This window comes from Nostoc sp., from assembly GCF_036917375.1.
Lineage (GTDB): Bacteria > Cyanobacteriota > Cyanobacteriia > Cyanobacteriales > Nostocaceae > Nostoc.
In genome coordinates, this window is record NZ_JBALDN010000077.1 from 57672 (window position 1) to 115342 (window position 57671).

General features: G+C 40.8%; 48 protein-coding genes and 2 pseudogenes (2 of these 50 cut by a window edge). 26 read left to right on the forward strand and 24 right to left on the reverse strand.

What is annotated here, in order from left to right:
• The 4 genes from V7K45_RS19855 to V7K45_RS19870 form a co-directional block, all read right to left on the reverse strand.
• A protein-coding gene (locus V7K45_RS19855; RefSeq protein ID WP_335006389.1) for an acyl-CoA dehydrogenase family protein crosses the window boundary here: on the reverse strand, positions 1–742 show its 5' portion. Its footprint begins 443 nt before the window's first position; 742 of the gene's 1185 nt are visible here — the first part of the coding sequence; its start codon is at positions 740–742; its stop codon lies off the left edge, out of view.
• Between the two features lie 136 nt (positions 743–878).
• A complete protein-coding gene (locus tag V7K45_RS19860) occupies positions 879–2087 on the reverse strand; it encodes an SfnB family sulfur acquisition oxidoreductase (RefSeq protein WP_335006391.1) in 1209 nt (402 codons plus the stop codon).
• Positions 2088–2142: 55 nt separating this feature from the next.
• Positions 2143–3240, reverse strand: a complete 1098-nt coding sequence (gene sfnG, locus V7K45_RS19865; protein WP_335006393.1) for a dimethylsulfone monooxygenase SfnG — start codon at positions 3238–3240, stop codon at positions 2143–2145.
• 872 nt (positions 3241–4112) lie between these two features.
• A complete protein-coding gene (locus V7K45_RS19870; RefSeq protein WP_335006395.1) occupies positions 4113–4829 on the reverse strand; it encodes a biliverdin-producing heme oxygenase in 717 nt (238 codons plus the stop codon).
• Positions 4830–5401: 572 nt separating this feature from the next.
• Here V7K45_RS19870 and glmM point away from each other — a divergent pair.
• A complete protein-coding gene (gene glmM, locus V7K45_RS19875; RefSeq protein WP_335006397.1) occupies positions 5402–6874 on the forward strand; it encodes a phosphoglucosamine mutase in 1473 nt (490 codons plus the stop codon).
• Between the two features lie 248 nt (positions 6875–7122).
• Here glmM and V7K45_RS19880 read toward each other — a convergent pair whose 3' ends face one another.
• From V7K45_RS19880 to V7K45_RS19925, 10 genes are all read right to left on the reverse strand, one after another.
• On the reverse strand, positions 7123–8406 hold the full coding sequence (locus V7K45_RS19880; RefSeq protein WP_335006399.1) for a glycosyltransferase: 1284 nt from the start codon (positions 8404–8406) through the stop codon (positions 7123–7125).
• Positions 8407–8414: 8 nt separating this feature from the next.
• The gene (locus V7K45_RS19885) at positions 8415–9053 is read right to left on the reverse strand and encodes a YybH family protein (RefSeq protein ID WP_335006401.1); all 639 of its coding nucleotides are present in this window, start codon (positions 9051–9053) and stop codon (positions 8415–8417) included.
• 366 nt (positions 9054–9419) lie between these two features.
• Entirely contained in the window at positions 9420–10499 is a 1080-nt protein-coding gene (gene metX, locus V7K45_RS19890; protein ID WP_335006403.1) for a homoserine O-acetyltransferase MetX, read from the reverse strand.
• Positions 10500–10716: 217 nt separating this feature from the next.
• Entirely contained in the window at positions 10717–12021 is a 1305-nt protein-coding gene (locus tag V7K45_RS19895; RefSeq protein WP_335006405.1) for an O-acetylhomoserine aminocarboxypropyltransferase/cysteine synthase family protein, read from the reverse strand.
• Between the two features lie 419 nt (positions 12022–12440).
• Positions 12441–13001, reverse strand: a complete 561-nt coding sequence (locus V7K45_RS19900; RefSeq protein ID WP_335006407.1) for a GNAT family N-acetyltransferase — start codon at positions 12999–13001, stop codon at positions 12441–12443.
• A 66-nt stretch (positions 13002–13067) separates the two neighbouring features.
• A complete protein-coding gene (locus tag V7K45_RS19905; RefSeq protein WP_335006409.1) occupies positions 13068–13766 on the reverse strand; it encodes a glutathione binding-like protein in 699 nt (232 codons plus the stop codon).
• 65 nt (positions 13767–13831) lie between these two features.
• A complete protein-coding gene (locus V7K45_RS19910; protein ID WP_335006412.1) occupies positions 13832–14608 on the reverse strand; it encodes a class I SAM-dependent methyltransferase in 777 nt (258 codons plus the stop codon).
• A gap of 34 nt (positions 14609–14642) precedes the next feature.
• Positions 14643–15332, reverse strand: coding sequence for an SDR family NAD(P)-dependent oxidoreductase (locus tag V7K45_RS19915; protein ID WP_335006414.1), 690 nt, complete (start codon positions 15330–15332; stop codon positions 14643–14645).
• 881 nt (positions 15333–16213) lie between these two features.
• The gene (locus tag V7K45_RS19920; RefSeq protein ID WP_335006416.1) at positions 16214–16513 is read right to left on the reverse strand and encodes a 2Fe-2S iron-sulfur cluster-binding protein; all 300 of its coding nucleotides are present in this window, start codon (positions 16511–16513) and stop codon (positions 16214–16216) included.
• A 115-nt stretch (positions 16514–16628) separates the two neighbouring features.
• On the reverse strand, positions 16629–17471 hold the full coding sequence (locus V7K45_RS19925; protein WP_335006418.1) for a uroporphyrinogen-III synthase: 843 nt from the start codon (positions 17469–17471) through the stop codon (positions 16629–16631).
• A 468-nt stretch (positions 17472–17939) separates the two neighbouring features.
• On the opposite strand from V7K45_RS19925, the gene V7K45_RS19930 reads away from it, so the two are divergent.
• The 6 genes from V7K45_RS19930 (at position 17940) to V7K45_RS19955 (ending at position 30188) form a co-directional block, all read left to right on the forward strand.
• Positions 17940–18851: a S1C family serine protease gene (locus tag V7K45_RS19930; RefSeq protein ID WP_335006420.1), complete on the forward strand. Its 912-nt coding sequence runs from the start codon at positions 17940–17942 to the stop codon at positions 18849–18851.
• 330 nt (positions 18852–19181) lie between these two features.
• On the forward strand, positions 19182–20018 hold the full coding sequence (locus tag V7K45_RS19935; protein WP_335006422.1) for a S1C family serine protease: 837 nt from the start codon (positions 19182–19184) through the stop codon (positions 20016–20018).
• The gene (locus tag V7K45_RS19940) at positions 20015–20647 is read left to right on the forward strand and encodes a response regulator transcription factor (RefSeq protein ID WP_335006424.1); all 633 of its coding nucleotides are present in this window, start codon (positions 20015–20017) and stop codon (positions 20645–20647) included. Before V7K45_RS19935 ends, V7K45_RS19940 begins: the two co-directional genes overlap by 4 nt.
• Positions 20648–21417: 770 nt before the next feature.
• Positions 21418–27384 (forward strand): hybrid sensor histidine kinase/response regulator, encoded by a 5967-nt coding sequence (locus V7K45_RS19945; protein WP_335006426.1) that lies wholly within the window; start codon positions 21418–21420, stop codon positions 27382–27384.
• Positions 27384–28916: a hybrid sensor histidine kinase/response regulator gene (locus V7K45_RS19950; RefSeq protein WP_335006428.1), complete on the forward strand. Its 1533-nt coding sequence runs from the start codon at positions 27384–27386 to the stop codon at positions 28914–28916. The genes V7K45_RS19945 and V7K45_RS19950 overlap by 1 nt, the downstream gene beginning before the upstream one ends.
• A 57-nt stretch (positions 28917–28973) precedes the next feature.
• Positions 28974–30188, forward strand: a complete 1215-nt coding sequence (locus V7K45_RS19955; RefSeq protein ID WP_335006430.1) for a glycosyltransferase family 4 protein — start codon at positions 28974–28976, stop codon at positions 30186–30188.
• 178 nt (positions 30189–30366) lie between these two features.
• Here the strand turns inward: V7K45_RS19955 and V7K45_RS19960 are convergent, their stop codons facing one another.
• The 6 genes from V7K45_RS19960 to V7K45_RS19985 form a co-directional block, all read right to left on the reverse strand.
• Positions 30367–30648, reverse strand: coding sequence for a hypothetical protein (locus V7K45_RS19960; RefSeq protein WP_335006432.1), 282 nt, complete (start codon positions 30646–30648; stop codon positions 30367–30369).
• Positions 30641–30874 (reverse strand): hypothetical protein, encoded by a 234-nt coding sequence (locus V7K45_RS19965; RefSeq protein WP_094352841.1) that lies wholly within the window; start codon positions 30872–30874, stop codon positions 30641–30643. Before V7K45_RS19965 ends, V7K45_RS19960 begins: the two co-directional genes overlap by 8 nt.
• Positions 30875–31377: 503 nt before the next feature.
• Positions 31378–32145 (reverse strand): ChaB family protein, encoded by a 768-nt coding sequence (locus V7K45_RS19970; RefSeq protein WP_335006434.1) that lies wholly within the window; start codon positions 32143–32145, stop codon positions 31378–31380.
• 322 nt (positions 32146–32467) lie between these two features.
• Complete coding sequence (locus V7K45_RS19975; RefSeq protein ID WP_335006436.1) at positions 32468–33007, reverse strand: Dps family protein; 540 nt, start codon at positions 33005–33007, stop codon at positions 32468–32470.
• A gap of 249 nt (positions 33008–33256) precedes the next feature.
• Positions 33257–33613, reverse strand: a complete 357-nt coding sequence (locus V7K45_RS19980) for a hypothetical protein (protein WP_335006438.1) — start codon at positions 33611–33613, stop codon at positions 33257–33259.
• 534 nt (positions 33614–34147) lie between these two features.
• Positions 34148–35248, reverse strand: a complete 1101-nt coding sequence (locus V7K45_RS19985) for a glutamate-cysteine ligase family protein (protein WP_335006440.1) — start codon at positions 35246–35248, stop codon at positions 34148–34150.
• 386 nt (positions 35249–35634) lie between these two features.
• On the opposite strand from V7K45_RS19985, the gene V7K45_RS19990 reads away from it, so the two are divergent.
• From V7K45_RS19990 to V7K45_RS20010, 5 genes are all read left to right on the forward strand, one after another.
• Positions 35635–36312, forward strand: a complete 678-nt coding sequence (locus V7K45_RS19990; RefSeq protein ID WP_335006442.1) for a Mo-dependent nitrogenase C-terminal domain-containing protein — start codon at positions 35635–35637, stop codon at positions 36310–36312.
• A gap of 288 nt (positions 36313–36600) precedes the next feature.
• On the forward strand, positions 36601–37350 hold the full coding sequence (locus tag V7K45_RS19995; RefSeq protein ID WP_335006444.1) for a DUF928 domain-containing protein: 750 nt from the start codon (positions 36601–36603) through the stop codon (positions 37348–37350).
• A 102-nt stretch (positions 37351–37452) separates the two neighbouring features.
• Positions 37453–39672: a CHASE2 domain-containing protein gene (locus V7K45_RS20000; RefSeq protein WP_335006446.1), complete on the forward strand. Its 2220-nt coding sequence runs from the start codon at positions 37453–37455 to the stop codon at positions 39670–39672.
• Positions 39673–39959: 287 nt separating this feature from the next.
• Positions 39960–40265: a hypothetical protein gene (locus V7K45_RS20005; protein ID WP_335006448.1), complete on the forward strand. Its 306-nt coding sequence runs from the start codon at positions 39960–39962 to the stop codon at positions 40263–40265.
• A gap of 820 nt (positions 40266–41085) precedes the next feature.
• Entirely contained in the window at positions 41086–42756 is a 1671-nt protein-coding gene (locus V7K45_RS20010; protein WP_335006450.1) for a lipase/acyltransferase domain-containing protein, read from the forward strand.
• 505 nt (positions 42757–43261) lie between these two features.
• On the opposite strand, the pseudogene V7K45_RS20015 reads toward V7K45_RS20010, so the two are convergent.
• From V7K45_RS20015 to V7K45_RS20030, 3 genes and pseudogenes are all read right to left on the reverse strand, one after another.
• Positions 43262–43480: pseudogene (locus V7K45_RS20015) on the reverse strand (coproporphyrinogen III oxidase); the annotation flags it as partial.
• Positions 43481–43801: 321 nt separating this feature from the next.
• On the reverse strand, positions 43802–44251 hold the full coding sequence (locus V7K45_RS20025) for an orange carotenoid protein N-terminal domain-containing protein (RefSeq protein WP_335006452.1): 450 nt from the start codon (positions 44249–44251) through the stop codon (positions 43802–43804).
• Between the two features lie 268 nt (positions 44252–44519).
• A pseudogene (locus tag V7K45_RS20030) lies at positions 44520–44735 on the reverse strand (IS701 family transposase); the annotation flags it as partial.
• A 147-nt stretch (positions 44736–44882) separates the two neighbouring features.
• Between V7K45_RS20030 and V7K45_RS20035 the strand changes: the two are divergent.
• The 13 genes from V7K45_RS20035 (at position 44883) to V7K45_RS20095 (ending at position 55614) form a co-directional block, all read left to right on the forward strand.
• Positions 44883–46703 carry an N-acyl-D-amino-acid deacylase family protein gene (locus tag V7K45_RS20035; protein WP_335006454.1) on the forward strand — a complete coding sequence of 607 codons (1821 nt, stop codon included), beginning with the start codon at positions 44883–44885 and terminating at the stop codon, positions 46701–46703.
• A 219-nt stretch (positions 46704–46922) separates the two neighbouring features.
• Positions 46923–47927: a hypothetical protein gene (locus V7K45_RS20040; RefSeq protein ID WP_335006456.1), complete on the forward strand. Its 1005-nt coding sequence runs from the start codon at positions 46923–46925 to the stop codon at positions 47925–47927.
• Between the two features lie 60 nt (positions 47928–47987).
• Positions 47988–48401: an Mpo1-like protein gene (locus V7K45_RS20045; protein ID WP_335006458.1), complete on the forward strand. Its 414-nt coding sequence runs from the start codon at positions 47988–47990 to the stop codon at positions 48399–48401.
• Entirely contained in the window at positions 48385–49389 is a 1005-nt protein-coding gene (locus V7K45_RS20050) for an aromatic ring-hydroxylating dioxygenase subunit alpha (protein ID WP_335006460.1), read from the forward strand. Before V7K45_RS20045 ends, V7K45_RS20050 begins: the two co-directional genes overlap by 17 nt.
• 260 nt (positions 49390–49649) lie before the next feature.
• The gene (locus V7K45_RS20055) at positions 49650–50390 is read left to right on the forward strand and encodes a hypothetical protein (RefSeq protein WP_335006462.1); all 741 of its coding nucleotides are present in this window, start codon (positions 49650–49652) and stop codon (positions 50388–50390) included.
• Between the two features lie 5 nt (positions 50391–50395).
• On the forward strand, positions 50396–51457 hold the full coding sequence (locus V7K45_RS20060; RefSeq protein ID WP_335006464.1) for an aromatic ring-hydroxylating dioxygenase subunit alpha: 1062 nt from the start codon (positions 50396–50398) through the stop codon (positions 51455–51457).
• Positions 51441–52346, forward strand: coding sequence for a ferritin-like domain-containing protein (locus tag V7K45_RS20065; RefSeq protein WP_335006466.1), 906 nt, complete (start codon positions 51441–51443; stop codon positions 52344–52346). Before V7K45_RS20060 ends, V7K45_RS20065 begins: the two co-directional genes overlap by 17 nt.
• Positions 52347–52385: 39 nt before the next feature.
• Positions 52386–53579: a P-aminobenzoate N-oxygenase AurF gene (locus tag V7K45_RS20070; protein WP_335006468.1), complete on the forward strand. Its 1194-nt coding sequence runs from the start codon at positions 52386–52388 to the stop codon at positions 53577–53579.
• A 52-nt stretch (positions 53580–53631) separates the two neighbouring features.
• Positions 53632–53916, forward strand: coding sequence for a 2Fe-2S iron-sulfur cluster binding domain-containing protein (locus tag V7K45_RS20075; RefSeq protein ID WP_335006470.1), 285 nt, complete (start codon positions 53632–53634; stop codon positions 53914–53916).
• A 32-nt stretch (positions 53917–53948) separates the two neighbouring features.
• The gene (locus V7K45_RS20080; RefSeq protein WP_335006472.1) at positions 53949–54341 is read left to right on the forward strand and encodes a deaminase domain-containing protein; all 393 of its coding nucleotides are present in this window, start codon (positions 53949–53951) and stop codon (positions 54339–54341) included.
• A 14-nt stretch (positions 54342–54355) separates the two neighbouring features.
• Positions 54356–54820: an SMI1/KNR4 family protein gene (locus tag V7K45_RS20085; RefSeq protein WP_335006474.1), complete on the forward strand. Its 465-nt coding sequence runs from the start codon at positions 54356–54358 to the stop codon at positions 54818–54820.
• A 153-nt stretch (positions 54821–54973) separates the two neighbouring features.
• Positions 54974–55219, forward strand: coding sequence for a type II toxin-antitoxin system Phd/YefM family antitoxin (locus tag V7K45_RS20090; protein WP_335006477.1), 246 nt, complete (start codon positions 54974–54976; stop codon positions 55217–55219).
• Positions 55216–55614 carry a type II toxin-antitoxin system VapC family toxin gene (locus tag V7K45_RS20095; RefSeq protein WP_335006479.1) on the forward strand — a complete coding sequence of 133 codons (399 nt, stop codon included), beginning with the start codon at positions 55216–55218 and terminating at the stop codon, positions 55612–55614. The genes V7K45_RS20090 and V7K45_RS20095 overlap by 4 nt, the downstream gene beginning before the upstream one ends.
• A gap of 229 nt (positions 55615–55843) precedes the next feature.
• Here the strand turns inward: V7K45_RS20095 and V7K45_RS20100 are convergent, their stop codons facing one another.
• The gene (locus tag V7K45_RS20100) at positions 55844–56758 is read right to left on the reverse strand and encodes a DUF6602 domain-containing protein (RefSeq protein WP_335006481.1); all 915 of its coding nucleotides are present in this window, start codon (positions 56756–56758) and stop codon (positions 55844–55846) included.
• A gap of 227 nt (positions 56759–56985) precedes the next feature.
• Between V7K45_RS20100 and V7K45_RS20105 the strand changes: the two genes are divergently transcribed.
• Positions 56986–57671: the 5' portion of an aromatic ring-hydroxylating dioxygenase subunit alpha gene (locus V7K45_RS20105; RefSeq protein WP_335006483.1), read on the forward strand. The gene runs 331 nt beyond the window's last position; only the first 686 of its 1017 coding nucleotides appear in the window; the start codon lies at positions 56986–56988; its stop codon lies beyond the right edge, outside the window.

Sequence of the window (57671 nt, forward strand, 5' to 3'; positions counted from 1 at the left end):
CAAATGCTCCTTGGGCAATTCCCAAGTAGATATTAGCAAGATTTAATTGAGTTAAGCAGGCGCGAATAGTGTTGAAGGGTTGACTGAGTTTATCTCTACTACCAAGAATTTCGTTAGGGTACACCAACACATTCTCAAAAGTAACACTACCACTATCTGTTTGACGTTGCCCGATATTATCCCAATCATCATGAACAGTAACGCCTTGTCGTTGGGTAGGAATTACCAAAATATTCAATTCGCCAGTTTCTTGATGAATGGCACCGATCGGCAATATATCCGAGTCTTGAGAGCCAGAGCAAAAGCTTTTAATGCCGTTGAGACGGAAATAATCATTTTCCGGTGTCAGAGTAGCTCTTTTATCTAAAGGGTTGAGAGCATTGCACCAAAACCAATTATTTTGAATAGTTGCTGAGTAATATCGCTGTTTTTGCTCTGCCGAACCAAAGATATGCGGAATTACTACACCTAAGTGGTGGTAAGAAAGAACGTGAGCAATTGAACTATCAACCTTGGCAAACTCGCGGGTAATTTGCAGAATGGTAATCCAGTTTTGCCCTAAACCACCGTATTCGGTGGGTACGATTAGTTTTAGCAAGTTACTTTTACGCAAGCGATCGCGTTCGTGCTTTGGTGTTCCCCCTTGTACATCCCTCTCTACAGCAGTCTGGGCAAATTCCCCTGCCAAAGACTTAGCTAAATCAAGATAATTTTGAGATTCTTTAGTTTCGATTAATGGCATACTTTGCAACTTCTCCTACCAACCTTATTCTAAGACGCTCATATTATCGACTTGAGTAATGTTGGATTTATCAAGGGCAAAGCATTTAGGTAAATATTACCTCTGAATGCTTCACCCCAATAAGAAAATACGGCAATTATAGCCAAGGATGGCGTGGAGGATAGACACCATTGAGAAAGTAGTTACCAACAGCGTAGTATTTCCAACGGACGGGATCGTGGAGTGTGTGAGCGCGGGCATTTCGCCAGTGACGATTATAGTTGAATTGCTCCAATGTGGATTTAGTACCTGCTAGTTCAAATAACTTGTTGGTAGCTAGTAATGCTGCTTCCGTCGCCAATGCTTTGGCTTCTGCAACAGCGATCGATGCTTCAACTACCTTGGGTTCTTCTAAACCTGACTCGTTAGCAATATCGATAAACTCACCCGCACGTCGCAGCAATGCTTCCGCAGCGTGAACTTGAATTTGCACATTGCCTAAGTTATAGAGCGTTAGCGGATCTTCATATCCTTTTTCTAAATTGCTGTCAACCCAAGGGCGAGTATGGTTGCGGACAAAGTAGATGGTGTCACGGACTGCGGCTTTAGCTATTCCCACGTCTACGGCGGCTTGGATGATTTGGGCGATCGCACCCATTGGAGTAGCTCTTTCAAAGGCTAAGTAGTGCGGAATTACATATTCTGCCTTAACTTTCACATTTTCAATAATAGTAGTGCCGCTAGCAGTGGTACGCTGTCCGAAGCTCGTCCAGTCATCAAGTAGCGTCAATCCTGGAGCATCTCTTTCGACAAATGCCACCACTGTCTTACCATCTGGATTACTGGCAATGACAGGAACCCAATGTGCTAGTAATGCCCCAGCAGAGTAGTATTTGCGTCCATTGAGTACAAAGTCAGATCCATCTGGTGTTAATTTTGTTTGGACATCAGTGACAGATTTAGTGCCAATTTCCGAGAAGGCGTTACCGAACCGTTTACCTTGTAGAACCAAATCAAAGAAGAACTTTTTCTGTTCATCTGTGCCATCCAAGCGAACTGCTTCCACCATATAGAGGTGGTTTTGGGGAATTTGGCCGAGGCTAGAGTCGGCTTCGGAGATGATTTTAACTACTTCTGCTAAGGTGACATTGGATACAAAAGCACCGCCATACTCTTTCGGGACTGTAATTCCCCACAATCCACTCTGGGAGAACTTTTCTACTTCCTCAGCAGGCAAACGCCGATTTTGGTCGCGTTCTGAGTCTCCCTTGGCAAACTCAGCTGCTAGTTCGTGAGCGATCGCGATCGCTTCTTTGTCATCCCGAATAATATGCGCTTTCTGTTCAGTATTAATTACTGATGTCATAACATAATTCCTTCTTGATTGTGATTAAATAACTAACAACAGAAAAACGAACCAGCTACACCGCAATTAACTCATCAGCTGAACGACGATTACCTTCCAGTTCCTGCACAATTGGTATTACTGTCTTACCAAATGCTGGAAGATCATCTGTGTAGTGTAAGAAGCCGCCCAAAATTAAATCGACTCCCGCTTCATAAAACTGGCGAATCTTTTCAGCTACTTGTTCATGTGTGCCAATCAAGCCCGATCGGAAGCCATCGTTATACTGCACTAAGTCTTCAAAATTGGAATTAGCCCACATTCCCTGACCTTCACGAGTCGAAGATCCCGCCTGTTTCACGGCTTCGCCAAATCCTTTCACCGCCTCTACATCGGCTTGGGCAATAATATCGCGCAATACTTCATGAGCTTCTGCTTCCGTATCTCGCACGATGATAAAGGAATTCAGGCCAAACTTAATTTTGCGTCCTTCAAGACTCGCTAATGCAGACACTTCTTCAATCTGCTCTTTCACACCTTCTATGGTGTTACCATTCATGAAATACCAATCAGAAACCCGGCCAGCCATACGTCGCGCCGCCTTAGAGTTACCACCTTGGAATATCTCCGGGTGTGGATTCTGATTAATTGGTCTAGGCTTCACCCAACCGCCATTAATCCGGTAAAAGTCGCCCTTAAAGTGAAACTCATCCTCAGTCCACAAACCTTTGAGAACGCGGATAAATTCTTCTGAACGACGATAGCGTTCGTCATGGTCTAACCAATGTTCACCATATATAGTGAATTCACCCTTGAACCAGCCGCTAACTACATTCAGAGCAAACCGACCGTTAGAGAGAAAATCAATACTAGCACCGATTTTGGCAACTACTCCCGGATGCCACAATCCAGGGTGAACTGCGGCAATCAACTTTAATTTCTTGGTGACTGGAGCCAACGCTGACACGGTTGTTAATGCCTCTAGCTGGTACTCAGCGCCGTAGCTGGCGATAAATCTAGCTTGTGCTAGAGCATATTCAAACCCGACTTCTTCTGCTGTTTGAGCCAGTTGAGCATTGTATTCGTAAGTCCAATCTGTCCGTTGGGGAATTTTACTAACAACTAACCCCCCGCTAACGTTGGGAATCCAGTATGCGAACTTAATATCTACCATAATTGTGCGTTTGTAATTGAAACTGCTTGGTTATTTCTCTCACTTGGCAAGTGATGTAACAAAGCCTAATTTGTCATCGCTAACAAATCAGCCAAAACTCGATCGGGCAAAATTTTAGTCAAAATCGAAAGCTTGAGAGCGGCTGGAAACTACTCTGGGTTTATAAGTAGACAATTTTCTTATGGTGGTAATATACCATAAACCTATCGTATTGCCGTATTTTTAATGAATCAGACTCGATCGCGACAATTTTTTCGATGTCGTCACTCGATATACTTAAATTCCATTTCCGTATTCCAAAATGGAATACTGCCGACTTTTACTGAGTATTGAATTATTTTATATTTGCTGCTTATCAGCCCAATTCAGTCAGAACAACCACGAGTCAGAACTCGACAAAGCATCGATACTATTCCATATCGCGATAAATAAATGCTTCTGGTGTATCATCTGCAACTATACACAACAAAGAGGGGAAAAGGTTAAAGGTTAAAGGGAAAAGGGATGAATTAGGTCGCGCCACTTGCGGGCGAGGTTTTTACCTTTTTGCCTTCCCCCTTCCCCCTTGCCCTTTCCCCTTGCCCCTTCCCCTTCTTAATAAATGTGCTAGTGTAAACCACTAAACTAGAAAATACTTCAAAATTTGGTTGGGATCTGAATCGAGATACTTATCTTCCCAATTCCCCATGAAATCAAAATTGAGGGGCAATTTCCCCATGCTTGCTTTCACGAATCAAAAGCAGTCACAGGGCTATTGCCCCTAAATATTTTAAGCGTTGTTCGCTCTTTCCTCAGAAACACCTATGAATTATCCTTCATCAGGCTATCTGAATTTATGACTCCACACACCATACTCCGCAATCTCAACACGGTTATTCAGCAGTGGCGAGTTCAGTACTACCGCGTGTACGACGCCGTGTGAGACTATTATATAGCATCACACCGATCGCCTTAATTAAATTACCTTCCAATTCCTGGAATAGCTTCATGTTCGTGCCAAAGGCGGCGTTAGCTTCATCAACGATGCGATCGGTTGCCGCCTCGTCAAGGGGTAATTCATCCAAAATTTGCCGATATTTGGCTTTGAATGCCTTCTCATCAGGAATTTCTGGAAACTCATAAAAGGCTGTGCCTTGTCCATCAGACAAATTCATTGCTGTTACAGCAATATTTTTGAGAATTTGTCCGCCGGATAAGTCACCCAAGTAACGAGTGTATGAATGGGCGATTAATAATTCCGGTTCTGTAGCAGATATTTCTCGGATTCGTTGTACATAAGCTTCACCTGCGGGAGATAGTTTGATTTGCTCTCTCCAGTTTGCACCAAAGTAATAACTTAGGTCTTGTTCTAGGCTATGCTTGCGGTTTAGCTGAGGAAAGTTAATTTTAGAAACTATCGGGTGCTGGCGGTGCTTTTCCATCTCCTCTTCCATCGCTGAGTAGACGAAGTAGAAGTTAGCAACAAGTTTCCGGTAAGAGTTTTTTTCCACTACTCCTTTTAAAAAGCACTTGACAAAACCTACATTTTCTGCCATTGTGTGGGCTTTCTTAGTGCCTACACGTAATTTGGTTGCTAAATTGCTGCTCATGCTAAATTTCTCAACTTTAAAAAGTTTACTGCCGGAGTTTTGATTCACTAACGGCTAAAAAGGCCATTAAAACGTTACCTTAAAACTATTTGATGAGAATTTATATTAAAATTTTTTAAGCTGCGATGATTTTGTAGTTTTTTACACAACAACATGGCTAAGAGAACAGAATTTTAGATTTCAGTATTTTGATTTTTTGTTGTTATTAGCTGAATTTTGCTTTCATTCTCAGCTTGGATGAAAAATTTTGTGATATACAAAAAGTAATATTTATTACATAGTTACTTGGTAATAGGATTGTAAAGTGTGAACTAATACAGATAAAAATCAAAACGAAAGTTGTCGGCATAAAAGGAATAATTAGCTAAGATGTGGAAACTTTACTAATAAAGTAAAAACCAATACTGATTTTATCAAAGATTTACAATCCAAGAAAGAATAATTCAGTATTATTACGTAAAGATGGCTCGCTCTAAAATGAATTTCTAAAGAGAAAAAGCATGTCAAAATTGCTGAATAAAGTCTTAAGTGCTATTTATTTTTCATTGTGATTGTGTGGAGTGTTTAAAAATATGGTTTCATCTATAACTCGGACATCGGGCATTTCTGGGGGTTCTACTTCTGAAGTTGAGGGATTGGGCAAAGGGATTGAGAGCAGTTTTGGACTGAATTTAATCCCATTACCAGCAAATCCTTTATTTGGCACAGATGGGATTCGCGGACGAGTCGGAGAATTACTGAATGCGCCTTTAGCATTGCAAGTTGGTTTTTGGACGGGGATTGTTTTACGTAACCATGCTACTCAAGTAGGGCCAGTCATTCTCGGACAGGACTCTAGAAACTCCAGCGATATGCTGGCAATGGCTTTGAGTGCAGGGTTAACAGCAGCGGGGTTAGAGGTTTGGTATTTGGGATTATGTCCGACTCCTTGCGTTGCCTATCTCACCAGCGTCACTGATGCCATTGGCGGAGTGATGATTTCTGCCAGCCATAATCCTCCAGAAGACAATGGGATTAAGGTTTTTGGTGCCAATGGTGGGAAGTTGCCGCAAATATTGCAGACAGAAATTGAAGCGGGACTGCGTGGCAAGATATCACCGATCGCTAGAGTCAGTAATTGCGGACGGCATTACTCACGTTTCGAGTTAGTGGAAGATTATAGCTCGGCGTTGAAAAAACCCTTAAACGGTGCCCTAAATCTTCAGGGAATGAAGATTGTTTTAGACTTGGCGTGGGGAGCCGCAGTTGGGTTAGCACCATCAGTATTTACACAAATGGGGGCGGAGGTAATCTGCTTGCATAACGAAGCAGATGGCGATCGCATTAATGTTAACTGCGGTTCCACGCACCTAGACATTTTGGCAGCAACGGTACAAGAACACAACGCCGACATCGGCTTTGGCTTCGATGGCGATGCCGATCGCGTCTTAGCAGTAGATAATACAGGCAGGCAAGTTAACGGCGATTATATTCTCTACCTGTGGGGACGACAATTACAACAAAACCACCAATTGCCAAACAACTTGATTGTATCTACAGTCATGGCCAACTTAGGCTTTGAGAAAGCTTGGCAGCAAATTGGTGGAAACTTAATTCGTACCGCAGTTGGCGACCAATACGTACAAGCAGAAATGCAGCGCACTGGGGGAATGCTAGGTGGCGAACAATCAGGGCATATTCTTTGCCGTCACTATGCCGTCACAGGAGATGGCTTGTTAACCGCGTTACACATAGCATCTTTGGTGAAAGAGGCGGGTGTTCCCTTGAGCGAATTAGTAGATCGAAGCTTCCAAACCTATCCACAATTGTTGCGGAACGTGCGCGTTGTCGATCGCGATCGCCGTTTGGGATGGCAAGATTGCCAACCTGTGCAACAAGCGATCGCTCTTGCTGAAGCTGCAATGGGCGATTCCGGCAGAATTTTGGTTCGCGCCTCTGGCACAGAACCAGTCATCAGAGTAATGGTGGAAGCAGCCAATGCCGAACTCGCCAACTACTGGACAAATGAACTAGTTTCCAAAGTACAGCAGCATCTGATGGATTAAATTAGCTAATATTTCATCTCATCTGCAAAAAAACCCAAGTTTAATCACAGCTTCTACGAATTAACCACCCTTGGTTATGTCTAGAAGCTGTGACATTTTGATTGCCTATTAAACCTGAATTATCCAATACGTTTCGGTTAAGGTTTTTTGATGAAAATTGTAATTAGATTTGATAATTGATAAAAATACACAAGATAAAAATACTTAAATTCAGGGAGACAACATTGTTTTACTAAATAATTTTTCCTTCAATTAAATCCTCCCCTATGTTCAGTTTTTACCCAGCGCGATCGCTCCTTTTGCACACACATCTTTGAAGTGGCCACAATCATCACAGGAATCCAATGCACCATGTATAATGACCCTTGAATTGTTGCCCAAACCAAAGACCATCCTCGTAAATTTTGAAATTGGTAAAGTCCAGCAATAAAAGCAATTGTCAGAATGATGCTGAGTAGTGTCTGGAGGGGAAACAGAACTGGATGATGGCTATAAAATATTGTCCAAAGTAAGTCAGGTATTAGTCCAATTGGTAGAAGAAATTGCAATATAAAAAATAATATTAAATCAATTTCTTTTGCCCAACCTAAAGTAAAAATTTGCGGAAAATAATCTAGATAACGCTGATAGCCACCTTCAGCCCAACGACAGCGTTGATTCCAAAGTTTTTCCCAAGTAGTTACACCTTCTTCCTGAATTGATGCAACTGTAACAAACTCAATTTCCGTACCTGCTAAATAAAGTTTGAAACAAAGATCCAAATCATCGGTGACAGTGTTCTCATTCCAACCTTGACACTTTTCTAACAATTCCCGACGAACTAACATCCCATTACCGCGCAGTTCAGACATGCCACCAATAGCAATGCGATGGGTTTGTAGAAAGCTATCACAGCACATTTCCATCTGCTGACAACGGGTTAAAAAATTGGTATTAGCATTAGAAATTGCTTTTCGCACTTGCACTGCACCGATCGCTTGCTTCTGAAACAGAGGTACTGTTTGCCGGAGAAAATTAGCTCTTAACTGAGCATCTGCATCACAGACTAAGATAATCTCCCCTTGAGTAAAGGGAAACACTGCATTCAATGCGCCTGATTTACCACCTTTTGATTCCCGTCGATGAACTCGTAAAGCTGGAAATTGAGTTTGTAATTCTTTCAAAACTTGAGGAGTTTCGTCAGTACTACCATCATCAACAACCCAGATATCTAGCGAATCGCTGGGATAATTCAGTTGGCATAAGCTGTAAACTAGATTAGCCAAGACTGGACTTTCATTTTTAGCCGGAACTAAAATCGAGACTGACGGTAAATAAATTTCACTCTCCATCACTGCCGCAGCTGGTTTAGCTAACAGCATCCGTAACGTTTGCACAGTCAGGATTGCCGTTAATCCCAGCATCAACCATTGTGTTTCTGGTAGCCAGTGCAGCAAACTCACACCACCCCAAACTAATAAAACTACTATGGTTGCTTTGAGACGGCGATGAAAGCTAATATTTTTACTAGGCTGATAGATACTTCTTCCCACTTTATTTGTTATATCCTTTCGGTTCGTGGCTTAGTCCGGCGACGTAATAATAGCATCGTCACTGCTCCCAAAAGGAAACCGCCTACACCTGCTGCAACTGCTAGAATGCGCCCCAATTGTTGGGCAGCATTCAACACTGGGTTATTCAACAGATTGGAGGAGAAATGTAGCGATTGAATCGTCCATTTATCTTGGAGTTTTTGCAGCACTGCTGTCCATCGCAACGCCATATCAGCCGCTTTCCCATCTTTGAAAGAAAAGGATGCGATCGCTTCTCCAGAGGCAATATCTATTTCTGGAGTAAGAAATGTTCTTATAGTATCTCCTTTTAGTTGCATTTGGATATCTTTAATGGAACTGGAAAACTGCTGATTCCAGTACTTTTCAAACTCAGGAACTTTGTGAAAAATCTGATTATCAACTGTTGTGATTGTAAAATTTGGATGCAAGTAAGGCTGTATTTTGGCAAAATCACGAGTGTTTAGGGCTTGCAGGGCAATATCCCGCGTGCGAATAATTGCATTTATCTCCTGTGGGTTGACATCTGCTAGAGCGGATTGGGGTAGATTCCAAATTCCCAACACTAACAAAACACTCCAAAGTAGCTGAGTGCATTTGTATATGCTTGCTCGTCTCTGTTTCATCATCTAAAAAACCTGTAGATTGGGTGACGCTTACCGATAATTGTTTTAATTTTAATACCCACATTTTGCCACTTCTGTTGACTAGGGCTGATTAAAATAATTTTTACAAAGATGTTTCGACTACGCTCAACAATTAGGTAGGAAGCTTTCCGCAGATACTCGCCACAAATCTGGTACACTATGTTTTAGTTGGCGCTGTCGCAAAATCTCAACTCCCGCGACTGTCGCCACTCTATAAAAAATTTTTTCCATATACACAAGCTTTAATTTGGTAGGGTGCGTTATGGAATTTATTCCTAACTCACCGAAAATCTTTGACGGTGGGTTACTCTGACGCGATAACATACTCTACAAAATGAGGTTATTGAGTTAGGAGGCTGAGAAATCTAAACTTTGCTGAAAACAGATCAGCAGTTCATTCAATGCAGCCATATCAATTAAAAATGCGTCATGTCCGTGGGTTGAATTCAGGCACGCCAGTTGAGCATTAGGGATTAAATTTGCCAATTCTTGTTGTTCTACTGGAGGATAGAGGATGTCAGAATCAATTGCAACAACTAAAGCTGGTTGCTGGATGCTTTGCAGAATAGATTCATAATCTGACAAATCAGGACTGGTGCGATCGCGTGCAATATCGTGGCGATCCATTGCATGGGTGAGAGTGATGTAAGTGTTGGCATCAAATCGTTCTGTTAGCTTTTGACCCTGATGCTGTAAGTAACTGGTTACAGTAAACTGTTCAGATGCATCATACTCGCGTCCAAAGCGGCTTGTAAAACTATCCCAAGAACGGTAAGTAGCCATCGCCATCATCCGCGCTACTGCTAGTCCTTGGTTTGGCGGCGCCTCCAGAGTATAGTTCCCTCCTTGCCAGTTTGGATCGGCATAAATTGCCTGTCTTTGGGCTTCACTCAATCCAATACACCAAGCTGAATGTCTGCCAGAAACAGCAATGGGTGCGATCGCTTCCACCTTTTCTGGATATAACAACGCCCACTCCAGTGCTTGCATTCCACCGAGCGAGCCACCAATTACTAACCGCAGAGATTGAACACCCAGGTATTCTAATAGTGCAACTTGCAGGTGAACCATATCTCGGATTGTAATTTTAGGGAAGGATACACCATAAGGATTTCCCGTTATGGGGCTGATAGTAGTTGGCCCAGTTGTGCCGTAACAACTTCCCAAAATGTTGCTGCATACAATAAAGTCGCGTTCTGGATTGAAGGCTTTCTCTGAACCAAATAAAGGTTCCCACCAATCATCAGCATCAGCCGAACCAGTTAAAGCATGACAAATCAGTACCCCATTATCGCCTTGAGCATTTAACTGTCCCCAAGTGCGATAAGCAACCTGAACCCCAATTAATGTTTCGCCGCCTTCTAGTTGAAATGGCATTGTCAGTTGGTAAAACTGGGTTTGCGGTGAGATGAAGTCTGAGTAGATCATATCTGGAGTGGGGAGTGGGGGCAGGGGAGCAATACTGCTTGGTTAAAGGGAAAAGGGTAAGGGGAAAAGGGTTGGAAAGCTCGATATATAAGGTTTTTCTCCCCTTTAACTTTTTCCCTTTCCCCCAAAACCCGACAAGTATTGAGTAGGGGAGAAGTTGCAGTAAGTTTTTCCCCTGTGCCCCATTCCCAATGCCCCATTCCCCATTCCCCATTTTTTAACTCTTAACTTGCTGGAATGCTTGCTCAAAATCTTCTTTGATATCGTCGATATGTTCAATTCCCACCGATACTCGCACCAAATCGGGTTTCACACCGGCTGAAAGCTGTTCGTCATCACTTAGCTGTTGATGGGTTGTAGAAGCGGGATGAATGACGAGAGTTTTCGCATCACCAACATTTGCTAAATGACTCGCTAGTTTCACATGATTAATAAAAGCTCTACCTGCCTCCAATCCACCTTTGATGCCAAAATTTAAAACTCCCCCAAACCCATGCCGGAGATATTTCTTCGCTCGTTCATAATCGGGGTGATTGGGAAGTCCGGGATAATTAACCCAAGATACTTGCTCTTGTTGCTCTAACCACTGAGCCAATTCTAGGGCATTACTTACATGCCGATCGACACGTAGCGAGAGAGTCTCTAATCCTTGCAGTAACAGAAAGGCGTTAAATGGACTCAAAGCTGGGCCAAAATCCCGTAATCCCTCGACTCTGGCGCGAATAATAAAGGCAATGTTGCCAAATGTTCCACTAGGGCCAAACACTTCTTGAAAATTTAGCCCATGATAGCCGGGTGCTGGCTCAGTAAATAGGGGAAATTTGCCGTTACCCCAGTCAAATTTGCCAGAATCGACAATTACGCCACCGATGGAAGTACCATGTCCACCAATCCATTTAGTTGCAGATTCCACTACAATGTCTGCACCATGTTCAATTGGTCGAGCTAAATACCCACCAGCACCGAAGGTATTATCCACAATTAAAGGAATGCCGTTTTCGTGGGCAATGTGAGCTAAAGCGGCAAAGTCGGGAATATTGAATTGAGGATTGCCAATGGTTTCAACGTATAGGGCTTTGGTGCGATCGTCGATCGCTTGACGAAAACTTTCTGGGTCATTTCCCTCAACAAACTTGACTTTAATACCTAAACGTGGTATAGAAACTTTAAATTGGTTATATGTTCCACCATACAGAAAACTAGTGGAAACAATATTATCCCCAGTCTGAGCGATGGTACTGATTGCCAAGAATTGCGCCGCTTGACCACTAGCGGTTGCTAATGCTGCTACACCTCCTTCTAAAGCAGCAATCCGCTTTTCAAATACATCCGTCGTCGGGTTCATGATGCGGGTGTAAATGTTACCAAATTCCTGGAGAGCAAATAACCGCGCTCCGTGGTCGGCGTCGTCAAAAACGTAGGAAGTCGTTTGGTAAATCGGTACAGCACGAGCATTAGTTCCAGGAGCCGGCTCTTGTCCAGCATGAACTTGCAGGGTTTCAAAACGATATTGTTCTGACATAAGCAGTTATTTGAGTTTCCATTTATACAAACAATTAATAATGATTGAGCCTTATTTTGGATGAATCAACTGTAATTTGGAAGGCTTACCGTATTTTAACTGGTTGCGTCCAGGATTCCTCATCTATAGGACAACAAGTTGGAAAATAGAAAACGGAAATTAACACCTCTTAATTTTTTTATAAAAAAGCGTCTGAGTCATCATGCAAATAGACCAACCTTTTAAAATTAATGCTGCCCAACCAGACAAACTAAAACAATTTTTTCCCAAGATTTCCACCCCTAAACTCAATATTATCCTGTATCCGTTGCTAATACTAATTCAATTAATGCTTGCAACACATCTGTGGTTAAAGACGCGATGAATCGCGTCTCTACAAATGGTCTATTTATCGCATTCTTTTTTCAAATTTGTATAAATTATTCACTCAGTTTTTTATTTTTAAGCAAAAATTGCTCTAGATCGTGATATTGCCCTTTGAAGAAGGCATACTGTTTTAGTACACCTTGACTGTGAAAACCTAACTTTTTTAGCAACTTTTTAGAAGCGATATTTTCTAGCATGACTTGGGCAACAACGAAACGCAAACCCATTTTCTCAAACCCAAATTGCAAGATAGTATCCACTGCCTCAGTCATCATACCTTGTCTCCAAAAAGTACTGGCAAGCTCATAACCGACTTCAGCAGCGTGTTCTTGTGGGTTCCAGGTAAACCCACAAGAACCAATCAAAACGTTATCTTGCTTATGGACAATTCCCCAGCGAATTCCATCTCCTCGCTCAAACCGCTTGGCTCTACGTCCAATGACAGCGATCGCTTCTTTAATAGAAGTGAAGGTATCAAGATCGTGAAACAGAGTCACGCCTGGATCGGAGAATATAGTAAAGATAGCCTCAGCATCCTGTAACGTTGTCTCACGAAGAAGCAGCCTTTCTGTTTCTAATTGAGGAAAGGAAGATAGTAAAAAGCCGTTGCTCATAGTTGCGACTAACGATCTGAGGTTAAAGCTAAATTAGCGATCGCCACAGTAACAATTTCATTAGGCTCAAGGCTGAATAGTCTTCGCCGACTGGTTAAATAACAAATCTCGTAACTTATCTGGATCGATCGCTTCAGTTTTGAATGCTTCTGCTTTTTCGTAGGCGCGAATTGTTGCTGGACGCGCTTTAATTGTCTCAAACCAGCGCTTGAGGTGAGGAAAATCCTCTAGGTTTTGACTTTGGAGTTCATGCGGTACAATCCAGGGATAAGCAGCAATATCGGCGATGGAATAATCGCCAGCCACAAATTCTTTATCTGCTAGTTGCTTATTCAGCACTGCATATAAGCGTCCCGTCTCATTCACATAGCGCTTAATGGCATATTCAATCTTTTCGGGAGCATAAGTACTAAAGTGATGATTTTGTCCCGCCATTGGCCCTAATCCTGCCATTTGCCAGAACAACCATTCTAAAACTTGAGTGCGATCGCGTAAATCTTGAGGGATTAATTTCCCGGTTTTTTCTGCCAAATATAGCAAGATTGCCCCAGACTCAAATACCGAAATTGGCGCACCTCCATCTACTGGCTCGCGGTCAACGATCGCAGGCATACGATTGTTAGGAGAAATCTTCAGAAATTCTGGCTTAAATTGATCCCCAGCCCCAATATTCACAGGAATTATGCTGTATGGTAAGCCGACTTCTTCTAAGAAAATGGTGATTTTATGACCGTTTGGGGTTGTCCAATAATAAAGATCGATCATGATTATTTTTCCTAAAATTGTGCGATTGTTTTGTATGTTAATAGTGTGTTACAGACATCTCTTAATTACGAATTAGATTGTGGTGCTTTTGCAATCGCAGCCCAAACTCTATGGTGAACCTGAAGAATTGGTGTAGGATATTGTGTTTCGAGCAATGTTGCCAATTCCTGGTCAAATACTTCTACCTTTTCTGGTGTCAAACTGGCTCCTACACCAGCACTAGCACGAATTCGTCCCCGCCAAGCTTCGTGTGTATAAGACACAAAGATATCGTAAGAAAATGTGCGGATTTCTCGGAATCCTCCTTCGCCAATATCTTGTAACCACAAGGGATACAATCCATTACCGCCGCCCAAATTCCACGCGGGATTATGAGCTTTGATTAGTTGTTCCGTTGCGTGAACTACATTACCTTTTAAGGGTATCCAATCAAAATGTGCGATCGCAAGCAAGCCATTTACTCTCAATATACGAGTAATTTCCTTGACAGCACGCGGACGGTCAAACCAATGCCAACACTGTCCAGCTGTCACCACATCCGCACTAGCGTCTGGTAACTCGGTATTCTCGGCACTTGCAACTCGATAATCTACTTTAAGTTGCACAGATTCACTTAATAGTCTGGCTTGTTCTAAAAGTGAGGCTGATGGGTCTATACCAATTACATAAGCACCTCTATCGGCAAACCCCCGCGCCAGTGTTCCTGTTCCTGTACCGAGGTCAACAATATTTTGCCCTGGTAAACCTATACCATATTCAGACAATTTGTTAAATAATGAACTAGGAAACCCAGCGCGGTGTTTTGCATAATCAGTAGCAGTTGCACCAAAATCAATTTTCATACCTACAAAACTATTCTTGTAACAATTGTCTAGGCTAGAAGTTCTCTACCCACGGACGTAGTTCTATTTCCCATGTCCAAGCACTGCGGGGTTGGCGTAGAATACTCAGATAAGTTTGAGCGATCGCATCCGGGTCAAGGGTACTATCAGGATTATCAGCTGGATCTTGGCGAACTGCTGAACGGATTGCACCATCAATCACGAAATGCGCCACATGAATATTTTTTGGTGCTAATTCTCTAGCAATACTCTGAGCCAAACCGCGTAGTGCAAATTTACCCATTGCAAAGGGAGCAGACAGAGGATAACCCTTAACACTGGCTGAGGCTCCAGTAAAAAATATAGCACCACCACCAAGTTGCAAAAACCTTTTGGTAGCAGCTTGAGCCACAAGAAAGCCACCATAAGCAGTGACATCTAGGGTTTTTGCCACTTCACCAGGATCTAAATCGACAAGAGGCCCCCGCACCCGAAAACTGGGATTATAAATGACAATATTTGGGGAACCTACTTTATTATCAATATCAATAAATAACTGTTCTACTTCATCTGGCTTTGAGGCATCTGCGGCGAAACTAACCGCCCCAATTTCACTGCTCAATTGAGTAAGTTTTTCAATTTGGCGAGCCGCTAAAGCTATGGTAAATCCTTCTTTGGCAAATAAGCGAGCTAAAGAAGCGCTCAGTCCATTACCTGCACCGACAATTAAAGCTGTTGTTGGCATAAATTCAATTCTCCTAGTTCTGCAAAATTTTAGTTCCCTTTCTCTCCAAGGGATAAGGAGTTATATCATGTCCGCTTGATTGCTTATTAAACCCGAAGAACCCCTCCCCGCAAGCGGCTACGGTGTACACACAAGTGCTGTCCACATACACTTCAACTCTTTTACCCACATTTTAAACCGTCACACTTATTGACATCCCGCCCAGAACTAAAGTTCAGGGCTATAAGACTCGGAATTCATTCCGAGGCGGATAGAAACGTAGCGCGAGATTTATTAATAAAGATATGGCTGCGAGAAGACTTGTGTGTACACAGTAGCCCAAAGGGAGAGGGTTGGAGTGAGGGCTGATATTAGACCTCTTGGCATTTGTGCTTTTTGCAAGAGGGGGAAAAGGGTAAAGGTTAAAGGGGAAAGGGACTTTTGCAGAACCTTTTCCCCTTCCCCTTTCCCCTTATCCCCAGAGGGGGCCCCACCTTCCCCTTTTCCCGACTTATGCAAGAAGTCTATTCCATAATTCTGCACCTAAGACAAACTCATCTGTCCCCTTATTTTTCCCCTTTTTTATTCCAGGCTTAGTACTCTTGGCCTATTGTGTGCGTAGTTGTTGAATGTCGGCGGTGAAATTGTGGAAGCGGTTGTAAGTTTTAGCTAATCCTTCAGAGAATGCAAATTATCAAAACGTTGCTGTACATTTATAACCACTTGCGATCGCAGCTTAATTCCACACTTTTATTAAGATAACGTATACTATAGTGGGCTGCTACCGCCAGCAAGGGAGGTAGAGCAGCCCAATGAGCAGCATTTATTTCAGCCAGAGAAACGAGATTTCAAAAGGGTTGGGGCTGAAGTATGACACCAATGCCCTCAACCCTCACCCGCTCTTAAGCGTTAAGCTCTTCCTCTTGATGGGTTTGGATAGTGCAATCAGAAGTAGCGTAGGCAACGCAGGTGAGAACCCATCCTGCATCAATTTGATCGTTGTCTAGGAAATTTTGATCGTCTTGGTTAACTGTACCTGAAATCAGTTTGCCGGTGCAGGTAGAGCAAGAACCAGCGTTACAGGAATAAGGCAAGTCCAGATTATATTCTTCGTTAGCGATCTCTAGGATGTACTCATCATCAGGGACTTCAATTTCTTTTTCGCCGTCTGGGGTACGCAATGTAACTTTGTAAGTTGCCATGTAAAAATTCCTAACTCAATATAAACTCCATTTTCGATACTACGGGTTTATGTGCAGCTAGTCTAGAGTGAAATCTAGTTGATTATTTTACATCTTGAGATGCTTAATTTTAATCTCAAGTAGGAGTAAAAAATGCTGCGATCGCTTCAGCAAATCCCTCAAATGAACTATAATTTCTAGCCACTATAGAGACATTCATACCCAACTTTTGGGCGTTAGCTGTTGTATAAGGGCCAAAACATGCAATTACACAATGTTCGTAATCGCTTTGTAACTTGACCATTGTCAAAAAGCTTTCTACTTCCGCCGTGCTACTAAAAGCAATTACATCAATAATTCCTTCACGTATCAGGTTTAATTCCATACCGTAGATAGTTTTATCTAAACCCTGCGTAATATATGTGGGTACGCGAGTTACTTCTACGCCCAATTGCTGCAAATCCCTAATTAAATTGGGTACAACATCGGGTTCAGGCAAACCCACAACTTCTGGAGCCGGGATCAGCACTTTTTTCTCATGAATTTGCGGGAGTTTCGCTAATTCAGCCACAATTCCGGCTGGGCTAGATTCTCTTGGGATTAAATCCACCTTGCCACAAAAAGACAATAAGCTTTCTGCATCTTTTCCTAATGCACATAAGTGGCATTTTTGTACTAAAGATATAGAAATATTCAAATCATTTATACGCTGAAAAAATGCTGTGATTCCGTTTCGACTTGTGAAGAGAATCCAATCAAATTCGTTTATATCGGCTAAAGCGGCATCTAACTGAGTGTAGTTTGATAAATAGCGGGTTTCGATAGTAGGCATGAAAACAGGTAAACCACCTTTTTTGATGATTTGTTCGGATAACCTATAAGCATAATTTCTCGGTGCTGTTACTAAAATTCTCTTGCCATAGAGAGGTAAGTTTCTAGATGGAGTCAACAGGTTGATTTCTCTTGATTCGGTGTGCATTTGTTTCTCAAAACAGAATTCAGGAGTCAGAAGTCAGAATTCAGCATGAATTCTGTACTACGGCTAGAGTGAGCGCTCACTTAGCCGTCGTAAGCTGAATAATAGACCTCTTGCAAAAATATATTTTTGCAAGAGAGGGAAAAGGGTAAAGGGAAAAGATTTTGAGTTTCTTTTACCTTTTTCCCTTCCCCTTTACCCTGACTTTTGCAAGAAGTCTAATATAGCGCAATACAGATGTAGAGACGCAATTTATCGCGTCTTGAAAGACCAATTATCTACACTAATAACCAACAGTATTGGAATATAGCGGTTCTCGCTTGAGTGAAGTACAAGAATTCAGCAACACGAAAAAGCTGATGTAAATCCTAGCCATTTTTCTAGGATGAATTACTCCCCATTTTTCCGATGTCACCTGTGCTGAGAAAACGGCACGATCTGAATATCTAAAAACATTTGCGGAAAAATCTTATGTCTTCATTACTGGCTTTGTCGAACAGTTTAGCTGACACCGTAGAACAAGCTGGAAGTGCTGTGGTTGCAGTAAATGGTGGTACTCGTGTTTCCCCAAGCGGCATTCATTGGCGTAATGGCATCATTGTTACCTCTGATGAGTGCCTTCAGCGCTATGACGATATCACCATTACTTTATCAAATGGTAGCACTGCACCAGTAACACTCATCGGTCATGACTCTAGCACCGATATAGCTGTTTTTAAGCTAGAAAATGTAGAAATACCTGTGGCAAAAGTTGGCGATGCCAAAACACTCAAAGTTGGGCATTTGGTACTAGGACTGGCAAGAGGTAGCGAAGGTGACTTAAGGGCGGCGATGGGTGCAGTGAGTGTGGTTAGCGGTGCTTGGCGGAGTATGAGTGGCGGGAATATTGACCAATTTATCCGCCCGGATATCACCCTTTACTCTGGCTTTGCGGGTGGGCCGCTTGTAGATGCGGGTGGTTTTGTGGTAGGCATGAATACATCGGGGCGGCGTGGTACTGCTCTAACAATTCCAACTGCTACAGTCGATCGCGTGGTTGATCAGTTAGTAGCAAAAGGACGCATTTCTAAGGGCTACTTGGGTGTGGGAATGCAACCTGTACGTTTACCAAAGAATCTGAAAACTGCTCTCAATTTAAGTTCGGCAACTGGGGTAATTGTTGTCAATGTTGAGGCTGCGGGGCCTGCTGACAATGCAGGTATACTGCTTGGCGATGTTTTGGTAACGTTCGATGGCGTAACTGTGGGCGATACAGGTGATGTGCTGGCGTTGCTCAATAGTAGCGATCGCATTGGTAAAACTGTCAACGTGCAAGTCGTGCGGGGTGGAGTGTTAATTGAGTTAGCGATCGCAGTTGGCGAACGACCTACCAAGGAGGAATAATCCAATTTGGGATGGGTTTAACTAGCTCTATCAAGATTTATCTAAATTTTCTATTCATTTGAGCTTCTGAACTCGGAACTTTCACCTCTGAACGCGGAACTTTGACCTTTTTGCTCGAACATTCAAGCTTTGAACGCGAAACTTCGACCTTTTTGCTCGAATGTTGAGCTTTTGAACGCGAAACTTTGACCTTTTTGCTCGAATGTTGAGCTTTTGAACGCGAAATTTCGACTTTTTTGCTCGAACGTTGAGCTTCTGAACTTGAAACTTCAACCTTTTTGCTCGAATGTTTGACTGATTTTACTTTGACACGCTCAAAAACTGTATAACATGGCAAACACAACATTAATTAACGTCGCTGCTGAACTGACAGAGGTAGCTGCTAAACTACGCGATCGCACTGTCAAAGTAAAAAGTGGCTCTCTGGGAGTCGGTTCTGGTGTAATTTGGCAACCTGACGGATTAATTATCACTAATGCCCATGTGGCAACTAGCAACCGCGCAACTGTGGAATTGGCAGATGGAAGAGTATTTGATGCGGTGCGCACACAATTCGATCCGCAGCAAGATTTAGCCGCCTTGAAAATTGTTGCCACTGATTTAACTGCCGCAACTATCGGCAATTCTGAAGCGCTACGAGTGGGTGAATTAGTCTTAGCGGTGGGTAATCCCTTTGCTGACAGTGGCGCTGTGACAACTGGAATTATCCATGCAAATAATCCACGAGCAGTTATGGCCGATTTGCGGCTGTATCCTGGAAACTCTGGAGGGCCACTTGCCGATTGTCTCGGTCGAGTTGTGGGAATTAATACGATGATTGTTAATGGTTTAGCTGTGGCAGTTCCTAGCAACACCGTTGAGCGTTTTTTACAGGGAAAAAGTCGTCCGCAGCTGGGAGTTACACTGCAACCTGTGCTTTTAAGTAGGCGGAGCTTGGGTTTATTAGTGCTGTCAATTTTACCTAACAGTGCGGCGGAAAATGCTGGTGTGCAAATCGGCGATGTTTTAGTTGGAGTTTCGGGGCGATTATTCACTAGCATGAATGACTTAACCAAATATCTCCATGAAAGTAAAGGATCTGTGCCGCTACAAATCCTACGCGGTAGACAGCAATTCGTGATTTATGTTGCCGTGCAGTCCGATCAAACTGCTGTGGAGGCGACATGATCCGAGTAATGGTAGTTGCTACTTCCCCTGTGGTGCGGGCAGGGTTATCAGCTGTGGTGACTACCAATCCTCGGCTGACGGTTGTGGGGAGCGCATCCGATTTGGATGTATTGGCGAGTGAAGTTGGGCAATTACAGCCGGATGTAGTACTGGTAGATTTGAGCGGTAATTTTCAACAATCGGTATGGGAAAAATTGCTGGTTATTCAAGAACAGCAATACCCATTAGGAATAATTGTCATTGTTGAAGAACTCGACAGCATCGACTTAGAGACGGCGTTACGTTCTGGTATTCGGGGAATATTGCCCAGTACTAGTACAGAGTCAGAAATTGTCGCAGCTGTGGAGGCGATCGCTTTTGGTTTACTGGTGCTGCACCCGGATGCTGTAGAATTACTGTCTATCCGCGAAAAAATCGTAACGAATCCCGTACAAACCTTGACACCACGAGAGATAGAGGTTTTAGGAATGCTTGGATCGGGGTTGGGAAATAAAGCGATCGCAAAACGCCTGCATATTTCTGAGCATACCGTCAAATTTCATCTCTCATCCATTTTTCAAAAGCTCAGTGTCTCCAGCCGCACCGAGGCTGTTGCTGTGGGTGTGCGACTGGGTTTGATTATGCTTTGATCTTTAGTTATTAGACTTCTTGGTATTGTGGGGAAAAGGGTAAGGGGTAAAGGGTAAAGGTATGGAATTTCCTTTACCCTTTAATATGCGCCCCTACGACAGGTATGGTTCAAATACATGAAAACTGCTGTAAGACAATACAGTTCAGAATGCAATACGGTTCGGCTAAAGGGGAAAGGTGAAAGGTTTTGAATACATCCTTTCCCCTTTACCCCTTACCCTTTCCCCAAACCACAAGAATGCTTATCCGAACCGTATTGGTTCAGAATGGGCAACAGAACCCAGATGTAGAGACGCGATTTATCGCGTTTTGAAAGACCAATTATCTACACTAATAACCTTTAACCCAAGCTTATATTTCCAAATGTTGAGCTTTATTTAGCCTTAGAGAAATTTTGGGCTGGCTGGGAATGCTAAAGAAAGCACCTGATTGTCCTTTTATTGGACGGTTGTGGATAACGTTCATTAGCCTTCTTGCAAAAGTGCTTTTTGCACTCTCGTTGGAAAAGGGACTCATGTTAAAGGGGAAGGGGAAAATACAAAACTTTTACCTTTCCCCCTTACCCTTTTCCCGACTTCTGCAAGAAGTCTATTAGCCTCATATCCAAATACTTCTCGGTTAGGCATTTTTAATTCTGAATCGGGTTTTGGGAAAAGGCTAAAGGGTAAGGGTTAAAGGTTTTTTCTTTCTCCTTTCCCCTTACCCTTTTCCCCTTAACCGAGAAGTATTGCCTCATGCTCAGTTCATCGTACTACTTAGGCTTAGAAAAATGATACCTGTCCTTCCCGGTTACAACTTTATTGAAGCTCTGCATGAAGGTGTGAATACCGTTATTTATCGCGCTTCCAAGCAGTTAGATCAAAGCCTTGCGATCGTTAAAGCCCTGAAAGCCGAGTATCCCAGCCTCGAGGAACTAACCCGACTCAGACATGAATATAAAATATCGCAGACACTAATAGATATAGAAGGAATTGTCAAGTCCCTAGCTTTAGAAAATCATCATAACGGTCTAGCCCTAATTTTGGCAGACTTTGGTGCAGAATCTCTGAAAAAGTATATTAGCGATCGCCAATTACCATTAACTGAATTTCTCACAATAGCTATTCAACTAGCATCCACTCTCACTCAACTGCATCAAGCCAAGATTATTCATAAAGATATTAAACCTGACAATATTGTTATTAACCCAAAAACCGGGCAAGTTAAAATTATCGATTTCAGTATTGCATCGCGGTTAGAAAAAGAAAATCAAAGCATCAGCAATCCCAATTTATTAGAAGGTACTCTCGCCTATATGTCACCGGAGCAAACCGGACGAATGAATCGGTCAATTGATTACCGTACCGACTTTTATTCTTTAGGCGTTACCTTTTATGAAATGCTGACAGGTTCGCTGCCATTTAATGCCGCTGACTCTCTAGAATTTGTTCATTGCCATATTGCGAAAACACCAATAACGCCTCAAGAGTTCAATCCCAAAATTCCTTCAGCAGTTTCTGATATTGTCATGAAATTATTAGCTAAAACTGCTGAAGATAGATATCAAAGCTCTTTAGGATTAAAAGCCGATTTAGAAACCTGTCTGACTCAGTTGCAGACGGATGGCGAGATTTCCCACTTTATTGTCGGTCAACTAGATTCATACAGCCAATTTTCCATCCCCCAAAAACTCTACGGACGGGAAATAGAAGTTGCTACTTTGTTAGAAGCATTCGATCGCGTCAGTTCTGGTAGTACGGAAATGATGCTAGTTTCTGGTTACTCAGGCATCGGTAAATCGTGCTTAGTTTACGAAGTTCACAAACCGATTGTGCGCCAGCGGGGTTATTTTATCTCCGGTAAATTTGACCAGTTCAAGCGGAATATTCCTTTTGCTTCTTTAATTCAAGCATTCCAAGATTTGATGCGGCAATTGCTAACAGAAACCGATGAGCAAATAGCCGTTTGGAAATCAAAACTAATAGATGCCCTTGGCTCCAATGCTCAAGTAATTATAGATGTTATTCCCGAATTAGAAAGGATTATTGGCCCGCAGCTAGCAGTTCCTCAATTAGGATCGTCAGAATCACAAAACCGATTTAATCGGGTGTTTCAACAATTCATTCATGTATTTAGTCAACCCGAACACCCGCTAGTTTTGTTTCTGGATGACTTGCAATGGGCAGATTCAGCTTCCCTCAAGCTTATCCAGTTAATTATGACCGATCCAGATAGCCAATATTTATTGCTAATTGGTGCATATCGAGATAACGAAGTAAATGCCACTCATCCCTTAATTCAGACCTTGGAGGAGATTCAAAATACTGGTGCGATCGTAAATAACATTATCCTCCAGCTTTTGGATATCGCTCACGTCAATCAGTTAGTAGCCGATACTCTTCGTAGTGAGATTTTAAAGGTAAAGCCGCTAGCTGAGTTAGTTTTTACAAAAACCCAAGGCAACCCCTTTTTCTTAACTCAATTGCTCAAATCTCTTTATCAGGACAACTTGTTATCTTTTGACTTTGAGCGCGGTTTTTGGCAATGGAATATTGAGTTTATTCAGGGAGTTAATATAACTGATAACGTCGTTGAATTGATGGTCAGTCAAATTCAAAAGCTATCTGAGAAAACACAGAATGTGTTAAAGTTTGCCGCCTGCATTGGAGACAAGTTTACTTTAGATATGTTGGCGATTATTAATAAAACATCTCAGTCAGAAACAGCAGCAGATTTGTGGGAAGCTCTGCAATCAGGTTTGGTTCTACCCCTCAACAATTTCTACAAAACACCGCTCGTTTTCGACTCAGAACAAATGGAGACTGAGAATAGGCGATCGCACATTAACCAGCCCCCATCACCCATCACCTATAAGTTCTTACACGACCGGGTGCAGCAAGCATCTTATTCTCTCATTCCAGATGACCAGAAAAAACAGACTCATCTAAAAATCGGTGAATTGCTACTAATACATACTGCGGAAAAGGACATTGAAGAAAACATTTTTGAAATTGTCAACCAACTAAATATTGGTGCTGAATTCATCACCCAACAGCCTCAAAAAGATAGACTGGCTCAACTCAATCTTATAGCTGGACAGAAAGCAAAAGCAGCAACAGCGTATGAATCATCTGTTAAATATTTAAATGTAGGTTTGGAACTACTTGCAGTAGATAGTTGGCAGTGTCAGTATGACATGACACTCAACCTTTATGTAGAAACAGCAGCAGTAGAATTCCTCAACACTAATTTCGAGCGAGCAGAAATGCTTTCTGATGTAGTTTTGGCACAAGCAAAAACCCTGCTCGATCGAGTCCAGGTGTACGAAACCAAAATGCAGTTTTATATTGCTAAAAACCAAATGCAAGCTGCATTAAATACTGGAATGCAAGTGCTAAAAATGCTAGGGTTGCCTTTATCAGAAAACCCTCCAACGAGATTGACTAGATTGAATTTAGGAGGAAAACGAATAGAGGATTTAACAGAATTGCCAGAAATGACTGATGTTTATAAATTAGCCGCACTGCGAGTTTTGATCAATCTAATTCCTCCGGTTTATATCGCAGCTCCCGAACTTTATCCCCAGGTCGTTTTTAAAATGACCAATCTCTGTCTCAAATATGGGAACTCTCCTCTGTCAGCTTATACGTATGTACTTTATGGAATGTTGCTATGTGGCGCTTTTGAAGACATGGATTCTGGTTATCAATTTGGTCAGCTAGGCTTAAAGCTGTTAAATCAATTCAATGCTAAAGAAATGACGGCGAAAATCTATGAAACATTTAATTATTTTATCAGGCATTGGAAAGAGCCAGCTATTAATACTATAGAACCGTTAATTGAGGGTGTCCAAAGAGGGCTGGAAACAGGTGATTTAGAATATGCTTCTTATTCTGCTTGTTTTTATTGTACGCATTTGTTTTTTGTAGGTGAAAATCTAGAAATAGCTCTCCAGAAACAGGCGCATTATATTGCTTTGATGCAAAGAACCAAACAAGAGTTTCAAATTATTTATGCTAAGATAGTTCGACAAACTGGTTTGAATTTAATTAAAAAAACAGCGGAACCATATCGATTAATTGGCGAAATTTTTGATGAAAATAAAATGTTGCCAATTCTGATAAATAGCAATAATTACATGGCTATTTATCCGATCTATGTTTCTAAACTGATTCTGGGTTATTTATTTAAAAATTACGATCGCGCTGCCGAGGATGCCTTGCTGGCAGAAAAATACGAACAAGGTGGACGAGGGTTGATGTATAGAGCCGAACACAAGTTCTACTCCTCTCTGACTCTCCTAGCTTTGTATCCCAGTGCATCAAAAAGCGAGCGCCAACAATATTTCAGTCAAGTGGTAGCACAGCAGAAAAAAATGAAGCAATGGGCGTTGCATTCTCCTGCTAACTATCAGCATAAGTACGATTTAGTGGAAGCAGAAAAGGCGCGAGTATTGCAACAAGATGCCAAAGCGATCGCATTTTACGATCGAGCTATAACTGGAGCCAGAGAACATGGATATATTCAAGAAGAAGCCCTAGCGTCGGAACTAGCAGCAGAGTTCTATTTTGCTTGTGGCAGAGAGAAAGTTGCTAATACCTATCTCAGCGATGCCTACTATGGATATGGTTGCTGGGGAGCGAAAGCAAAAGTCAAAGACTTGGAAAAAAGATATCCTCAACTATTTCGGATATCAAAGCGAGAAACCGTTAGTACAAACGTGACTCGGATAATTAGCTCTACGAGTGAAAATGCTTCAGACTCGCTGGATTTAGCTACAGTTATGAAAGCGTCTCAAGCTCTTTCTGGAGAAATAGTTTTGAGCAATTTGCTAACTAAATTAATGACAATTGTGCTAGAAAATGCTGGCGCTCAAACAGGCTACCTAATTTTAGAAAAGTCAGGAGACTTGCTAATAGAAGCATCAGGAGCAGTAGAGAAAACCGATGTAACTGTTCTACAAGGAATCCCAGTATCAACCAGTCAGCAGCTACCAATTTCACTAATTAACTATGTAGCCCGAACTAAAGAAAATGTTGTCCTCAGCAATGCAACTAGTGAAGGAACATTTAGCACAGATACATACATCGCCACCCATAAACCTAAATCGGTTTTATGTACACCGCTCATCCATCAAGGAAAACTCAGTGGCATTCTTTATTTAGAAAATAATCTCACCATTGGTGCATTTACATCAGATCGCTTAGAAGTATTACAACTGTTATCTTCTCAAGCGGCAATTTCCATTGAAAATGCTCGTCTTTATAAAGACTTAAAATTAGCCAATACTAACTTAGAAGCCAAAGTACAAGAGCGAACTTTAGAGTTACAGGAAAAAAATGTGCATCTGCAAAAAGCAGAAGAAATCGCCCAATCAGCCAACCGCGCTAAAAGTGATTTTCTTGCCAACATGAGCCATGAACTGAGAACACCACTTAATGGCATTTTGGGTTACGCCCAAATCCTCAAGCGTGAAAAAAGTTTAACTAACTCACAAAAAGATGGTTTGAATATTATTCATCAGTGTGGCGACCACTTATTGAACCTGATCAATGACATTTTAGACCTCTCTAAAATTGAAGCAAGAAAAATGGAACTCCACCTAACGGATTTTCATTTTCCAGAATTTCTCGAAGGCATTGCCGAAATCTGTCGTATCCGCGCCGACCAAAAAGGTATTTGCTTAATTTTTGAACAGATTACTCAACTTCCTATAGGTGTCAAGGCTGATGAAAAACGGTTGCGGCAAGCTTTGATTAACTTACTGGGTAATGCCGTTAAGTTTACTGAAACTGGAGGTGTGGCTTTTAAAGTCGGCTATCAGGAAGGTAAAATTCGGTTTCAGGTAGAAGATACAGGAATTGGTATGGCACCAGAGCAATTAGAAGAGATATTTTTGCCATTCCAGCAGGTAGGAGATCGCGATCGCAAAGCAGAAGGAACGGGATTGGGACTAGCAATTACCCGCCAATTAGTTCAGATGATGGGTGGTGAAATCCAGGTGAAGAGTACTTTAGGGAAAGGGAGCGTTTTCTTCTTTGATTTAGATTTGCCTGAAGTTTCTCAATACGCTGATGTTGTCAAAAAAGTGCAACAAAATATCCAAAGTTTTAAAGGCGAGAAGCGGAAAGTTATTGTAGCAGATGACAGAGCAGAAAATCGTGCAATCTTGGTTAAGATGCTATCGCCTTTAGGATTTGAAATTGTAGAAGCAATAGATGGTCAAGATTGCCTTAATAAGGCATCTGAATCGAATCCAGATTGTATCTTAATGGATTTGTTGATGCCTCAAATGAATGGCTTTGAAACTACCCGTCGCATTCGGCGATCGCCTGAACTAAAGAATGCGATCGTGATTGGCACTTCTGCCAGTGTTTTTGATTTCGATCTCAACAAAAGTAAAGAGGCAGGTTGCAATGATTTTCTACCTAAGCCCATCCGGATAACAGAGCTTTTAGAAAAGTTACAGTATCACTTAAAACTGGAATGGATTTATGATGATGGAGAAACTCAAGTATCTAAAGGTAATCAAGCAGAAAATTCTCAGCAATCATTGGTAACTCCTTCGGCAGAGGAAATAGCCACTCTATTGAATTTAGCAATGAAAGGCGATCTCAAAGGTATTGTAGAGCGAGTTAATCAATTGGAAGAAATGGATGTTAAATATGCACCTTTTTCTCTAGATTTGCGTCAATTAGCTAAAGGTTTTCAAGTTAAAAAAATCCGTGAAATTTTAAAAAATATAGGAGTAAATTAATGAGTATTTCCAACATCGAAAATGGCATTATATTAATCGTTGATGACAACCCGACAAATTTAGGAGTGTTATTCGATTTTTTGGCTGATTCTGGCTTCCAAGTTTTAGTAGCGCAGGATGGCGAGGATGCAATTGAACAGCTCGAATATGCTCTCCCCGATCTAATTTTGTTAGATGTACTCATGCCTGGTATGGATGGGTTTGAAACTTGCCAGCATTTGAAAGCTCAAGAATCAACTAAAGACATCCCCGTAATTTTTATGACGGCGCTTTCTGAGACGGTGGATAAGGTTAGAGGGTTGAATCTTGGGGCGGTTGATTATATTACTAAGCCGCTTCAACATGAAGAGGTTTTAGCCCGTGTCAAAATCCATTTAAGCATCCGAAACCTGACTAAGAGACTGCAAGAACAAAATGTGCATCTAGAGCAGGAGATTCAAGAACGAACTAAGGCAGAGAACGCCCTCTTAAAACTGACATCTGAGTTAGAAGAACGCGTGGAAGAAAGGACGGCTGCACTTGAGCAATCTAATCAGCTGCTGCAACAGGAAATCCAAGAGCGCATTTGTACAGAGCAAGCATTGCAAGAATCAGAAGCACGCTATCGAGAACAAGCCAATCGGCTAGAACTTGCCTTTCGCCAACTTCAAGAAACTCAAAGCCAACTGGTTCATAGTGAAAAAATGTCCAGTTTGGGACAATTGGTGGCGGGTGTCGCCCATGAAATTAACAATCCTGTCAACTTTATCTATGGAAATCTGACTCACGCCTATCAATATACCCAAGACTTGCTCAACCTTTTGAATCTCTATGCCAAGTACACTCCTTCACCGCTACCTGAAATTCAACAACTGACTGAGGCGATAGATTTAGAATTTCTGAGTGATGACCTACCCAAATTGCTGAGTTCGATGAAGGTTGGGGCTGACCGTATCCGCGAAATCATTCAGTCGTTACGGATTTTTTCTCGCGTCGATGAAGCCCAAATGAAGCTGGTAGATATTCATGCTGGGTTAGATAGCACGCTGCTGATTTTGCACAATCGCTTTAAAGCCAGTTCCAACCAACTAGGAATTCAACTCGTTAAAGAGTATGGCGATCTACCCCTTGTGGAGTGTTATGCAGGACAACTCAACCAAGTGTTTATGAATCTACTGGCGAATGCAATTGATGCTTTGGAGGAGTATGATAAACAGCGATCGCCCCAAGAAATTTACTTTTGCCGCAGCACGATTCGGATTCGCACCGAAGTAACTGATAATGAGTTTGTGACTATTTGGATTGGCGATACTGGCCCCGGTATCACAGAGGAAGTACGCGATCGCCTATTTGACCCTTTCTTTACAACAAAACCCTTAGGTAGAGGCACGGGTTTAGGCTTGTCCATTAGCCAGGAAATTGTTGTCTCTAAACATGGTGGTCAGATAACGTGTATCTCAGCACCTGGTCAGGGAACAGAGTTTATGATTAAAATTCCGATGCGATCGCACCCTTTAGAATTGACTTTGGCTGCACCGTCTTATTTTGGCTAAACCAAAAACTTTTGAAAACCAATGTAAAAATACTTTAGTTGCAAAGCGATCGCTCGTATGAACATTTTAATGCTATCTTCCACCTTTCCTTACCCACCAACGCGCGGAGGAACCCAAGTTAGGACATTTAATTTACTCAAATACTTGAGTCAACGTCATACTGTCACCCTCGTGACTCAACGCGAGGGTGATGTTACAGACGCAGAAGTAGCAGGATTACGTGATTGTGTAGATCGTCTAGCTATTTTTGAACGCCCGCCAGATTCTCAAACCACCGGAATATTGCAGAAAATACAGCGATTTGGCAGATTTTTGCAGCAGGGAACACCGCCAAGCGTACTTAACCGCTACTCAGTTGAGATGCAAACATGGGTTGATAACTGGGTGGAAGCAGGAAAATGCGATGTAATTACTTGCGAACATAGCGTCAATGAAATTTATGTGCGATCGCATTTTCAAAAACAGCTAAAAACCATCGTTAATGTTCATAGTTCTGTTTATGCTAGCTGTCATAACCAATTAACAACAGGCATTTCAGAAAATTCACTCAGAGATAAAATTAATCTGCCACTTTTGCGGCGTTATGAACAGAGTTACTGTGCTAAATTTTCGGCAATTGTGGCGACAACAGCAGAAGATAAAATTCAACTACAAGAATTTAACCCCAATAGTGAAATTACAGTTATTCCCAATGGCGTAGATTTAGTTTCTTTCCCCAAGCGTACCACCGATCCCGGAGGACATCGCTTAATTTTTATTGGTGCAATGGATAATTTAGCAAATATTGATGCTGTCTGCTTTTTCAGCAATGAAGTTTTGCCAGAAATCCAAAAATTGTATCCTGATACTACTTTCGATATTGTCGGTTCTCATCCAGTGGCAGAAGTTTTAGCACTTGATAAAAAACCAGGAATTAATGTGCTGGGACGTGTACCTTCGATGGCAGAATATTTACATCGAGCTACCATCTGCGTTGTACCGATGCGGACTGGGTTTGGTATTAAAAATAAAACTTTAGAGGCAATGGCAGCTGGTATACCTGTAGTAGCCAGCGATCGCGGCTTAGAGGGATTAGCTGTAGATGCTGCTAGTCATCCATTACGGGCATTACGATCCAATAAACCAGCAGAGTACGTCACCGCGATTAGTCAACTATTCGATCGTCCACATCTGCGTTCGGAATTGTCTCACAACGGCAGACAACTGGTAGAAACAGAATTCACTTGGGATATTGCTGGTAAAAGCTATGAACAAGTTTGTCTTGGGAAATAGAAAAATGCTTGCCCTGACAAAGATCCCATCACTAACTCTAGATAATTTCTAATTTTTCTTTCTTGTCTCTGAGGGACAAATATGTGTAGAGACGTTGTATTGCAACGTCTCTATATCGGTCGTACAAATGATCTTATCTAAATCGTATTGGTTTTTAGTTAGCTGGGAAATAAGCACGTCAATTATTTTCAAATCTAGTCGAACAACCTAACACAAGTAATTTCTTCTGCTTACGCTTCTTCTTATTTTTGAGAGTAATCAAATAATTATCAACGTAGCGAAAAGCAGCTGCACCGTCGTAATCAGCAATGGCTATAGCTTGCAAGAAAACCTTTGAGGGAATTTCAAACCCTAAAAATTTTTCTGTTAAGATTAATAAATCTTCATCTGTAGCAGGAAAAGTAGTTTCTTCTGTATCTTCGGAATCAGAAAATATATCATCGATTAATGCTTTATACACTTTGTACCTCCCCAAAAGCATAAGATGCAAAGCCTGTAATGAAGTTTAGTTGCTGATCGCGAGTTTGTAAGTTAACTGGGAGTTCAGTACCAGCACATCCGATTTCCCGTAAAATTTCCAAACAATAAGCACCGAGTTGAGTGTATGGAGCTTGCTCCAATTCTTGAGCTACTTCTAGAGCCATCTCCAGATTGACTTGGATAACCGTCTTTACAGGGTTGGTCATAAATCCGCCCTCATAAACTGGATGCTCTAAGTTTTGATCGCAAACAGAAATAGCGTAACGGTGTTTTTGCGGAATTTATGAAGAGGGGAAATTAAAGTATCAGCGCATTTGCGGTAATGTACCCAAAGTTATGCAAACTAGTCCCAGAGTAGGCAATTTCTATCTAAGTGCGATCGCCTGCGATAATACGTATAAATATCTACAAATATTCCCATATTATTGCCAATATACTTACTTTTTGTGGGGTAAGCCACAAAGCCCACCCCACAATATTGGATAATTTATTTGTTATAAATCCCTGATATCTAGTCTTGCACAGTAGTTTAACAAGAGAGGCAGAAGGCAGTTATTGCAAGACTAATACTGTCCTTAGCAAGGGTCTAAGTCAAGAACACCAAATCTCTGCCATTGATGGACTGTAATATGTATGGTGGCGGCCTGTTTCTTGTGCGTCTTGTAGAAAAGCCACTACCAGATTGTATCCCTTCTGCCTTCTGCCTTCTTCACGCTTTAACCTTAGCTTTAGACCAGACACCATTTTCATCTTCATCATATTGTTGGTGAACAGTCTCCCAAGCAGCTTGTTCGGCTGTGAACTCGTCACTTCTTTCTTTGAGTACAGCATTATATCGTTCAATGAATGTACTCTGAGCTTCATCAGAAAGATGAGCGCGAACTTCAGGAGACAAGTCTGCTGGACTGTTGCACTGTCCAGAACAAGAACGAGCCAGAGTTTTCTCAATTGTGTGAATTTCTTCGCCACCAGCACTTTCAAGCAGCAATTGAAATTCGCCAGCGCGATCGCTCGGAACTTCTGCCATCACGAAAAATTCGCCAGCTTGTAAGCGAGTTTGGTAGATAGCCGCTTTATCTTCTGGCATTCCCAAAGTGGTTAGAACCGATACTAGACCGGCACCTGCACTACCTGCGATCGCTCCACTAGCAGCCCCCAATAACACTGCACCAATAGGCCCTGCTGCCACAATTGGGCCGACAAAGGGAATAAACAGTACGCCTACACCCGTAAGCAAGCTGAGAAAGGAACCAAACAAGGAACCAAAAACTGCTCCTGTTCTCAAACCTCCTAGAATCACATCCTTTTTACTAATGAAGCCAGCGATTCTCGTTTCTGACTGGAAGTTTCTGCCCATGACCGAAATATGATCTCTAGGCACACCCCTATCTAATAAACGTCGAATCACATCATCAATTTGCTTCTGCTCTTTGAATACAGCAGAAATAGTACGTTCTGCTTTGTATACTTCTGACACTTAAAAACTCCTTGTACTATCTTGTTTTTGCAATGAAGATGACCAATCAATTTTATATTGTTAGATTGACTGCACCCATAAGGATGAGCCACTGCGCTAGACGGATTCCCCAGGATAAAAAGGGCCAGCCGCGTGGGCGGAATTTCCCACTTGAGCGGACTGGCGTTAAGTGGGATTGGCGCATGAACCAATTTTCAATTCCAAAATTGGCAGGGTGAATGAGTAAATCCAGCCAGATTGATTCTTTCACATCAATTGAGGGAGGAATCGATCCTCCCTCAACTGATTTCACATGCAGCCGTCCTGAAGTCAGATGTTATGGCTATACACCTACGGGAGTCTTAGTCCCTGCTGTTGGCTGTCTGCCATCTGCATCTATTGCCTCGCCTTCAATAAATGAACGCAGCATCCAAGCTATCTCTTCATGCTGTTCGAGTAGTCCAGTCAAAAAGTCGGCAGTTCCTTGATCGTGGAACTTTTCACCAGACTGATCTACATGGTCTCTCAAATTACGAATAACCTGCTCGTGATCGTCCACTAAATTAGCTACCATCCCTGTTGCTGTGGGCACATTACCAGCATGTTCTTTGAGGGTAGCAAGCTTGAGAAATCCCTCTAATGTGCCAACTGGATAACCGCCCAAAGCACGAACCCGCTCTGCCAAAGCATCAATATTTAGAGTCAGCTTTTCATAGTGTTCTTCCCAAAGCTGGTGCAAAGAGCGGAACTGAGGGCCAACGACATCCCAGTGATACTTTTTGGTTTTCACCAGCAGTAAATAGGCATCTGCCAAATCTTGATTTAACAGATTAATTACACCTTGACGCTGTTCGTCTGTCAAACCAATGTTTATCGCACGCATTATTTTCCATCCCTAAGCAAACTTATTTATTAACTTGCCAAATTTTCCACATAATCCACATCAACCAAAGGAAACATTATGAGTTTAGATTAATCATCACATTCCATAGCTATACTTACACCTTAATAGGGATGAACATATTTTTATATTTAATTTAAGTCGCGATCGCCACATTAAAAAGTAGTAATGGGTCACTGCTTTCATGCAATCACTCATTACTACCAAAAAATTACCAAGGTATTAACTCTGTTACTTACCTGTAACTTTTTCTAAGAAATTCTTTGCTTTTTCTTCTACAGAGGTAGCACCCTGCGAATTTTCTGGACGCTTCTGCTTGTCAATATCAGCGGCTCCCTGAACCTCATTGAGTCCTTCGTTAGTCTCCTTTTGAGTCTCTTTCAATCCTTCTGGTGGTTCTTTAGCGGCTTCGTCAGTTTTGCGCTGAATGTCTAACAGTTGTGTAGTACCTTCGGTGGGATTACTTTGGTAGCTATCGATTGCAAAAGCAGGAAAAGCATTTGAGAATAATACTAGAGCACAAGTAAAAGCTACTACTAGAAAACGTACTGGACGGAAAATAGATAAAACAGAACTAATCATCTTCATTTGAAATCCTCAATAACAGCTTTAACAACGCAGAACTTTCAGTGAAAGAGCGAAGCATATACCTTTACTTACTTAGCAATTTTAAGCAATAATAAAATTGGCAAGCTCCGCTTCAATTTAGAAGTTCTTGAAAAACGAACTTTACGAAGAGATTTTTTTGGATTTCTGCATCGGATTAGTAAGGGATAATAAGCAAATACCACCTTAATTCTTTAGCAAAATCATTAGATTTCGTAATTGAAATCCTTCATTTCAGTTCCCTGTTTACACTTTTACTTTGAAAAAGCTAGGGTATGCATCAATCTCTAGAATGAAGTTTACTGTATCTTTAGTTATAATAAAATCAGTCTCTAGGTATATCGACTTAATCTAGTTTTGTCAGGCTAATGGCTATACTATTTATGTTCAGTTAGCTGGACTTTATCAAATTAAAGAAATTAAAGAATATGCACCTTAGCGGACATTTGTAAAGTATCAATTTATGTAAAGACTCTCCTTAATCCCCTTTAATAAAAAGAGAAAATAAATCTTTTATTAAATTTGATAAGTCTGCCTTATGACCTCTTCTATCGAATTTAGGTGATGGAACATTTCTATTAATTCATGGGATCTTGTTTTTCGCTTTCCCAGCAGCACTTTTAAGGGCGTTAAATAATGAATATCTGGGTCATCTCCTAAAGCAAGTTCGGCTGCTTGCAAGACTTTTGTCGCATTTTCAAAAATATATTCGTTTTGAAACGCTTCTTTTGCAGAAAGTTGGTGTAACGCTGCATCGGGTACAGTTGCTCTACCCGGTAAGGTTTCATCTAATACCAAACCTTTCAATAATATCAGCAAAGCCGCATAGATTGAAAAATCATCACAACTATCACAAGCCTTAAATTCGATGCGTCCCACTTCCGCCGGAATGCGGGCGATTTTTGTTAAGGCAGGTATACTATTAATCAGTTGTTCTTCTTTTGGAACAAAAACCAGAGTAGCTGGTCTTTTGCCAGTTCTGATAAATGTTCGTACCGATAGCCCATCCCATAAACTTCCGTTATAAAAAGGGGAACTATAACTAAAAGGAACGATATAGGGACTATAATAAGTGAACTTTCTGCCAATATCGATTGCATCTTCAGTTGACAAATCTGCCACAGAAATATTTAAATCTGGCCCATAAGATACCATGTGAATATTAGCAGTTTGTTCGTCAGGATAAGCTTCTAGCTGTTTGATTTCATAATTGTTTAATGGGGGTTGAGGTTCAAAAGCTGGATTGTAGGGATTGAAACTAACCAAAACTGGTGATAAGCCAAAGTCAGCCGCAACCTGACGTAGCAAGTCAAAACTTTCTGATAATTCAGCAATAGCACCTTGGATATTAGAATGAATAGTTGTTCTAATTTCAATACCTTTAACATGACAGTCTATGACTTCATCAGAATCCGCAAATCTTTCAAATCCCTCAATGTACCATCTCTTCATTTTAATACCCGCATCACCAACGCGGAGTTGAGGATAGTCACTGGAGTATGTAGGTAGCCTTGCAATAATTTGATTGAAATCAGCAAATTTTGTGTGGGAAAAATCAGCAAATTTTCCCTCATTGTTCAAGAACGCGACTTCATGTTCAATGCCAAAGAAAAACATTATATATACCTTAATTTTTGAGAGTTAACCTAATTTCACTAATGCCAAGCGATCGCAATCCCATAAAGAAGCAAGTAACATCAGTAAACGATTTATTAGAGAAAAGCGTCGGCGATATTTAGCTGGCAGGTTCGCATACTTAGAAAACTCCATCACTTTGTAGCACAAATTACAGTCTTGAACCTGATGAATATTTGAGAGACTCCAATCAAATTCACTTTAAGTAGAAAAATTCTCAATAATGGTACAAATGGATTTTACCTTAAGACCGACTATTGCGATTTGAAAACTTCTCTGATTTATTTTTCTGTGTTGCTTCTACTATCTTCATAGTCACTGGGTAGGGTAGCGTAGTAGTGACTGAGGAAAGCTTGAGACGTGAGTTTATGACAAGTACCGTTCAATCCCCCTACAGCAACGAACAGATTGCCGCTTGGTTGCGTGGACTGCTTACTATTGCTTGGGCTGATGGTAATTTTGACGAGCAAGAACAGGAATTAATTGCCAGCATCACCGAAAAAGAATTAGCTCCTAAGATTAAATTCGATTCACTAGAGGTAATTACCGCAGAGGAATTAGCCGCAGCGTTGGGTAAAGGTACACCAGCCGCAGAAAATTTCTTAAGGACAGCGATCATGGTAGCGATCGCAGATGGTACTTATTCTCCCAGCGAAGATGAGGTTCTGCAACAGTTCTGCCAAGCCTTGGAACAGCCAGAAGAGTTACTGGAAGCGCTTCGCCACACTCTGGAACACCCACAGCAAATTACTCCCACTATCGCCAGCCCTGGGCTGACAAAGCGTCAAATTAATGCCCTACAACCCCTGCAAGACTGGCTCGATAGGCTAGATATCCAAGACCCAAGAGTAGCCCGCTTTTTGTGTAAAATGATTCCTGCCCAGTGTCCCTTTGAACGAGATGTCACCCTATTTGGACGCAAAATTGTGCATATCCCACCGATGTGTAAAATTAACCCGTTATATGAGCAACTGGTAGGCTTACGTTTTCGTGCCCTCTCCTATTTAGCAGATAAATGCGGTGAAGATGTATCGCCATATATTTGAGTAGGGAGTAGGGGAGCAATACTGCTTGGTTAAAGGGAAAAGGGTAAGGGGAAAAGGATTGGAAGGCTCGATATATAAGGTTTTTCCCCTTTAACATGAGTCCCTTGCCCCTCTGCCCCTTGGCCACTGAGCGTAGCCGTTGGCGCAGCCTCTCGTAGAGAAGTGCTGCCCCTTTGCCTCTTCCCAATGCCCAATAAATAGTTCTGTAATTGAGTGAAAAATCTGACTCTGCTTTTGGGAATACTTGATTTATTCACCTGACTAATCTAGAACTCAGGCATTATCAATATGAAATGGATGAAACCATCTTTATATTTTGTACCCTTTTCCTTACCTTTGTATTTGCTTTCTGCTTTAACAGCACAAGTACAAGCTCAGTCGTACCATCCCAATAAAACTTGGCAAGTTAGTCAAACATTTAAGCCACCACAACGGGGAAAACTTCCCACAAGTGCTGGTGGTTCTACCCGTGGTAGCTCTTGCCTAAAAGGTAAACAATTAATAACTCCCTTAATACCTCCCGATAAATTAGGGCTGACATTTGCTCAACATCCAACATTTTTCTGGTATATACCTCCATCTCAACTCAAAACAGCCAAGTTTCTGCTCTTGACTGAAGACCAGAACGTATTTTATGAAGCCTCTTTTACACTTCCAAATCAATCGGGAATTATTAGCTTTAAACTTCCTGACAGTGCCCCTGCACTCGCTGTAGGTAAAACTTATCATTGGTATCTAACAATTATTTGTGATAATCAAGACTCTAGTGCAAATCCGACTGTAGATGGTTGGGTGGAACGCACTCAACCAGGAGCAACTTTGTCAGAGGCGTTAGCAAAGGCGAATTTGTACAAGTTGCCCACTATTTATGCAGAAGCTGGGATTTGGCATGAAGCGCTGACTAGTTTGGTGCAGCTACGCCGGACTGAGCCGAATAATTTCAAAGCGAGGCTGGATTGGAAACAATTTTTCAAGTCTGTAGGTTTGAGTGCGATCGCTTCCGAACCATTGATTGATTGTTGCACATCTAAGAATTAACCACAAAATTAAAAAAGGGTATTGGGCATCGGGAAAACTCCAAACTCCTAACTCCAAACTCCTAACTCAGCACTCAGCACTCAGCACTCAGCACTAAATATTATGTGGGCAAAGCTGAAACCGTACATCTGGCAATGGCGGGGTGTTTTACTTGCTGTTCCCAATATTACAGCCCTGGTGATTGCAATACGCTTAACTGGGTTACTGCAATTGTTGGAATTGGCAGCACTAGATCAATTTTTTATCCTCCGTCCACGAGAGTCGGCTGATACCCGCATTGTCATAGTTGAGATTAATGAGGCAGATGTCCGCAAGCAGGGACAGTGGCCTATGCCTGATGGAAAACTTGCTAGTTTGTTAGAGAAAATCAAACAGCAAAAACCTAGAGCGATTGGTTTAGATATTTATCGTGATTTACCTGTAAATCCCGGTCATCAAGACTTACTTAAGGTGTTTAAGTCTACTCCTAATTTGATTGGAGTCCAAAAAGTCTCTGATACTATTGATAGTTCGGCGGTTGATTCATCTCCAGAACTGAAACAACTTCATCAAGTTGGGTCGAATGATTTACCCATAGATGGAGATGGCAAAATTCGACGAGCATTATTGTACGTAAATTTAAATAATGACGAGATTCTGGAAAGTTTTGGGTTAAAACTGGCATTGTTGTACTTGAAACCTGAAGGTATTACTGCCAAGCCATCGGCAACTAACTCTAATTACTTGCAGTTAAATCGGGGTGTTTTCCCGATTTTTGAAGCTAATGATGGAGGTTACGTCCGAGCCGATGCTGGGAGTTATCAAGTGCTGTTGAATTACCGAGGACGGATACAGCAGTTTACTAAAGTATCTCTTACCGAAGTGCAAGAGAATCTCATCCCACGAGATTTAATGCGGGACAAGGTGGTATTAATTGGTGCTACTGCTGAGAGTTTGAAGGATCTATTCTATACGCCTTACAGCAGTAATGTCTTGACTGACCCAGAACGAATGGCGGGTGTCACAATTCATGCTAATTTGGTTAGTCAAATTTTAAGTACGGCGATGGAAGGCCGTCCATTGATTAAGTGTTTACCTGAGCCGCTAGAATGGCTATCAATTTTAATTTGGTCAATTATTGGTGCTAGCTTGTGTTGGCTGCAACGCCATAGTAGCAATCAGAAAACCTTAATGACTCTTAGTGTTTGTCTTGCGAGTGGGAGTTTAATTGGTGGCAGCTTTTTGGCGTTTTGGGCTGGTTGGTGGATTCCCGTTATACCTTCATTGCTGGCTTTTGGAGGTTCTGCGATCGCACTCACTCAGTATATTGCCCAAAGTGCTACCGAGATGCGAAAAACCCTCGGCCGCTATCTAACTGATGAAATCGTCGCCAATATCCTTGAAACTCCTTCTGGGTTAAAGCTAGGGGGAGAACGCCGAAAAGTTACGGTTCTCGTATCTGATTTAAGAGGATTCTCAGCTTTTTCCGAACAATTGCCCCCGGAAGAAGTAGTAAAGATTTTGAATCTTTATCTGGGAATAATGACAGATGTAATTAACCAGTATAAAGGCACAATTAATGAGTTTATGGGTGATGGTATTTTTGTGGTGTTTGGTGCGCCAATTAGTCGCAAGGATGATTCTCAACGAGCCATCGCCTGTGCTATTGCCATGCAATTAGCAATGGAGCAAGTGAATGAACAAAATCAGCAAATGAATTTTCCAATTCTGGAAATGGGAATTGGGATTAACACAGGCGAGGCTGTAGCGGGAAATGTTGGTTCTCAAAAACGCGCTCAATATACAGTTGTTGGCAGTCATGTTAATTTGGCTGCTCGAATTGAATCTTATACAGTGGGAGGACAGATTTTAATTTCCGAAAATACCTGTAAAGATGCCAATATTGACCTACAAATTGCTGGACAAATACAAATAGAACCCAAGGGTATAAAACATCCTGTGACAATTTGTGAAATTCGTGGCATTGGTGGGAAATATAATTTATTCTTGCCTAAATATGATGAAGAAATGATCGTTCTTACTCAAAAAGTACCTGTAAAATACTCAATTTTGCAAGGGAAACATGCAGTAGGAACAGTATTTATGGGGGAATTGATTAGCCTCTCAGAAAAAGGAGCGCAGATGCGATCGCCACATTCTTTAGAACTCTTGAGTAATCTCAAACTCAAGTTATTGATTGAGGCAGAAATGGCTATAGACGAAGATATTTATGCCAAGGCAATCGAACAGTCTGATGTTGACGAGCATCTTTTTCTGCTTAGGTTTACAGCTGTTCCCCCAAAAGCGATCGCAATTCTCAATGCACTGCGTCAGCTAGGGTGAGATTAAGGCATCAATCTTGAAATGATCACAAATGGAGGTGTATGGAAATAGGGTAAACCGAAAAAGTAGGTAGTCTAGCTTTTTCTAAAACAGTAACAATTGTTGCTGATACAACCAAGCGATCGCGGTAAGATTTTGGACTTAAGCCCGATCTAACTCCAATAACTCATAATTTTCAACGAATAATTAATAATTCGTAATTTCTGCTATAAAGCAACTCACTTGAGTTCTGGAGTTACAAATATGATTTCTTCTAAAACTGAGATTCAATTACATTCTAAGAACAAATGACAAACGGAAACAAATTTCAAAGATTAGTAGAACTTGCAAATGATTATGGAATTATTTGCGAACCAACACCAGAAGAATGTTTGATTGCATCCTTGCCTGGAGACGATGATTTCTTATTAGCTTTTACTTGGTCTGGTACAGTTGAGGGAGAGCCGTCAGAGCATGAATTAATCGCAATTAGCGTACAAGATATAGTCAAAGAAGTTACCGTTGCAGCTTGGCAGATTCCTTTTTATTTATTCGGAAACGTTTTAAGGCAGGCTCAGATGCTTGTCGCTGCCCATAAAGATTTTGTTAGCTAATAGACAACCAGTATCCCAAAACTGCTATCCCTGTCAACTATCTGTGGCAGGGATTTTTATTTCAACTACTGCTTTAAAGATTTATCAAATATTATCTGTTGAAAGTAAAAATAATTAATCTCTTCTTTTATTAATTTTTTTAACTATTTTAATTCTCTTAACTGTCTTAACTGTCTTAACTGTCTCTTAATGTAGTTATTTAACTGTCTGCTTAATTTTTTATATCTTCTTAAATATTAGTATAAAAAATTACTTAAATTTATAGATTGGCAAAAATAGTAACCACGCTAGACACTATGTATACCCTTTAGGTATAGTCTACAGGCTAAAATAAGCTGTGCAGATTCAGAAGATGAGATGAAAATTATTACATAGTTTGAAAGTAAAAATTATAACTAACTACTACAGATCCTATTATTTAGTTTCTTAAAGTTTGAGTAATCTTCTTTCATCTTTTATCTGCTTGCAAGTTATGTAAAATCATGGTTTTATCAAGTTAATGACCAAGTTATAGGAATTGGTTAGCTTGATAGTTATCTAATTGATAGTGAAGTTTAATGTCACTATTGTCATATCAAGTTCGGGTAATGACTGATTATTAAAATATCTACGCATTTATGCATTTTTGTATCTATGCGTCAGTTCTAATAAGAAGTTTTCAACCGGACATGATATTAGTTAGTCGGCATAGTTGGTCAAGAACAAAATTCAAAGCCCTATACATCAAATATCAAATAGCATTTCTCTCCAACAGCAAAAAGAAACATATCAGTTTTCAAGTTTGAATCTGTGTAAATTCAAGTAAGAAAGGAAAAGACAAATGGTTAATCCCGTAATATTGATTCCAGGACTAGCAGGATCGAGGCTAAAAACACACAAGAAAAATCAGTCAGAGGAAGGTGTGACAGGCGGTAAACTTTGGGTCGGTCAAGATATGGCACCACCAGCAGGCCAAAAAAGTCAGAAAGTAGATGAACAGACAGATGTGGAATATCCACCATCAAATATAGTCGGACTTAATGCACCAGTATATGCTATAAAAGCAGATCAACCTACTGAAGATCCGGTTGTCACGAATTGGAAAAAGAACCTGAAATTGAAGGATAGTAATGGCATAACCCCAGAAGTAGAAACAGACCAAAATCCGCCGCTAACAGAAGATGATCCAGACGTTCAATTTAATCGATTTGTAGATGGAATACAGGGGATTAAAAATTTAGCTGTTTCTCAAAAGGAGCTAAACGATATAAAAGCATTGATAGCAATCTCTTTTGGAGATAATCGTAAAAAATTGGAGGAATTGTACGCAGGTTTGCAAAAAGTGAATTACTTTTCAGAATTAGTAACTGCGTTATTAGACACTGATGAGTACCGAGGCGAAGCAGCTGTGTTGCCCGCAAATTTGGTAGCCCTTCCTTATGATTGGCGAATAGGCCCAACAGGTTTGGAACAGCGATATCAATATTTCTCTAAACTCAAGAGTACTATAGAGGAATTATACAAACCCAGCTTAATCCCACTTAAACTAGCTACACCTGTGGTAATAATAGCCCACAGTATGGGAAATAGGGTGACGCAATATTTCTTGGAGTGGATCAAAAACGATCCCTCCGCAGGACAAGCTTGGATAGATAAACATATAGAACGATACATAGCAGTTAGCCCACCGTGGATAGGTGCGCCACTAGCAATTCGTCTGCTGTCAACAGATGATGGATTTAATTTAGGAGGAGCAAGTTTATCGGGCATTAAAAAGGCATTACAATCCTTTTCTAGCATTCCTTCGCTATTGCCAGTAACAAAAGCGCAGTACCAGTATTTCAACACAACAGATTTTTCGTTTATCAGAAATGAAGGTGTTGGTGAGTCACAGACAATCGCTCCCGGTGACTTTAGAGCAGAAACAACCGAAAACATATTACAACTTGGAGGAGCCGAAAGTACGACGCTGAAATATATCAAGGATTATTATGAACAAGATCCGAATTTCAGTGATGGAGAATTCGGGAGTAAAGTGGTGAAAAGCCCACCCATCAAGAACATTGATGTCATTTATTCAACTGGTTTTGAGTCACCAGTAGGAGCATACTACTATCAAGAAGGAGAAGAACTCAAAGTAGCGAGTTATTTGGGTACACCCGAAGAGCCTGTGGAGGACGGAAACTTCGTTGTCATCAACGGAGTAAGATTAGAAAAAGCGGATAGAACACAACAACTGATCTCAGATGATGGAATCACTAATTCAGGAGATGGAGTAGTTGCATACGGAAGTTTGGCATACTTTAGGACATGGCAGCCAAACCCAGATGTACAAAACCAAACAATAACTGCATATCCATTTGCTAAACCTCAAGGGGCTGAAGCTCCAGAATTAAAAGAAAAAGGGATTGATTTTAGCCATAACGCAATTTTACGACACCCAGATGTGATTGCAAGAATTTTCAGTTTGTTGGGGGTATCAAAAACAATACCAACACCTGTTAGCGTATAAATTTTCAGAAGATTAGACCTCTTGCAAAAGTGCTTTTTGCAAGAGGGGGAAAAGGGTAAAGGTTAAAGGGGAAAGGGACAATACAGAACCTTTCCCTTTCCCCTTTTCCCGACTTATGCAAGAAGTCTATTGATTGAAGGTGGACACATAAGGCGATGTCTATGACGGGCTGCACCTACGCAGGTTCTTGGCAAAGAGCGATCGCCTTTCTTTTTTTCATATTAAAGTATAATTTTATGCTTACTAATCCTGGACTAAAAAAAGTTAAAAGTATTTATTCGTAGCTTGTGTTCAAGGATAAAACCTAACTTAGGTATCGAAATTATAAGGAATGCTTTCAATAACTTACCTAAACTTCATCTTTTGACTAAATTCAATCAACAAAATCTGCAATTGCTTTCTCAAAAGCTGCTTTTACTGTCTCAAAAGCAGCTTTTTATTTCTCAAAAACAGCTTTGAATTTCTCCTTTTGGCATATTCAGCAACGCCGAACGATTTTTAACTGTCTTTGAGCCAAAATTGCAGGCGGTAGGCTATTTCCCCAAATGGCCGAAAAGTTCACGCCACCCTGTTCAAACACCCGCCCTTCTCGAATCACACGAGTACGTCCTTCTCCACCTTCTGCTCGTTCCCAGTAGTCTTGTTGAAAGCGTGCTTCTCCATCAAGTTGCTCTAAGGCTGTGCAAATTTCATCCTGTAAATTCTGCATGAATTGCTGCGATCGCACGCTAACTCCTCTGAGGTTTAAATTTGTTAGCTCTGCTTCTTGCAGATTTACTCCCTGAAAGCTTTTTTCTCCAGCAGCATAACGTTTGAGAATTTCATCTACATCCATATTACTACCTTCAATTTACAACTGAAACGCGTTATTCTTCTGGACAATATTATCTTAAAATTGCACCAAAACTACCGCAAAGATGAGCATCTCTGCGGTAGTTCTAAGTTAAAGACTATTAAAGTAGAGCAAAAACAGCCAGGTGTAGCTTAATTTGCTACTTTCAGTTATCTCTAATTCTAGAAAGATATTAAGAGTTGTTGGGCTTGACTAACCCATTGCTTCCACAGCACTCAACATGAAATTAATCCGTTGCTCAAACTCCAGATTTTTGATTAATGTGACAAATTCATCCGTTTCACCAGGAAGTTGATAGTCGGAGGGCACTTGAATTATGCTTCCATCTTCCATTCCTTGTGCCAACAGAAACCAAACGTCTAATTTGGCATTGGGACTTAGACTATTATAGGTTTGGCTGATATCGTTAGCTGCACCATTAATAATATCGCGTTGTGCTTGCAGTTGCTCTTCTTTAGACAAGTCCAGGAATTTGTCAAACACTGCTTTTGCAGGAGCTTCAACGCTTGGAGGAGGTGCTGGTTGTAGCTGCTCTTTAAGATCGAGATAACCGAACCAAAGTAGGGCTAGCTGAGTATCCACATCAAAGCGTTGAAAAGTTTCTAAAGCTGGTCTTGTTGCTTCATCAATTGTGTAAGTCATAAAAAACTCCGACTAAGTTAAGGGTATTCTGATTTCTTCAGTTACTTACTGAAGAACATTTGCTTTCAGTACTTCATACAACTTAACGAACAAATGGAGATGGATAACCCTACTTAGGGTAGGGATAGGATCACCACATAAGACAGATATAAATAACTTAAGTTGCTAGTTACAAAAATGCCTGCTTCGATGTATAGGAAACCTAAGTAACGTCTGTGACTCTAAGCGATCGCTTGAAGGGGTTCCCGATTATCCCTGTTATGTCACTTTAGGCAGAAGAAAAATAGAAATCAGAGTGAGCTAGGGAGATGAAAATTGGAGAAGTTAGCCTATAAACGATAGATTGAAGTCTAGAAAAACCACTAGACAGTTGAGGAATAGGAAAGACTGTTAACCAGGTGTATATAATGTTAAACAAAACAAAAGGTTGAATAATTAAACGCAGATTGTTCAAAATATTCTTCCAGCCTTTACCATGATCCCACCAACGAACCATCATTGGAAACATACCAACATTTGCAGCAAATACTGTTATTGATAAAATGTCTTGATTGGTGGCGAGACTACAATCGCTTAAATGACTACGTAGTACAAGATATATCAATGACTATTTGCGTCATCCTGTAGTGCGATGGCATACCCGCCCACCGTAGGCGATGTTAAAGGAAAACAAACAATCATGTTAGATTTGCTGATTCAAAACGGGTTAATTTTCGATGGCTTAGGCTCTCCACCTGTTCGCAGAGATATCGGCATTCAAAACGGCCGCATTGTCACCCTCGCACCCTCCTTAACTACCCCAGCGCGTGAAGTGGTTGATGCTTCTGGGTTATGGGTGACACCGGGATTTATAGATATTCATACCCACTACGATTTAGAGTTAGAAATTGCACCAGGATTGAGCGAATCAGTGCGTCATGGTGTTACTAGCGTGGTTATTGGTAACTGTAGCTTGTCTGTTGCGATCGCAGAACCCCAAATCTTGGCTGATATTTTTCAGAGAGTAGAGACACTTTCCCATCGGCTGATTGCAAAATGGCTACAAAAGTCGGTTTCCTGGCAGACACCAGCAGAATATTTACAGCATTTGCAACAGTTACCCCTTGGCCCCAATGTTGCCCCAATGTTTGGGCACAGTGCTTTACGCGCTTATGTGATGGGATTAGAACGCAGTTTAACCGTTCAGCCGACAAAATTTGAACTAAAACTTATGCAGCGCATAGCCAGAGATGCAATAGATGCTGGCTTTATTGGCATTTCTATTGATATGTTTCCCTGGCATCGGATGAGTGGAGAATGGCAAGGCTGCACAATTCCCTCTCAACACGCCAAATTTAAAGAATATGCAATGTTAGCGGATTTGTGTCGGCGGTGCGATCGCGTTTTTCAAGTCACACCCAATTTACAAAGACTCGCTTCCTTTGTGGATATTCTGCGGATGGGTTCAGGGATTGGACAAAAACCACTGCGGCTGACAGTCCTCTCAGCCTTAGATGCCGTACACGATCGCAACCTATGGCGAATATTTTCCCCGCTACTATTTATTTGGAATCGGCTTCTAAATGGTAATGTGCGCTTTCAAACCCTAACCGAACCTTTCACCATTTACTCTGATGGATCTGTGACTCCCTTATTTGAAGAATTCTCCACAGGCGCACAACTCAATGGCTGTCAGTCACCAGAGGAAAGGCAACAATTATGGGCATCGGAAATTTTTCGTCGTCAGTTTCGCCAAGAATGGCTCAGTAAACGGCGTAAATCATTCCATCGCCAATTAGATTTGATGGAAGTTATTCATTGTCCCGAAGCAAGTTGGCAAGGGTTAAGTTTTGCGGAAATTGCGCGTCAAAAGCAACAAGAACCAGTGGATTTATTTATCCACGCATTACAAAAATACGATACAGATTTACGCTGGGTGGCGACAGGAGCGAACGATCGCCTAAAACCCCGTTTAGCGATGATGCTGCATCCTCATATTTTACCTGGTTTTACCGATGCTGGCGCTCACGTGCGTAACCTGGGCTACTATGATGGAGCTTTGTCTTTGCTCAAACAAGCAGTTGCAACCAAGTTCCTTTCACCAGAAGCTGCGATTTGCCGCGTTACCGGAGAACCTGCTGGTTGGTTTCGTCTTGATACGGGAGTTCTGAAAGTTGGTGCAAAAGCAGATATAGTTTTACTCGATCCAAATGCTTTAAATCAGCCAATTAGCCCGCAAGTGCAGATATCAGATCCAGTTTTAGATGGTGAACCTCGGATGGTTAAGCGTGGTTCGGATGAGATTGTGCAAGCTGTTTATATTAATGGGGTTCGGGTTGTTTGTGGGGGTGAGGTGAGCGATCGCTTGGGGCGTGAAAAGTTGGGAACTGTTTTGTTTCCTTGTAAAAGTATCTCACGGAGAGTTGTACCGACAATCACTCCTCAATGGCTTGTAAAATTTAAACAGCAATAAATTCCTCCATGCTTATTCTTATGAATGTAAAACTCCAGATCGACAAAAACAAGCTACAGGCAAACATTAGTATAAACATAAATAAAGAAACAGAAAACGAAAAAATTCTATGTTCTCATTGTCAGCGCACTGCTACGAACGGTATTAAATGTAAAGGTATTTGTGTGGCTGATAATGACTATTAAGGTATAAATTATATCGTTTAATCGCAGTGTATCTATGAATTCAGCTTCAATACAATCACCTAAAATTCCAGTTCTTGGTCCTTATGAAGCACAATGCTTTTCAAAATACTTTAAGGGTATAGACTCACTCCTAGCAAAGAGGTTTTTATTTGGTTTTCTACCGAATGAAGAACATATAACTTCAATTTTATGTGAATTACTTGATGAACGTGGCTCACAGTTACATCAACTTCCTTATAGTCTGTTGGATTTGAATAATGATCTTAAGAAAAACGGGGGTCTTTTACATGCTGATGTTTCTATATCAACAACTGATTACAATAAGCGCCAGGAGCATGATATAACTCAGTCAGCTATTGGTATTGTTGTCGAGTATAGAGACAATATTGAACCTAATAATAGTTTTAGTAATGGTATCTTGCTTCAAGCTAAGAAATTATTTCCAGCTAGTAACTCTGACTATAATCTAACTTCAGCTTATAAGTCTTTCGATCGAGTACAGCATAATCGCCTTGAGGATTTGAATAAGTTATATATAGACAAAGGATGTGGCGATGAGTGCATAAAATACTTAATGTATAACCCCTCCCTAGAAGCAATTCCAAAGCATGAACAACAAAAAATATTACACCGACAGATGAAGTTAGATGCAAAGTCAATCTTTGACTTTACTATTGGTTTGCAAAGATATAGAGAGCTTATTGAGGGAGAGCAATCTTCAATCCTTAATTTGGGATGTCTTTTTACGTCTATAGAGAATATACATATGCTTGCTACAAAAGCAGCTAAAGCTAGTAGGACAAAGCAAACTCTGTATGAGTTCACGTTAGGCTCACTCGTTGATTCTATAAATGTTTATGAGAGTTCGCTGTCTTACTTCTTCGTCTTTGATCTCATGATGAGGGGAGTGGGTTGCTCATGTGAAGAGTTTATCAAATTCCTTTATTCTGGTAGAAAAACAGACATTATAAATGAACTAGAAGTTGCGCCACCGAAGTATTCTATAAAACTAAGGATTACTGCTGCTGGTGAACAGTGATTTTCACACATTGCGCGATCTAAAGCACTAAACCAAGGATTAATTATAGAAGGTTATGACATGAATTATCATCCTCAACAAAGTTTTAGAAATAGGATTAATAATCAAATTATAAATCATCCTTTTACAGACTATTGGGATATTTTTATTCTTAAACATCAACATCCAATTAATATTACTTTACACGTTCTGGGAATATTCTTTTTTTACAGTTTACTCTTTTATACTTGGAAGTTGCAAAACTTTTGGTTGCTCTTGGGCTTACCATTAACTCAATTATTAGGATTAACTGGACATTTTTTATTTGAGCGTAGCCATATTGATTTACAAGATGCTCTATTTTCTTGGCGGGCTTCTTATTGTTTAGGTAAAATGTTATTTAGAATTTTGACGGGTAAATATCGAGATGATATTCGCCAACGGCAAGAAATATTAAATAATTATCTATCAAACAATTATGCAAATATTCAATAATTGGAATGTAATTGCTAAGGGTTGGTATATTGCCTGTCCTAGTCATGAAATCCCTAAAAAAACAGCAAAATCTGTAGAAGTATGCGGTCATAAATTTGCCATTTTTAGAGGTGAAGATGGGCAAGTACGGGCTTTGGATGCTTACTGCCCTCATTTGGGAACAGATTTAGGAATTGGGAAGGTTGATGGTAATTGGATTCGTTGTACATTTCATCATTGGGCATTTGATGAAACAGGGATTTGTCAAAATATTCCCTGTCAATCAGAAATTCCTACTCAAGCTAAGTTACAAGCTTATGCAACAGAGGAAAAGTATGGATTTATCTGGATTTATCCAGATGCTAAAGCACCAGAGGGAGTAGCTGATTTTGATGAGTTGAAGGGAAAAGAAATTGTTGCACAAGCTGATATTGCATTTGCCAGAAGTTGTCATCATCATATTTGTATGATGAATGGGATTGATGCTCAACATTTAAAAACAATTCATCATTTAGACATCAAAATGGATTTGTCGCTACATCGTAGTGAATTAGGCACGCAAATTGACTTTACAATGCGGGGACAATTCCCTCAAACTACTTGGAGAGAAAAGTTAGGTCAAAGATTTCTTGGTTCTACATATCAGTATTCAATGCGTTATGCTCATGGTTGCATTGGGTTATTAACAATGATGAAGGATGTTAAGCTTTTTCCGCCACTGTTTATGATATATGCTTATACTCCAATTGCGCCTGAAAGAACGATAATTCAACCGATTTATGTAACTGAAAAACGTCAAGGTCTTCTAGGGTATCTGCTTAGTCAGTTTTTGCTATTCTGTACTCGCTTGGCTTACTACATGCTTAGAGATGAAGATGGCAAAATTTACGATAATATTCGCTTTAATCCGAATTTACTCCTTAGTATCGATCGGCCATTAGCTGAATATATGGAGTATGTAAATCAGCTAGAACCGTCTCGATGGTCAAAAAATAGGGGTGTAAAATAGTAGACTGGGTTAGCGATCGCGTAATTCAACAAAAGCTTTGGTAATGTTGCGTTTTGTTTCTCAATCTAAATACATCTTAATTATTTTGTAGAGTGCGTGATTGACATCAACCCTTATTGAGAAGGTGCAAGATGTGAATACGGAATTGTAGCGTAAATAACCATTCTGGAATCTGTCACATTACACCGTAAATTTACCATAATGGTCGATAAAGTTTTAATTAAATATAATACAAATCGAGTTTAGGTAATTTCCGCGCAATGAAGAGTTTGCTGATTCCTGTTGAAAATTTGCAACAAAGCGATCGCACCGCCATGTATGCGCTGTTGCAAAATCACTTTCAAGGTATAACTTGGGATGGCTTTCAAATCGATCTAGAGCGCAAAAACTGGGTTTTGTTGTTGAGAGATGAAACATCCAATGCACTCAAAGGATTTTCAACTTTGATGTTATGCCAAAAGACTTTTTTAGGAGAAAAAATTAGTGTGGTATATTCCGGCGACACTATTGTTGATCCTAGTGCTTGGTCGAGTACAACATTACCACGTAGTTGGATTGCCGCCATCAATTTTCTGCGTCAACATTATGCCGAAAATAAACTTTACTGGCTGCTAATTTGCTCTGGTTTTCGTACTTATCGTTTTCTCCCTACTTTTTGGCAAGATTTCTACCCGCGTTATGATGTCACAACACCTACTGATGTTAAGCATCTAATGGGTAATTTGGCACAGGAATATTATGGTAACTTATATCAAGAAGCAACTGGTATTGTCCGGTTTCCGCATCCCCAAATTTTACGGGAAGGGCTGATTGAAATTCCATCAGGACGACAAACTAATCCTCATATCCAGTTTTTCGAGGAAAAAAATCCTGGCTATCGGTTAGGTGATGAATTGGTTTGTTTAACTGAAATTAATTATGACAATCTCACCCGTTCTGGACAACGGATGTGGAAGTCAGAATCATCATTAAAATTTGTGCAAGATTGTGTTCTTGTTTAACTTGTATGCCATCTACCGACCCACACTTAAACTTTAATAACTCAACACAATTTATAGAGGGATGGTACTGGACATTACTATCAAAAAAATTAAAGCTTGGCCAGGTAAAAGCTATAACTTTACTAGGTAGAAATCTAGCAATTTATCGGGGAGTTAGCGGTCAGGTAGTAGCTATAGATGCTTATTGTCCACACATGGGCGCTCATTTAGCAGAAGGTAAGGTAGAAGGTGGTGGAATTCGCTGCTTTTTTCATAATTGGAAGTATGACAGTCGCGGAATTTGTGTAGATGTTCCTTCTATCGGAAAACCGCTACCTGTGTGCATTAAAACTTGGCATACAGCGGAAAAGTACGGCATGATTTGGGTTTGGGTGGGAGAAGAAAAGCCAAGTTCGCTGCCTTTTGTACCAGAGTTAGAACAGGCAGATTGTGATTATGTATTGGGGACTCGCTTTGTCAAAAACTGCCATCCCAATGTCTTACTAATTAATGCGATTGATGCTCACCATTTCAATACAGTACACAATTTGCCCTTAGAGATTGTATTTGATTCTCAAAACCTGAACCCCAACGCTATTACCTTCAGCAATACTACACGAGGAGGGGATGATTCGTGGTTAATTCGCCTGATTCGTCCTCTATATCGCAACGAAGTTACTTATAGTATGTGTTACTGGTATGGCAGCACTGGTACTGTAACGCTAGGCCCGGATTTTTTGCACTTCTACATTATATTTACACTGCGAATGATCGAAGGTGGTAAAACTGAAGGGCAAACAATTCTTGTCACTCCTAAGCGTCGGGGTTTTTGGGGATGGGTTTTAAATCGTGGTTTGTTATGGTTAACGCAGCAAGTTGGTAATTACTTCGCAAAAGGGGATACACAGGTATTTCAAACAATTCAGTTTGATTTAAAGACTCCTACTAAAGCAGATCAATCTATTCTGGAATTTATTCAGCACGTTAATCACCAGAAAGCTTTAACCTGGGGAACTTGGGAAACTGTTAATCATCCAAATATTCAAACCCTATCAACACCTAGTCCTGAACATGGATTCAAAATATAACATTGTCGGTTTTAACCTACCGCATACAGATAATGATGACCGTTTGCGACGGATATTAACAGCAGCGTTACCTAATCAGAATAATTATGATAGTTCCCCGCAATTAAATTATTGGGATGCTGATTTTTTCAATTTACATCAAGTCAAAATTTTTCAACAATCTAATATTAATGAACAATCTGCTATTCTGAAACTTGCCAACCGTAGTCTGTTAGAAGAATCATATTTCATTGAGAAAGCGGGCGTTGGCTACATGGCAAAAATGGTACTTTTAGCAGAAACAGTTGAAGAACGAATGCTTTATGGATTGTTTACAGCTGATGAAGCTACCCACCTTCACCAAATTAGCCATTTTTTACCAGAAATGGAAGTAACTAACACGGACGATCTGTTTTTACGCTTACTATCAGAAGTGGTTGAAAGTGTAGATAAAACAGTTTTGTTGTTTGTACTGCAAGTCGTTTTAGAAGGATGGGGTTTAAGCCATTATCGGCGTTTAGCGAAGGAATGCCGCTATCCAGTTTTAGCAGAACTTTTTTCCAGCTTTTTACAATCTGAATCCCGTCATCACGCTACAGGAACTACCTTGTTTAATCAAATTACTGTTTCAGCATTGAGTCAAACAACAATTCTTGATGTATTGGCACAGTTTTTGTTTATGGTACAGGTGGGGCCACAAAATTTACTTGCAGCAATCGAACAAGTGAAAGGACATCTGACACGATCGCAGAAAATCCAAATTTTAGAAGAACTAGATACAGAGACTCATAGCGGAACGCGATTACAAATATTGCGATCGCTCATGGGAGGAAAATCAGCCCAGTCTATCCTGCAAACTTTAGAAGAACGCGGGGCCTTTGAACCACTCCCCGCCCATCAATGTGTGTAATAAATATTAATCTTATCTCTGCGTGAAATAAAAACGGATATGGAAAAAACTATTTATCGCAAATTACAAATTAACCACACCCGCAACAAACAGCAAGATCGTACTGCTTTAATGGATGAAGCTGTCACCAAGTTTCGCTACGAAGATTGTCAAAACGAGTATTGGAACCCAGAGGAATTTTCCCTGCTATATGGTACACCTTTATGGGAACAATCCAGCCAACATCAGCGTATAATTTTGAACCAACTTTACTGGGTAGCTTACTACTCACAAATTGTTTCTGCGGAAATTGCAACTATCTTTTTCAATCAAACCAGTGCAGCCGGACTTTACGCTCAAGAAGATTTTCGCTTAATCTGCGATACCTTAGATTTAGAATCCGCCCAAGAGCGATCGCACATTAACGCCTTCCGCACAATTGCCAAACAGGTTGAACAAGCGTTGTTTGGGGAACTGATTTTTACCTACCCCATGCGCGGCCCCTTTACAGAAACGATGGTTTATGCTGACACCAATGCCCTAAAAACTTGGTGGAAAAAAATTCAACTTCAATACTTTGGGCTGATTTCTGCAAATAATACTTTTTTGGCTTGTCAGTATTTTACAGTCCGAGGAGTGCGGACGCTAAACGGCAAGTTAGTACAGCACAAACTCAGCAATTATTATCAAAAACATCCTCATCCTGAAGCTGCTCCAATTCCTGCTAAAGTCTCTTATTATCACTTCATGGATGAAAGTTTTCACTTCAATAGTTCGACAATTATATCTCACGATGTTGTCACTTGTCTTAAGCCACCGACTGCATTTGAGCGACTGGTGGCTAATTTAGGATTGCTGGGCTGTCAGCGCGATCATTTTCATTTTTCGGCTGCAATTAACGGGATTTTCTGGTACGATCCGGCGCTGTATGGCAAGATTTATCGGGTGTTGCGATCGCCAATTTTTGACATGAGTGACAAAGATGCTAAAGAAATGATGCGCCGTTGTTTTACGGAGGAGTCAGAAGGATTACAACGCAGTTTTTCAACTCATCAGGAGGCGATGAAATCTTATCAGGTGTATGTTGAAAAACTCGATTATCTTTGGCAACGTAATCGGGATATGTCACTGATGGCTACTAATTCAATTTCTCGATATTTAGCAACTCAGCAAAAGGCTTTTCAAGGTTTTGAACAGCAAGAGGATTTGATTTTACCTCACGCAGAGACGCAGCACTTCGACTACGCTCAGTGACCGGCGCAGAGAGGAATGGAAGAGTGCTATTTAGGTAAAATTATTGCGTATTATGGCTGACTTATGTAAGATATCCTTTCCGGGAAGTGATTTTATTCCTATAAATTTGGAATGTCATCAAAATTTGTCTGAACATCTCACGATTCAGAATTCACCTGTTTTATTTGGTTGTCGGACTGGTATTTGTGGAACTTGTTTGGTTGAGGTTATTGGTGATATTCCGCCTCCTCAACCTGATGAACACGAAATGCTGGAGACTTTAGCAGCTAACAATCCTCATGCGCGGTTAGCGTGTCAAGTTAATGTTACAGGTAATGTTGAAATTCGTAAGATTTAGATGGTGATTTAAAAACAACTAAAAAAGCAAGTATGGATTGCTTAAAGCGCGTCGCAGAAATTCGTAAAACTTGTAACGTGCCAGCACCAGCCCGAAATGTTGCTATTGCTAGAGTATGGGTAGATGAGACGTTTACCGAGCTATTCGCCTTTAGTGGTAAGCTATTACGAGAGGGAGCGGTTGTTTTACCGAATCAACCGATGTTTAAAACCTTTGAAGTTACTGGACATCGAAGAGACTTAGACTCAGAGTACAAAATATTAGAAGCGATCGCCGAAAAATATACAAATAATAGAGAAGTAAACGGTAAGATTGAGTTATTCACCGAAAGAGAGCCATGTGATTCGTGTGAGTATGTCATTAAGCAGTTTAGGCAAACTTTCCCGAATATTCAGCTAAATGTACATCACGGAAACATTGCGTAAAGGAGTCGGTATAAATGTCAATTCGCAATTTACCCGAACCACTTCAGCTTATTTTTAACGAAAATCAGCTTTCGCCATGTTCAGATTTGGAAATAATTCAATTTGAACAACAACAAGGTATTACTTTGCCTAGTATTTACAAAGACTTTCTCAAGATGATGGGGCATGGTGCTGGTAAGTTTTTGCGTGGTTCAGATTGCTTTTACCAACATCTACCGCAAATTCAAGAATGGGCTAAAGAACTTTTGGTAGAAAATGATTTTCCTGAACCTTTGCCAGAAGATGCTTTTGTATTTTTCATGCACCAGGGTTATCAGTTTAGCTTTTTCAGGCTTTCTGAAGGTGATAACCCACCAACTTACTCTTATTGCGAAGGACAGCAAGAGTCTTGTTTTGTTAAAAGTCATGATACGTTTAGTGACTTTCTAGCAGTGGAAATCGAGCTATATTTAAAATCTTCGATGTCTCTAGCGAGTTAGATATTTGCCATATCAAATTGACAATCAGTTTTCCTCTTAACCAAAAACATTGTATTTTTACCCACTAAAAGCGAATTCAGAAAGCTTATTTCACAGTAATGTTTAATAGAAGGATGAATTGGTTAAACTCAATTTAGAGACTTAGATAAAATCATGGAAACTGTAAATATCGATCAAGCTGAAACGAATCTCTCACAGCTTTTGTTGCGGGTAGAGCATGGAGAAGAAATCATTATTTCTGACCGAGGCATTCCCATTGCGAAGTTAGTTCCGTTTCGCAACTCATCAAATCGCCGCGATAGTTTAGGACAGGATAAAGGGCGTTTTGTAGTGCCAGAGGACTTTAACGCCCCTTTACCAGATGAAATGTTGGCAGCATTTGAGGGCGGTGAGGAGTGAAACTTTTGCTAGATACGCAGTGTTGGTTATGGTGGTTTGCCCAACCAGAGCGTTTGAATGAGGAAGCGATCGCACACATTGCCGATGAAAACAATGAATTATGGTTATCAGTTGCCAGTATTTGGGAAATAGGTATAAAAGTTGCCATCGGTAAGTTACCACTGCCAGATCCTTTAGACAGTTATATTTCTAGTCGGATGGCACAGTTGGGAATGCGATCGCTAGAAATTACAGCGTCTCACGCTTTACAAGCGGCTGCTTTACCGTTGCATCATCGAGATCCTTTTGATAGAATGTTGATTGCACAGGCTCAGATAGAAGAAATGACGCTTGTCAGTGCCGATTCAATGTTCAATAAATACGATATTTCCCTGATTTGGGCTGCTAAATCGTGAGATTTTACTTCAATGGTTCTTGCTTATAGTGCAACAATTTGCCACTATCTATATTATCAAACTAGCGATCGGACTTGTCAGTTTTGGGAAATGTTGGGTTTCATAACGTCAAACCGACCTACTCACTAGAAGGTTTTAGCTCTCCAGCTGTGTAAAGGCTAAATCGAACGTAGGCAGCTCACCTTTACATCAGCAACAATATCCTTCGACAGCTAGCTCCAATGTATTGTCATGTTGCGTTTGTTGAGTCCCTGGTTGGGGCATAAGGATCTGTCTCTTGATATTCAGGTTCTCCAGGTCTGTAAGACATATGAGGTGGAACCCAGACATCGTATGGCATCATGTTATCAAATGGGTAAGAGAAAGCTTCCCATGACTCTGAACCATTTAAGTATTCCCAATAAGCGAATTTGCTGACGTTAATAACTTCAATAGCTCTAGCTAGTAATTTATAGAATTTTAAAAGTAGCAGTTCAGGAGACTGGTTTTCAAGGCAACCGATGGCGTATGCATCCATTGGGTTCGGACAGACTCCATTTTCACAGCAGTATGTAATTAGGTACTGATCAAAGTAATAACAAAGGTTAACCCATTGATAGCGAGGATAATTACGATTGTAGTAGAAGAGTGTCTCTCGCATACTTTTTGAACTTACACATTGATCAGTGACAATCAAGAATGTAAATATTTGATCCAAATGATTGTACCTTTGATCAATTGGATGACCATCTATGATTGATAAATTTTTATCACCTGCACTTCGATCTAGTTCTTTCACAGATCGAATATTATCGTAAGCCTCTGCTACTATCTTTGTAGAGGTTAACTGAGATTTAACCTCACCTACAGCAACAACTGATTCGCACGGGAAAAACATCTTACCGCCAACAGCCTCAAATGAAGGACACAAGGATGCATCGTAAATTACGATATCTATCTGACGACTAACCTTCCCATGAGCATCAAAAACAAAACCAGTTGATACACCAAAACGTTTGGGTAGATGCTTCCGAAGAAAATCTCGAATTACTTCCTCACGCCCTGTTCCCAGTTCTCCTGGATGTGAAATCAATTTTTGTTGTAATACTATACGCATTTGTTCTGCAACACTCTTGAGCAATTGAGATACATGGAATTCAGCCATCTAGTCCTCCTGATTGTTGCGACCAGACAATTCTAGATAATCTTTAGCTTTACAAGCAACAATGATTACTAAACTACCTACCTAAAATGTATAAGCACTATTACTCCATAAGCTAATTAGAATGTAAAACAATTCTTCCTAAATTTGCCTGTAGATACACCAAAAGAGATACAGCAATATTTATTTCAGACATTGCCATAATTTAAATACGATCGCTCCCACCCATCATGCAATTTGCAGATTTCTGGTACATTGTCGCACTCAGCGAACAGTTACAACCTAACCAGGTATTACCACGCACCGTTTTAGGAGAATGGTTAGCGATATTTCGCGGTGAAGATGGACAACCCGTAGCTTTGCGCGATCGCTGTTTACACCGCAATAGCCGTCTATCATCAGGTAAAATTTGTAACGGTGCTTTACAATGTCCCTATCATGGTTGGGTATATGACGGGGTTGGGAACGTTATTGCTGTTCCAGCCGAAGGAGACGATTTCAAACCTTCCCCACAGCGTCGAGCTAAGTGTTACGCTACCAAAGAACAGGATGGCTATGTTTATGTGCGGTTAGCCGATAGCGTTGATTTTGAACCCTTTTCTATGCCTCACTACGGACAAACAGGATGGGAAACGGTACGGGTAATTAACCGTTTTGCTAACAATGTGACTAATTGTGCGGAGAACTTTATTGATATTCCCCATACGGCTTTTGTTCATCCTGGTGTTTTCCGTACTTCCCGCCAACAAAAGTTAGAGATGACTGTTGAACGCTGTCATGGTTCGGTTTTGGTGGAGTATCGTAACGAAAACAATAATTTGGGATGGTACAGCCGTTTTCTGAATTTGCAGGGTGCAGAGATTAAACATAGCGATCGCTTTTATATGCCAAATATCACCTCTGTGGAATATAAAAT

What these genes read in the sequence shown, in the direction of transcription:
- V7K45_RS19895 (WP_335006405.1), bottom strand. Translation starts at nt 12,021, where the DNA reads ATGTCAGAACAATATCGTTTTGAAACCCTGCAAGTTCATGCTGGACAA.
- V7K45_RS19930 (WP_335006420.1), top strand. Translation starts at nt 17,940, where the DNA reads ATGTCTTCATTACTGGCTTTGTCGAACAGTTTAGCTGACACCGTAGAA.
- V7K45_RS19945 (WP_335006426.1), top strand. Translation starts at nt 21,418, where the DNA reads ATGATACCTGTCCTTCCCGGTTACAACTTTATTGAAGCTCTGCATGAA.
- V7K45_RS20085 (WP_335006474.1), top strand. Translation starts at nt 54,356, where the DNA reads ATGTCAATTCGCAATTTACCCGAACCACTTCAGCTTATTTTTAACGAA.
- V7K45_RS19885 (WP_335006401.1), bottom strand. Translation starts at nt 9,053, where the DNA reads ATGATGAAACAGAGACGAGCAAGCATATACAAATGCACTCAGCTACTT.
- V7K45_RS19900 (WP_335006407.1), bottom strand. Translation starts at nt 13,001, where the DNA reads ATGAGCAACGGCTTTTTACTATCTTCCTTTCCTCAATTAGAAACAGAA.
- V7K45_RS19870 (WP_335006395.1), bottom strand. Translation starts at nt 4,829, where the DNA reads ATGAGCAGCAATTTAGCAACCAAATTACGTGTAGGCACTAAGAAAGCC.
- V7K45_RS19985 (WP_335006440.1), bottom strand. Translation starts at nt 35,248, where the DNA reads ATGTTTTTCTTTGGCATTGAACATGAAGTCGCGTTCTTGAACAATGAG.
- V7K45_RS19925 (WP_335006418.1), bottom strand. Translation starts at nt 17,471, where the DNA reads ATGCACACCGAATCAAGAGAAATCAACCTGTTGACTCCATCTAGAAAC.
- V7K45_RS19935 (WP_335006422.1), top strand. Translation starts at nt 19,182, where the DNA reads ATGGCAAACACAACATTAATTAACGTCGCTGCTGAACTGACAGAGGTA.
- V7K45_RS19950 (WP_335006428.1), top strand. Translation starts at nt 27,384, where the DNA reads ATGAGTATTTCCAACATCGAAAATGGCATTATATTAATCGTTGATGAC.
- V7K45_RS20040 (WP_335006456.1), top strand. Translation starts at nt 46,923, where the DNA reads ATGAATTCAGCTTCAATACAATCACCTAAAATTCCAGTTCTTGGTCCT.
- V7K45_RS20100 (WP_335006481.1), bottom strand. Translation starts at nt 56,758, where the DNA reads ATGGCTGAATTCCATGTATCTCAATTGCTCAAGAGTGTTGCAGAACAA.
- V7K45_RS20080 (WP_335006472.1), top strand. Translation starts at nt 53,949, where the DNA reads ATGGATTGCTTAAAGCGCGTCGCAGAAATTCGTAAAACTTGTAACGTG.
- V7K45_RS20000 (WP_335006446.1), top strand. Translation starts at nt 37,453, where the DNA reads ATGTGGGCAAAGCTGAAACCGTACATCTGGCAATGGCGGGGTGTTTTA.
- V7K45_RS20075 (WP_335006470.1), top strand. Translation starts at nt 53,632, where the DNA reads ATGGCTGACTTATGTAAGATATCCTTTCCGGGAAGTGATTTTATTCCT.
- V7K45_RS19910 (WP_335006412.1), bottom strand. Translation starts at nt 14,608, where the DNA reads ATGAAAATTGATTTTGGTGCAACTGCTACTGATTATGCAAAACACCGC.
- V7K45_RS19920 (WP_335006416.1), bottom strand. Translation starts at nt 16,513, where the DNA reads ATGGCAACTTACAAAGTTACATTGCGTACCCCAGACGGCGAAAAAGAA.
- sfnG (WP_335006393.1), bottom strand. Translation starts at nt 3,240, where the DNA reads ATGGTAGATATTAAGTTCGCATACTGGATTCCCAACGTTAGCGGGGGG.
- V7K45_RS19860 (WP_335006391.1), bottom strand. Translation starts at nt 2,087, where the DNA reads ATGACATCAGTAATTAATACTGAACAGAAAGCGCATATTATTCGGGAT.
- V7K45_RS20010 (WP_335006450.1), top strand. Translation starts at nt 41,086, where the DNA reads ATGGTTAATCCCGTAATATTGATTCCAGGACTAGCAGGATCGAGGCTA.
- V7K45_RS19980 (WP_335006438.1), bottom strand. Translation starts at nt 33,613, where the DNA reads ATGAAGATGATTAGTTCTGTTTTATCTATTTTCCGTCCAGTACGTTTT.
- V7K45_RS20070 (WP_335006468.1), top strand. Translation starts at nt 52,386, where the DNA reads ATGGAAAAAACTATTTATCGCAAATTACAAATTAACCACACCCGCAAC.
- V7K45_RS20025 (WP_335006452.1), bottom strand. Translation starts at nt 44,251, where the DNA reads ATGACTTACACAATTGATGAAGCAACAAGACCAGCTTTAGAAACTTTT.
- V7K45_RS19975 (WP_335006436.1), bottom strand. Translation starts at nt 33,007, where the DNA reads ATGCGTGCGATAAACATTGGTTTGACAGACGAACAGCGTCAAGGTGTA.
- V7K45_RS20005 (WP_335006448.1), top strand. Translation starts at nt 39,960, where the DNA reads ATGACAAACGGAAACAAATTTCAAAGATTAGTAGAACTTGCAAATGAT.
- metX (WP_335006403.1), bottom strand. Translation starts at nt 10,499, where the DNA reads ATGATCTACTCAGACTTCATCTCACCGCAAACCCAGTTTTACCAACTG.
- V7K45_RS20090 (WP_335006477.1), top strand. Translation starts at nt 54,974, where the DNA reads ATGGAAACTGTAAATATCGATCAAGCTGAAACGAATCTCTCACAGCTT.
- V7K45_RS20035 (WP_335006454.1), top strand. Translation starts at nt 44,883, where the DNA reads ATGGCATACCCGCCCACCGTAGGCGATGTTAAAGGAAAACAAACAATC.
- glmM (WP_335006397.1), top strand. Translation starts at nt 5,402, where the DNA reads ATGGTTTCATCTATAACTCGGACATCGGGCATTTCTGGGGGTTCTACT.
- V7K45_RS19965 (WP_094352841.1), bottom strand. Translation starts at nt 30,874, where the DNA reads ATGACCAACCCTGTAAAGACGGTTATCCAAGTCAATCTGGAGATGGCT.
- V7K45_RS20050 (WP_335006460.1), top strand. Translation starts at nt 48,385, where the DNA reads ATGCAAATATTCAATAATTGGAATGTAATTGCTAAGGGTTGGTATATT.
- V7K45_RS19955 (WP_335006430.1), top strand. Translation starts at nt 28,974, where the DNA reads ATGAACATTTTAATGCTATCTTCCACCTTTCCTTACCCACCAACGCGC.
- V7K45_RS20055 (WP_335006462.1), top strand. Translation starts at nt 49,650, where the DNA reads ATGAAGAGTTTGCTGATTCCTGTTGAAAATTTGCAACAAAGCGATCGC.
- V7K45_RS19915 (WP_335006414.1), bottom strand. Translation starts at nt 15,332, where the DNA reads ATGCCAACAACAGCTTTAATTGTCGGTGCAGGTAATGGACTGAGCGCT.
- V7K45_RS20060 (WP_335006464.1), top strand. Translation starts at nt 50,396, where the DNA reads ATGCCATCTACCGACCCACACTTAAACTTTAATAACTCAACACAATTT.
- V7K45_RS20065 (WP_335006466.1), top strand. Translation starts at nt 51,441, where the DNA reads ATGGATTCAAAATATAACATTGTCGGTTTTAACCTACCGCATACAGAT.
- V7K45_RS20045 (WP_335006458.1), top strand. Translation starts at nt 47,988, where the DNA reads ATGAATTATCATCCTCAACAAAGTTTTAGAAATAGGATTAATAATCAA.
- V7K45_RS19990 (WP_335006442.1), top strand. Translation starts at nt 35,635, where the DNA reads ATGACAAGTACCGTTCAATCCCCCTACAGCAACGAACAGATTGCCGCT.
- V7K45_RS19905 (WP_335006409.1), bottom strand. Translation starts at nt 13,766, where the DNA reads ATGATCGATCTTTATTATTGGACAACCCCAAACGGTCATAAAATCACC.
- V7K45_RS19940 (WP_335006424.1), top strand. Translation starts at nt 20,015, where the DNA reads ATGATCCGAGTAATGGTAGTTGCTACTTCCCCTGTGGTGCGGGCAGGG.
- V7K45_RS19995 (WP_335006444.1), top strand. Translation starts at nt 36,601, where the DNA reads ATGAAATGGATGAAACCATCTTTATATTTTGTACCCTTTTCCTTACCT.